Annotated in this window: 53 protein-coding genes (2 of these 53 running past the window's edge); 29 read left to right on the plus strand and 24 right to left on the minus strand. The window is 68.2% G+C overall.

Going from position 1 to position 55,796, the window contains the following annotated elements; translation table 11 throughout:
• Nucleotides 1-762, plus strand: the 3' portion of a protein-coding gene (locus tag ACWGCN_RS17015; protein ID WP_378989900.1) for an MFS transporter. It extends 597 nt beyond the left edge of the window; 762 of the gene's 1,359 nt are visible here — the last part of the coding sequence; its start codon lies beyond the left edge, outside the window; its stop codon occupies nt 760-762.
• A gap of 55 nt (nt 763-817) precedes the next feature.
• Here the strand turns inward: ACWGCN_RS17015 and ACWGCN_RS17020 are convergent, their stop codons facing one another.
• The 6 genes from ACWGCN_RS17020 to ACWGCN_RS17045 form a co-directional block, all read right to left on the minus strand.
• Nucleotides 818-1,294, minus strand: a complete 477-nt coding sequence (locus ACWGCN_RS17020; protein ID WP_378989901.1) for a nucleoside deaminase — start codon at nt 1,292-1,294, stop codon at nt 818-820.
• On the minus strand, nt 1,291-2,271 hold the full coding sequence (locus ACWGCN_RS17025; RefSeq protein WP_452448368.1) for an ornithine cyclodeaminase family protein: 981 nt from the start codon (nt 2,269-2,271) through the stop codon (nt 1,291-1,293). Before ACWGCN_RS17025 ends, ACWGCN_RS17020 begins: the two co-directional genes overlap by 4 nt.
• Nucleotides 2,272-2,299: 28 nt before the next feature.
• A complete protein-coding gene (locus ACWGCN_RS17030; protein WP_452448367.1) occupies nt 2,300-3,226 on the minus strand; it encodes an ABC transporter permease in 927 nt (308 codons plus the stop codon).
• Nucleotides 3,223-4,281, minus strand: a complete 1,059-nt coding sequence (locus ACWGCN_RS17035; protein WP_378990019.1) for an ABC transporter permease — start codon at nt 4,279-4,281, stop codon at nt 3,223-3,225. The genes ACWGCN_RS17030 and ACWGCN_RS17035 overlap by 4 nt, the downstream gene beginning before the upstream one ends.
• A gap of 155 nt (nt 4,282-4,436) precedes the next feature.
• Nucleotides 4,437-6,062: an ABC transporter ATP-binding protein gene (locus ACWGCN_RS17040; protein WP_452460181.1), complete on the minus strand. Its 1,626-nt coding sequence runs from the start codon at nt 6,060-6,062 to the stop codon at nt 4,437-4,439.
• 6 nt (nt 6,063-6,068) lie between these two features.
• Nucleotides 6,069-7,061, minus strand: a complete 993-nt coding sequence (locus ACWGCN_RS17045; RefSeq protein WP_378989906.1) for a BMP family protein — start codon at nt 7,059-7,061, stop codon at nt 6,069-6,071.
• Between the two features lie 134 nt (nt 7,062-7,195).
• Here ACWGCN_RS17045 and ACWGCN_RS17050 point away from each other — a divergent pair, with 134 nt between their 5' ends.
• Complete coding sequence (locus ACWGCN_RS17050; protein WP_387447342.1) at nt 7,196-7,942, plus strand: GntR family transcriptional regulator; 747 nt, start codon at nt 7,196-7,198, stop codon at nt 7,940-7,942.
• A 17-nt stretch (nt 7,943-7,959) separates the two neighbouring features.
• Here the strand turns inward: ACWGCN_RS17050 and ACWGCN_RS17055 are convergent, their stop codons facing one another.
• Nucleotides 7,960-8,790 carry a TetR/AcrR family transcriptional regulator gene (locus tag ACWGCN_RS17055; protein ID WP_452460180.1) on the minus strand — a complete coding sequence of 277 codons (831 nt, stop codon included), beginning with the start codon at nt 8,788-8,790 and terminating at the stop codon, nt 7,960-7,962.
• A gap of 74 nt (nt 8,791-8,864) precedes the next feature.
• Between ACWGCN_RS17055 and ACWGCN_RS17060 the strand changes: the two genes are divergently transcribed.
• Complete coding sequence (locus ACWGCN_RS17060; protein WP_452460179.1) at nt 8,865-10,109, plus strand: MFS transporter; 1,245 nt, start codon at nt 8,865-8,867, stop codon at nt 10,107-10,109.
• An 85-nt stretch (nt 10,110-10,194) separates the two neighbouring features.
• Here the strand turns inward: ACWGCN_RS17060 and ACWGCN_RS17065 are convergent, their stop codons facing one another.
• Together ACWGCN_RS17065 and ACWGCN_RS17070 are read right to left on the minus strand one after the other, a co-directional pair.
• Nucleotides 10,195-11,340 carry an LLM class flavin-dependent oxidoreductase gene (locus tag ACWGCN_RS17065; protein WP_449961129.1) on the minus strand — a complete coding sequence of 382 codons (1,146 nt, stop codon included), beginning with the start codon at nt 11,338-11,340 and terminating at the stop codon, nt 10,195-10,197.
• An 88-nt stretch (nt 11,341-11,428) separates the two neighbouring features.
• Nucleotides 11,429-12,301: a LysR family transcriptional regulator gene (locus tag ACWGCN_RS17070; protein ID WP_378989911.1), complete on the minus strand. Its 873-nt coding sequence runs from the start codon at nt 12,299-12,301 to the stop codon at nt 11,429-11,431.
• Between the two features lie 71 nt (nt 12,302-12,372).
• Between ACWGCN_RS17070 and dapA the strand changes: the two genes are divergently transcribed.
• A complete protein-coding gene (gene dapA / locus ACWGCN_RS17075) occupies nt 12,373-13,263 on the plus strand; it encodes a 4-hydroxy-tetrahydrodipicolinate synthase (protein WP_452460178.1) in 891 nt (296 codons plus the stop codon).
• A 66-nt stretch (nt 13,264-13,329) separates the two neighbouring features.
• Entirely contained in the window at nt 13,330-14,862 is a 1,533-nt protein-coding gene (locus ACWGCN_RS17080) for a DHA2 family efflux MFS transporter permease subunit (RefSeq protein ID WP_378989914.1), read from the plus strand.
• 62 nt (nt 14,863-14,924) lie between these two features.
• Here the strand turns inward: ACWGCN_RS17080 and ACWGCN_RS17085 are convergent, their stop codons facing one another.
• Nucleotides 14,925-15,356 (minus strand): type II toxin-antitoxin system Rv0910 family toxin, encoded by a 432-nt coding sequence (locus ACWGCN_RS17085; RefSeq protein ID WP_449961136.1) that lies wholly within the window; start codon nt 15,354-15,356, stop codon nt 14,925-14,927.
• Nucleotides 15,357-15,651: 295 nt separating this feature from the next.
• Here ACWGCN_RS17085 and ACWGCN_RS17090 point away from each other — a divergent pair, with 295 nt between their 5' ends.
• The 5 genes from ACWGCN_RS17090 to ACWGCN_RS17110 are packed head-to-tail and all read left to right on the plus strand — an operon-like array spanning nt 15,652 to nt 19,548.
• Nucleotides 15,652-17,031, plus strand: coding sequence for a sensor histidine kinase (locus ACWGCN_RS17090; RefSeq protein WP_379317792.1), 1,380 nt, complete (start codon nt 15,652-15,654; stop codon nt 17,029-17,031).
• Entirely contained in the window at nt 17,009-17,422 is a 414-nt protein-coding gene (locus tag ACWGCN_RS17095) for a roadblock/LC7 domain-containing protein (RefSeq protein WP_378989920.1), read from the plus strand. The genes ACWGCN_RS17090 and ACWGCN_RS17095 overlap by 23 nt, the downstream gene beginning before the upstream one ends.
• Nucleotides 17,419-17,769 (plus strand): DUF742 domain-containing protein, encoded by a 351-nt coding sequence (locus ACWGCN_RS17100; RefSeq protein ID WP_056817094.1) that lies wholly within the window; start codon nt 17,419-17,421, stop codon nt 17,767-17,769. Before ACWGCN_RS17095 ends, ACWGCN_RS17100 begins: the two co-directional genes overlap by 4 nt.
• Nucleotides 17,744-18,346 (plus strand): GTP-binding protein, encoded by a 603-nt coding sequence (locus tag ACWGCN_RS17105; RefSeq protein WP_266289261.1) that lies wholly within the window; start codon nt 17,744-17,746, stop codon nt 18,344-18,346. Before ACWGCN_RS17100 ends, ACWGCN_RS17105 begins: the two co-directional genes overlap by 26 nt.
• Nucleotides 18,343-19,548 carry a cytochrome P450 family protein gene (locus ACWGCN_RS17110; RefSeq protein ID WP_378989921.1) on the plus strand — a complete coding sequence of 402 codons (1,206 nt, stop codon included), beginning with the start codon at nt 18,343-18,345 and terminating at the stop codon, nt 19,546-19,548. The genes ACWGCN_RS17105 and ACWGCN_RS17110 overlap by 4 nt, the downstream gene beginning before the upstream one ends.
• A 74-nt stretch (nt 19,549-19,622) precedes the next feature.
• Here the strand turns inward: ACWGCN_RS17110 and ACWGCN_RS17115 are convergent, their stop codons facing one another.
• On the minus strand, nt 19,623-20,051 hold the full coding sequence (locus ACWGCN_RS17115) for a MarR family winged helix-turn-helix transcriptional regulator (protein ID WP_452460208.1): 429 nt from the start codon (nt 20,049-20,051) through the stop codon (nt 19,623-19,625).
• 119 nt (nt 20,052-20,170) lie between these two features.
• Between ACWGCN_RS17115 and ACWGCN_RS17120 the strand changes: the two genes are divergently transcribed.
• Nucleotides 20,171-20,752 carry a hypothetical protein gene (locus tag ACWGCN_RS17120; RefSeq protein WP_452460209.1) on the plus strand — a complete coding sequence of 194 codons (582 nt, stop codon included), beginning with the start codon at nt 20,171-20,173 and terminating at the stop codon, nt 20,750-20,752.
• 45 nt (nt 20,753-20,797) lie between these two features.
• Here the strand turns inward: ACWGCN_RS17120 and ACWGCN_RS17125 are convergent, their stop codons facing one another.
• Entirely contained in the window at nt 20,798-21,193 is a 396-nt protein-coding gene (locus tag ACWGCN_RS17125; protein ID WP_378990020.1) for a nuclear transport factor 2 family protein, read from the minus strand.
• A 127-nt stretch (nt 21,194-21,320) separates the two neighbouring features.
• Between ACWGCN_RS17125 and ACWGCN_RS17130 the strand changes: the two genes are divergently transcribed.
• From ACWGCN_RS17130 to ACWGCN_RS17145, 4 genes are all read left to right on the plus strand, one after another.
• Nucleotides 21,321-21,932 carry a TetR/AcrR family transcriptional regulator gene (locus ACWGCN_RS17130; RefSeq protein ID WP_452460210.1) on the plus strand — a complete coding sequence of 204 codons (612 nt, stop codon included), beginning with the start codon at nt 21,321-21,323 and terminating at the stop codon, nt 21,930-21,932.
• A 30-nt stretch (nt 21,933-21,962) separates the two neighbouring features.
• Nucleotides 21,963-22,841 carry a siderophore-interacting protein gene (locus ACWGCN_RS17135; RefSeq protein WP_452460211.1) on the plus strand — a complete coding sequence of 293 codons (879 nt, stop codon included), beginning with the start codon at nt 21,963-21,965 and terminating at the stop codon, nt 22,839-22,841.
• Nucleotides 22,842-22,938: 97 nt separating this feature from the next.
• The gene (locus ACWGCN_RS17140) at nt 22,939-23,400 is read left to right on the plus strand and encodes a MarR family winged helix-turn-helix transcriptional regulator (RefSeq protein WP_452460212.1); all 462 of its coding nucleotides are present in this window, start codon (nt 22,939-22,941) and stop codon (nt 23,398-23,400) included.
• Nucleotides 23,397-23,774 (plus strand): DUF5313 family protein, encoded by a 378-nt coding sequence (locus ACWGCN_RS17145; protein WP_378631042.1) that lies wholly within the window; start codon nt 23,397-23,399, stop codon nt 23,772-23,774. Before ACWGCN_RS17140 ends, ACWGCN_RS17145 begins: the two co-directional genes overlap by 4 nt.
• Nucleotides 23,775-23,818: 44 nt before the next feature.
• Here the strand turns inward: ACWGCN_RS17145 and ACWGCN_RS17150 are convergent, their stop codons facing one another.
• A complete protein-coding gene (locus ACWGCN_RS17150) occupies nt 23,819-24,373 on the minus strand; it encodes a TetR/AcrR family transcriptional regulator (protein WP_387447347.1) in 555 nt (184 codons plus the stop codon).
• A 216-nt stretch (nt 24,374-24,589) separates the two neighbouring features.
• On the opposite strand from ACWGCN_RS17150, the gene ACWGCN_RS17155 reads away from it, so the two are divergent.
• The 4 genes from ACWGCN_RS17155 to ACWGCN_RS17170 all read left to right on the plus strand — a co-directional run bounded on the left by ACWGCN_RS17155 (nt 24,590) and on the right by ACWGCN_RS17170 (nt 28,458).
• Nucleotides 24,590-25,828: a cytochrome P450 gene (locus ACWGCN_RS17155; protein ID WP_452460213.1), complete on the plus strand. Its 1,239-nt coding sequence runs from the start codon at nt 24,590-24,592 to the stop codon at nt 25,826-25,828.
• Between the two features lie 57 nt (nt 25,829-25,885).
• Nucleotides 25,886-26,683: an N-acetylmuramoyl-L-alanine amidase gene (locus tag ACWGCN_RS17160; protein ID WP_452460214.1), complete on the plus strand. Its 798-nt coding sequence runs from the start codon at nt 25,886-25,888 to the stop codon at nt 26,681-26,683.
• Nucleotides 26,684-27,103: 420 nt separating this feature from the next.
• Nucleotides 27,104-27,937 carry a carbohydrate-binding protein gene (locus ACWGCN_RS17165; protein ID WP_452460215.1) on the plus strand — a complete coding sequence of 278 codons (834 nt, stop codon included), beginning with the start codon at nt 27,104-27,106 and terminating at the stop codon, nt 27,935-27,937.
• 128 nt (nt 27,938-28,065) lie between these two features.
• Nucleotides 28,066-28,458 carry a hypothetical protein gene (locus ACWGCN_RS17170; RefSeq protein ID WP_378989929.1) on the plus strand — a complete coding sequence of 131 codons (393 nt, stop codon included), beginning with the start codon at nt 28,066-28,068 and terminating at the stop codon, nt 28,456-28,458.
• A 56-nt stretch (nt 28,459-28,514) separates the two neighbouring features.
• On the opposite strand, the gene ACWGCN_RS17175 is transcribed toward ACWGCN_RS17170, so the two are convergent.
• Entirely contained in the window at nt 28,515-31,112 is a 2,598-nt protein-coding gene (locus ACWGCN_RS17175; protein ID WP_387447351.1) for an ATP-dependent Clp protease ATP-binding subunit, read from the minus strand.
• Between the two features lie 317 nt (nt 31,113-31,429).
• On the opposite strand from ACWGCN_RS17175, the gene ACWGCN_RS17180 reads away from it, so the two are divergent.
• Complete coding sequence (locus ACWGCN_RS17180; protein WP_378989931.1) at nt 31,430-33,493, plus strand: AMP-binding protein; 2,064 nt, start codon at nt 31,430-31,432, stop codon at nt 33,491-33,493.
• On the opposite strand, the gene ACWGCN_RS17185 is transcribed toward ACWGCN_RS17180, so the two are convergent.
• The 4 genes from ACWGCN_RS17185 to pruA form a co-directional block, all read right to left on the minus strand.
• Nucleotides 33,476-34,099 (minus strand): TetR/AcrR family transcriptional regulator, encoded by a 624-nt coding sequence (locus tag ACWGCN_RS17185; protein WP_387447353.1) that lies wholly within the window; start codon nt 34,097-34,099, stop codon nt 33,476-33,478. The genes ACWGCN_RS17180 and ACWGCN_RS17185 overlap by 18 nt on opposite strands.
• A gap of 30 nt (nt 34,100-34,129) precedes the next feature.
• A complete protein-coding gene (locus ACWGCN_RS17190; RefSeq protein ID WP_378989934.1) occupies nt 34,130-35,557 on the minus strand; it encodes an amino acid permease in 1,428 nt (475 codons plus the stop codon).
• Nucleotides 35,558-35,683: 126 nt separating this feature from the next.
• A complete protein-coding gene (locus tag ACWGCN_RS17195) occupies nt 35,684-36,649 on the minus strand; it encodes a proline dehydrogenase family protein (protein WP_387447355.1) in 966 nt (321 codons plus the stop codon).
• Nucleotides 36,649-38,295 (minus strand): L-glutamate gamma-semialdehyde dehydrogenase, encoded by a 1,647-nt coding sequence (pruA, locus tag ACWGCN_RS17200; RefSeq protein ID WP_452458199.1) that lies wholly within the window; start codon nt 38,293-38,295, stop codon nt 36,649-36,651. The genes ACWGCN_RS17195 and pruA overlap by 1 nt, the downstream gene beginning before the upstream one ends.
• A 132-nt stretch (nt 38,296-38,427) precedes the next feature.
• On the opposite strand from pruA, the gene ACWGCN_RS17205 reads away from it, so the two are divergent.
• Nucleotides 38,428-40,068 (plus strand): PucR family transcriptional regulator, encoded by a 1,641-nt coding sequence (locus ACWGCN_RS17205; RefSeq protein ID WP_452458200.1) that lies wholly within the window; start codon nt 38,428-38,430, stop codon nt 40,066-40,068.
• A 111-nt stretch (nt 40,069-40,179) separates the two neighbouring features.
• Nucleotides 40,180-42,174, plus strand: coding sequence for an alkyl/aryl-sulfatase (locus ACWGCN_RS17210; protein WP_452458228.1), 1,995 nt, complete (start codon nt 40,180-40,182; stop codon nt 42,172-42,174).
• A gap of 5 nt (nt 42,175-42,179) precedes the next feature.
• Here ACWGCN_RS17210 and ACWGCN_RS17215 read toward each other — a convergent pair whose 3' ends face one another.
• The gene (locus ACWGCN_RS17215) at nt 42,180-42,983 is read right to left on the minus strand and encodes a VOC family protein (protein WP_378989940.1); all 804 of its coding nucleotides are present in this window, start codon (nt 42,981-42,983) and stop codon (nt 42,180-42,182) included.
• Between the two features lie 247 nt (nt 42,984-43,230).
• Here ACWGCN_RS17215 and ACWGCN_RS17220 point away from each other — a divergent pair, with 247 nt between their 5' ends.
• Nucleotides 43,231-45,270 (plus strand): CocE/NonD family hydrolase, encoded by a 2,040-nt coding sequence (locus ACWGCN_RS17220; RefSeq protein WP_387447357.1) that lies wholly within the window; start codon nt 43,231-43,233, stop codon nt 45,268-45,270.
• Nucleotides 45,271-45,375: 105 nt separating this feature from the next.
• Complete coding sequence (locus tag ACWGCN_RS17225; protein WP_378990022.1) at nt 45,376-45,858, plus strand: gluconokinase; 483 nt, start codon at nt 45,376-45,378, stop codon at nt 45,856-45,858.
• Here ACWGCN_RS17225 and ACWGCN_RS17230 read toward each other — a convergent pair.
• Entirely contained in the window at nt 45,849-46,595 is a 747-nt protein-coding gene (locus tag ACWGCN_RS17230; protein WP_378631064.1) for a M50 family metallopeptidase, read from the minus strand. The genes ACWGCN_RS17225 and ACWGCN_RS17230 overlap by 10 nt on opposite strands.
• Nucleotides 46,596-46,798: 203 nt before the next feature.
• On the opposite strand from ACWGCN_RS17230, the gene ACWGCN_RS17235 reads away from it, so the two are divergent.
• On the plus strand, nt 46,799-47,722 hold the full coding sequence (locus tag ACWGCN_RS17235; RefSeq protein ID WP_452458201.1) for an SMP-30/gluconolactonase/LRE family protein: 924 nt from the start codon (nt 46,799-46,801) through the stop codon (nt 47,720-47,722).
• Between the two features lie 2 nt (nt 47,723-47,724).
• On the opposite strand, the gene ACWGCN_RS17240 is transcribed toward ACWGCN_RS17235, so the two are convergent.
• Nucleotides 47,725-48,303, minus strand: coding sequence for a pyridoxamine 5'-phosphate oxidase family protein (locus tag ACWGCN_RS17240; RefSeq protein WP_378989943.1), 579 nt, complete (start codon nt 48,301-48,303; stop codon nt 47,725-47,727).
• Nucleotides 48,304-48,437: 134 nt separating this feature from the next.
• Between ACWGCN_RS17240 and ACWGCN_RS17245 the strand changes: the two genes are divergently transcribed.
• Nucleotides 48,438-49,265 carry an NADPH-dependent oxidoreductase gene (locus ACWGCN_RS17245; protein WP_378989944.1) on the plus strand — a complete coding sequence of 276 codons (828 nt, stop codon included), beginning with the start codon at nt 48,438-48,440 and terminating at the stop codon, nt 49,263-49,265.
• A gap of 9 nt (nt 49,266-49,274) precedes the next feature.
• Here the strand turns inward: ACWGCN_RS17245 and ACWGCN_RS17250 are convergent, their stop codons facing one another.
• Nucleotides 49,275-50,267 carry an LLM class flavin-dependent oxidoreductase gene (locus ACWGCN_RS17250; RefSeq protein WP_378989945.1) on the minus strand — a complete coding sequence of 331 codons (993 nt, stop codon included), beginning with the start codon at nt 50,265-50,267 and terminating at the stop codon, nt 49,275-49,277.
• A gap of 145 nt (nt 50,268-50,412) precedes the next feature.
• On the opposite strand from ACWGCN_RS17250, the gene ACWGCN_RS17255 reads away from it, so the two are divergent.
• Both ACWGCN_RS17255 and ACWGCN_RS17260 read left to right on the plus strand, forming a co-directional pair.
• Nucleotides 50,413-51,828, plus strand: coding sequence for an amino acid permease (locus ACWGCN_RS17255; protein ID WP_379314971.1), 1,416 nt, complete (start codon nt 50,413-50,415; stop codon nt 51,826-51,828).
• Between the two features lie 127 nt (nt 51,829-51,955).
• Nucleotides 51,956-52,960: a hypothetical protein gene (locus ACWGCN_RS17260; protein WP_378989947.1), complete on the plus strand. Its 1,005-nt coding sequence runs from the start codon at nt 51,956-51,958 to the stop codon at nt 52,958-52,960.
• A gap of 96 nt (nt 52,961-53,056) precedes the next feature.
• Here the strand turns inward: ACWGCN_RS17260 and ACWGCN_RS17265 are convergent, their stop codons facing one another.
• Nucleotides 53,057-53,689 carry a class I SAM-dependent methyltransferase gene (locus tag ACWGCN_RS17265; RefSeq protein WP_452458202.1) on the minus strand — a complete coding sequence of 211 codons (633 nt, stop codon included), beginning with the start codon at nt 53,687-53,689 and terminating at the stop codon, nt 53,057-53,059.
• 69 nt (nt 53,690-53,758) lie between these two features.
• Here ACWGCN_RS17265 and ACWGCN_RS17270 point away from each other — a divergent pair, with 69 nt between their 5' ends.
• Nucleotides 53,759-54,586, plus strand: a complete 828-nt coding sequence (locus ACWGCN_RS17270; protein WP_452458203.1) for a hypothetical protein — start codon at nt 53,759-53,761, stop codon at nt 54,584-54,586.
• Nucleotides 54,587-54,693: 107 nt separating this feature from the next.
• Here ACWGCN_RS17270 and ACWGCN_RS17275 read toward each other — a convergent pair whose 3' ends face one another.
• Nucleotides 54,694-55,796: the 3' portion of an MDR family MFS transporter gene (locus ACWGCN_RS17275; RefSeq protein WP_452458204.1), read on the minus strand. Its footprint extends 325 nt past the window's final position; only the last 1,103 of its 1,428 coding nucleotides appear in the window; its start codon lies beyond the right edge, outside the window; it ends in the stop codon at nt 54,694-54,696.

The raw sequence follows: 55,796 nt of genomic DNA on the forward strand, positions 1-55,796 counted from the left end.
ATGTACCTGCGCAGCCGGGTGGAGGACACCCCGGTGTTCCGTGAGGTCGACAGCAAGGACGAGACCGAGGAAGTCTCCGGCGTCTACCGGGATCTGGTGACGAAGTACCTGCGCCCGGTGCTGACCCTGTTCGGCCTGGTGATCGCGCTGAATGTCGTGAACTACTCGTTGATCAGCTACACCCCGACCTACCTCGGCTCCGCGCTGGGTATGGACAAATCCGATGCGTTGCTCGTGCCGCTGATCGGCCAGATCGCGATGCTGTGCACCCTGCCGTTCCTGGGTGCACTCTCCGACCGGATCGGGCGCAAACCCATGTGGATGTTCTCGTGTGCGGCGATGATGGTCGCGGTGATCCCGGTCTACCATCTGATCGGTTCTTCGCTCACCGGCGCGATTGTCGGCTTCGCGATCCTGGGCATGCTCTACGCGCCGCAGCTGGCGACGATCTCGGCCACGTTCCCCGCGATGTTCCCCACCATCGTGCGGTTCGCCGGTGTGGCGATCGGCTACAACGTGGCCACATCGATTTTCGGTGGCACCGCCCCGGTGATCAACGAGTCGATCATCAGCGCGACCGGCAACAACATGGTTCCGGCCTACTACATGCTCGCTGCGTGCGCGGTCGGCCTGATCGCGTCCTTCTTCCTCATCGAGACCAAGGGTGTCTCGCTGCGCGGCACACAGGTGCCGGGTACGCCCGAGGCGATCGAGGAACAGCGTGAACTGGGCGAGCCCGCCGAGGTCGTCGCGGTGAAATAGATCGTGCACCGAGGGCGCGGCGTCGATCCGGCGCCGCGCCCTCGGTGTCTTCGGGCTAGTTCTGCGCGGCCGCGCGGAACACGGCGAGAGCTTCCTCGCCCAGGTGCGGTCCGCTGACCTCGACCGGCACGTTCGAGCTCGCGACGACCTCGGCGCAGGTGAGTCCGAAACTGGTACCCGGGGGCATGATCGGCCCGAATTCGGCTGCGGCCGCGGCGAAGACGATGCGGCCGACCCCGGCCCACACCATCGCGGCGGCGCACATCGGGCACGGTTCGCCGCTGGCGTAGACGGTGGCGCCCCGCAGTTTCGCCGCGTGGCCCGCGGCGGTCGCGAGGGTGATCGCGACCAGTTCGGCGTGGGTGGTGACGTCGCCGGTGGTGTTCACCGCGTTCACACCCTCGGCCAGGACCGCGCCGTCGTGGCCGAGAGCGACCGCGCCGAAGGGGCGATCGCCGAGCGCGGTGGCGTGCCCGGCGAGGTCGATGGCGCGACGCAGATGGGTGATGTCGATATCGGTCAGCTCGCTCATGAGGTGAGATCCACTTCCGTTCCGATGCCGTTGGCGCGGGCCTTGTCGATGAGCAGGCGGGCGGCGGCCAGATCCTGCAGGCCGATGCCCACCGAATTGAACAGGGTGATGTCGCGGTCGTCGTGACGGCCGGCTGCCCGGCCCGCGATCACCTCGCCCAGCTCGGTGCCCACCGCGTCCTGCGTGATCGCGCCTTCGGCGATGGCCATCAGCGTGTCGCCGGATTTGGTGAGCGTGGTGCCGATCGAGTCTACGACGACCCTGGACCGGCGCATGGCCTCGCCGTCCACCTCGCGGTGATCCGCCCTCGGCGGTGCGCCCACCGCGTTGACGTGCAGACCGTCGCCGAACCAGGCGCCGTGGACGATCGGCTCGCGGGACGGCGTGAGGGTGCACAACACGTCGGCGGCGCGGGTGACCGACTCCGGGCTGTCGAGGGCACGCACGTCGAGACCGAGATCGGCTATCGCACTGCGGAATCGGTCGACCGTAGCTGCGGTGCGCGACCAGACCAGCACGGTCTCGAGCTCGCGCACGGTCGCAATCGCGCGCGTGTGCTCCACGGCCAGATTGCCCGCGCCGATCACACCGAGTACCGAACTCGATGGTCGGGAAAGATATTTCGTCGCCACCGCGCTGGCGGCGGCGGTCCGCACGGCGGTGACGAGGCGTCCGTCGATCAGTGCCTCGCACGAACCGTCGGCCGCCGAGGTCACCACGATCACCGACCGCTGCACCGGCAACCCGCGCCCGCGATTGGCGGGCAGGTCGGCGAGCAGTTTGACCGCGGCGGCACCGGCGGATTCGGCGGCGGCGACCATGGGCACGAAGGCCGCGCCGCCCAGTGTCATCGCCGGTGGAGCGGGGACGAACGCGGTGCCCAGCGCCAGATCGGCGTGCGCGCGCTCGACGGCGGCGAGCACCTCACCGCGGTCGAGGACGGCGGTCACATCGGAGTGCGACAGGATCAGAGTCAACGGTGGCTCCTGCGAAAGTAGGGGCGGGTCAGGAAGTTCGGGCGAAGGCGACAGTGAGGTCGCGCGGTGAGCGGCTGTTGCCGACCAAGCCGCTGACGGCCACGATCGCGATCAGATAGGGCAGCATCACCAGCAACGCGAACGGCACATCGACGCCGAGGGCGGGCAGTGCGAACTGCAGGGCCTGGGCGAGACCGAAGAACACCGATGCCCAGATCACCCCGAGCGCACGCCAGCGGCCTGCGATCACCGCGACCACGGCGAGATAGCCGATGCCGCCGGTCATGTTGTCGCTGAACGAATGCACCTCCGACAGCGCCAATTGCGCGCCGCCGAGGCCGGCAGCGAACGCGGCGAGCAGCACACAGCCGTACCGGGCGGCCTTCACCGGCAGACCAGTGCGGTCGGCGGCGACGGCGTCTTCACCGATCGCGTCGATCACCAGACCCAGCTTGGTGCGGCGGGAGAACACGACCGCCAGGACGGCGACGACCGCGATGCACAGATAGCCGAGCGCGGTCTGCCCGAACAGGGCGGGACCGATAACCGGGATATGGTGCAGCACCGGTATCGGCAGCGCGTCGAAACCGGGAACGCTGTGGCCCTTGCCGTCGTCGAGCAGCAGGCGCGCACCGTAGGTGGTGGCGCCGAGTGCCAACGCGTTGCCGGCGATGCCGACGACGATCTGGTCGGCGCGCAAGCCGATACTCCAGATCGCTTGCAGCGCACCGAAGATCAGGGCAGCGAGCACGGCGGTGGCCGCGCCGAGTACCGGCGAACCGGTGGTGACGGCGCCGAGCACGCCGGCGAACGCGCCGGTCAGCATCATCGCCTCGAGGCTCAGATTGAGCACACCCGCGCGTTCGCTGACCAGCTCACCGCTCGCGGCGACGAGGATGGGCAGGGTGAAACCGATTCCGCTGGTCGCGATATCGGTGACGGTATCGAGGCTCATCGTGGCGCTCCTGCCAGATCGGCGGTGTCCACGGACGGCACCGGTTGTGGTGCGGGTTCGGTCTTGCGTCTGCGAGAGGTCCAGATGGCGGCGCCCGCGATGAACACGATCATCAGCGACTCCACGACCGCGATGGTCGACGCGGGCACATTCGCGGCCAGCTGCAGGTTGATCCCGCCGGAGACGAGGAACCCGAGCAGCAGCGACACCGCAACCACGGCGGCCAGTGAGCCACGTGCCAGCAGGCCGACGACCAGACCGGAGAATCCGTATCCGGAGGAGAACCCTTCGGCGAGGACGAACGGCGCCGTCGCCACCAGCAGCCCGCCCGCGACGCCGGAGAACGCGCCCGCCGCCGAGAGGCTCAGGAAACGCAGCCGACGCACCGGCAGCCCGAGCCGCGCGGCCGCGTCGGGATTGAGCCCGACCGCCCGCAATCGGGTACCGAGTGCGGTGCGACGCACCAGGATCGCGGTGCCGAACGCGGCCACCACGGCGATCCACAGGGCAATGGTCGCGGGCGAGCGTTCGATGCCCAGCAGCGGCAGATGCGCGGCCGCGGTGAGCTGTTCGGACTGCGGCAGCGTCTCCGAGGACGTCACCGGCTGGCGCAGCAGCGCGGGCTCGTGCACGACGAGCAGCACCAGCGCCAACCCGACGAAGTTGAGCAGCAGCGTGGTGATGATCTCGCTGGTGCCGCGCGCGACCCGCAGGTACGCGGCGATGGCGGCCCACAACCAGCCCGCGGCTGCCGCCCCGATCAGCACCGCGGGCAGGGTGATCACCGCGGGCGCACCGGTGAGCGTGGTGCCGATCGCGGTGGCGGCGATGCCACCGGCGCAGATCTGGCCCTCGCCACCGACATTGACCAGTCCGGCGCGGTGGGCGATGGTGAAGCCGACGGCCACCAGCATCAGCGTGGCCGCGACATTGAGCGAGGCGCCGATCGCGTAGTCGCTGCCGAACATGCCCTCCCACAGTGCTGTCATCGTGGCGCCCGGTGCCGCGCCGGCGACGGCGGCCAGGACCAGCCCGATCACCCCGGCCGCGAGCATCGCCGCGACGGCGACCACGATCGGGTGGTGTGCCCACTGGCGCAAGCCTGCCGGGTGCTGCTTCGAGGAAGGCTTGCCGAGCCCGCGCAGCCCGCCCGGCGACGTTCGCCGAGGTGGGGGCGCGGTGGCCGCGGTCGTGGTCCGACTCGGTGCGCTCATGCCGCGACTCCCATCATCAATTCGCTGATCTGTTGTGCCGCTGAGGGATCGGAGGTCTCGATCGGTCCGGCGAGTGTGCCGCGATACGCGACGAACACCCGGTCGCACAGCGCGAGCAACTCGGGTACCTCGCTCGACACCACCAGCACGCCACAGCCGTCGGCGGCCGCATGGCGCAGCTGGGTCAGCACGAAATCGACTGCGCCGATGTCCAATCCGCGCGTCGGCTGGGCGGCGACCAGGCAGCGCAGGTTCGCGGCGGACAGTTCGCGGGCCAGCACCACCTTCTGCTGATTGCCACCCGAGAGCGAACCCATCGGCACCCACGGCCCGGCAGCGCGCACGTCGAAGCGGTCGAGTTCGGCCTGGGCGGCGCGTCCCATGGCCTGCTTGTCGAGCAGTCCGAAGCGCCGGAAGCGGCCGAGTCGGCCGAGGAAGAGGTTCTCCGCCAGGGTCATCTCGGCGACCATCGCGTCGCGGTGGCGGTCCTCGGGCACGACGCCGAGTCCGAGCCCGGTCCGGGTGGCGGGGTTGGCGGTGGTGATATCGGTGTCGGCGAGCGTGACCGTGCCGGCGCTCACCGGGGTAGCCCCGGCGAGGACCGCGACGAGCTCGCTCTGCCCGTTGCCCTCGACGCCCGCGATTCCGACGATCTCGCCGGGCCGCACGACCAGACACGCATCGTCGAGCGCCGCGCTGCCGTCGGCGCGATGCACGGTCACTCGATCGATGGTGAGAACCGGTGCGGGGGAATCGGATTCGGCAGACGACTCGAGACCGGCGCTAGACGGGGTCGATTCGGTGGCAGGGCCGACCGGGAGAGCCGTTGCGGGTGAATCTGCTGTCGTCGCCGAATCGGCGGGATCCAGGCCGATGGTCGCGGCGACGGTCGGGTCGAGGTCGGCGGCGGTACGCCCCACCATCGCGGTGAGCAACTGGGCGATGGTGGTGTTCGACATCCGCCCGCCACCGGCGACCGTGCCGCGGCGCAGCACGGTCGCGGCATCGGCGACCCTGGCCACCTCGCCGAGTTTGTGCGTCACCAGGACTACCGCTTTGCCGTCGGCGGCGATGGCGCGGCAGGTGTCGATCAGCGCGTCGATCTCGGCCGGATCGAGCACTCCCGTCGGTTCGTCGAGCAGGATCAGCGCCGGATCGCGCAGCAACGCCTTGACGATCTCGACCTTCTGCCTCGCGCCGACCGGCATGGTCGCGACCTGCTGGTCGAGGTCGACGCGCAGGCGGTAACGCTGTGCGATCTCGTCGAGCCGGTCGGTCAGCTCCTTGCGGCGCGACCGGAGTCCGTGCTGGGTGAGCAGTAGGTTCTCCGCGACGGTCATGGTGGTGACCAGACTGAAGTGCTGGTGCACCATGGCGACACCGGAAGCCATCGCGGCGGCGGGGGAGTCGGGCCGGAAGTCCTTGCCGCCCAGCTGCATACGTCCGGTGTCCGGGTGGTAGCCGCCGAAGACGAGATTGCACAGCGTGGACTTGCCCGCGCCGTTCTCGCCGAGAACGCAATGGACAGTGCCGGATTCGACGGTGACGTCCACATCGTGCAGCGCCTGCACGTCACCGAAGCGCTTACCGACCCCGTGCAGGGTCAATGCGGGAGTGCTCATCGTGGATCAGTACGGCTTGACCGCGCCGGTGGACAGGGCCGTTTTCGCCTTCGCGAGTGCGTCGGCGACCCCGGAGTCCTTGCTGCACAACACGAAATCGGTGCCGTCGTTGGGCGAGGTCAGCCCGAAGCGCACGTTCTCGGCCTTCCACGAGTCGTCCAGAACGGCCTTCACCGCGAACTCGACCTCGGCGCCGATATCGGTGTGTACGTAGCCCAGGTACGCGGGGTTGGTGCAGTCGCCGGGGATCGGACCGCCGACCATCGTGGCGTTGGACTGGGTGGCGGCCTGCTCCATGCCCGCCTTGCCCAGGTTCACGATCTGGCCGAGTGTGCCCGCGCCTGCGCCGTAGTCGGCCAGTGCGGCCTGCTTGGCCTTGGCGGGGTCGTTGAAGTCGCCGACGTACTGCGGGGTGAGCACCTTCGCGTCGGGCTTCGCGAACCGCGCACCGTTGCCGAAGGCGTTGGCGGCGTTGACGATCGCGGGCAGTTCGACGCCGCCGACGAAGGCCACCGTGCCCGACTTGGACCCCGCCGCCGATACCGCGCCGCTGAGGAATTCGGCCTCGGCCTGCTGCGGGTCGTAGTAGGCGAGGTTGGCGAGTGGCTTGGCGTCGGCCGGTCCGCCGATCTCGACGAACTTCACGTTCGGGAACTGCGGCGCCACCTTGCGCACGTCGGCGTCGGTCTGGCCGCCGAGGGAGATCACCAGGTCGTTGGCCGAGGCGAAGCGGACCAGGGCCTGCTGGTAGTCGCTGGCGGCGACCTGTTCGACCTTGCTGAGTTCCACCTTGTCGCCGAGCGCGTCGGCGACGCGCTGGTAGCCGAGATATCCGGACTGCATGAAGCCGGTGTCCGACAGTGAGCCGGGGAAGAACACGCCGACCTTCAGCTTGCCGCCCGACGCCGTGGAGTCGGCGGAGCCACAGGCCGACAGGAGGGCAGCGGCGGCGAGCGCGGCCGAGCCGAAGGCGATCGCGCGCCGAGTGGACTTGTGCACGGGGTACTCCTTGATCGAACGAACCGCTCACTTAGCGGTATACCGTTAAGTGTCAGCCTGGGGCTCGGAGATGACGGGCGGATTACCGAAAAGTAAGAAACGGTCGCATGCCGCGAGCGGACTACCGTGGTGGCGTGCAGGAGCAGAAGGATGGTGCGGTGGCAGACGAACCGGCGAAGAAGTCGCTGCGGGATCAGGCCTACGAGGAGTTACGTGACCGGATCATCGATCTGCGCTTGAGCCCTGGTCAGCGGCTCGTGGAACGCGACCTCGCCACCGAGCTGGCCATCTCGCGGATCCCGCTGCGCGAGGCGCTGCAGATGCTCGAACGCGAGGGCCTGGTCGTGATCGTGCCGAGGCAGGGCGCGATCGTCGCCCCGTTCACGGTGACCGACGTGCGTGACCTGTTCGATGTTCGCGAAAGCCTCGAAGTTCTCGCGGCGCGCCTGGCCGCCGAACGCGCCGAGCCGGCCGACCTCACCGCCCTGCGCGCGCAGCTCACCGCGGCTCGCCAGGCCACTGCCCGTGGCGACCAAGCCGCGATCGCCGCCGCGAACGCGGGGTTTCACGCCGTCATTGTCGAAGTGTCCGGCAACCCGCTGTTGCAGTCGTTGTTGCGCCCCTTGGAATCCCGAGTCCGCTGGCTGTTCCACCTGACCAAGGAACGTGACCCGGGCACCCAATGCGACGAACACGAAGCCCTCTACGCCGCGATCGCCGCGCACGACTGCGACGCGGCCGCCGAAATCGCCTACCGCCATGTAGCTTCCGGCCGTGAGCCCAGTCTGGCCCTGTCCGCCCAATGGTCCATGCCCGACATCGACCCTGTCTCGGCCACCCGCACCCGCCAACGCGGCTCCCACCGCGAGAAGACCGCGTAGACCGCGGCGTTTCGGGTCTAGTGGGTCAGGAGCTTGAGGACAAGTGGGCGGGACATGGTTCCGGCGACTCGGCGGGCGAGCTGATTCGCCCCCGCCCCGGCGGCGTGGGCGGTGCGCAGGGCGGTTGCGAGTTCGGCGCGGGCGGCATCGGCAGCGGCTTGGGCTTCGCGAAGGCGGCGGGCGGCGTCGTCTACCGGGGTGGTCAATGCATTGACCGGTTCGGGGAGGGTGGTGTCCGGCTGCGGCGCGACGGGTTGGGGTGTGGTCGCGAGGTTTCGCAGTGCGGCCCGAGCGAATTCCTTCACGAACTCGCGGGTGGCGTCGGTGTCGGAGGCGGCGTCACCGAGTAACAGGCGCGTGGTCTGGGGGACGGCGTGGGTCCAGTTGGCGAGGCCGCAGAGGGCGAGCAGGAGGCGGCCTGCCTGCTTCTCGTCGACACCGAATTGTTCTTGGGCACGGTCGAATTTCTGTCCGTAGTGGTCAGCGCGCCAACCGTCGACATCGTGGGCGTCGGCGCCGCGGTGCAAGCCCTCCCAGAGCAGCAGGCGCAGCAGCTGCGGATGGTCGCGGTGGTAGTCGAAGAGCTTGCCGACGTAGTCGCCCGGCTCGGTCTCGGCGAGTGGCTGGACGACCTCCATGAATTCGCGCATGGTGTCGACGATGATGACGTCGAACAGCCTGTCCTTGCTGCCGAACAGGCCGTAGATGCGTTCCTTGTTGACGCCGGCGGCCTCGGCGATGCGATCGACCCGGGCTCCGGCCAGGCCGTACTGCGCGAATTCGGCTCGCGCCGCACGCAGTAGGGCCTGTCTGGTCGCGTCGCTGCGTTTGATGGTGCTCGCCGTCATGGGGCCGACTTTACCAGGTCTTTAAACCAACTATTTGGTTGACTCTGTCTCTGTGCGAGCCTACTGTCGTCGACATGGCATCACCGACAGTCCAGCTTCCGGTCGGAAGTCCGGCCCCTGCCCGCGTTCGCGACACGTCGCCCCGTACGCACACCGGGCGCACCCTCCCTGTTTTCGTGCTGTCGGCCCTGTTGGCCACCGGTCAGATGTACACGCCGATTCCCCTGTTCGAAGCCATGAAAGCAGAGTGGAGTGTGGGTTCGGGGGCGATGACATGGGTCATCAGCGCCTTCGCCTTCGGCTACGCGGGCGGCTTCGTGCTGTTCGGCCCGCTGTCGGATCGATACGGCCATCGCCGGGTCCTGGTCACCGGCATGCTCGTGGCCGCGGTGGTCACCCTGTTGACCGGCCTGGCGTTCAGTGCGCCCGTGGCCGTCGCGCTCCGGATCGTGCAGGGCCTCGTCGTCGGCTCCATTCCGCCCGCGATCATGGCCTACGTCGGCACGCGCATCGCGCCGGGGCACCGGGCCGTGGTCACCATGTCGGTGGCCACCTCCTTCCTGGCCGCCACCGTCATCGCCCAGATCGTCTCGCAGGCCGTTGTCGCGTCGTTCCCGTGGCGCGCCGTATTCCTCGGCTCCGCGGTCGTTTTCGCGGCCTTGGCCTTCGCGCTGCGGGCCGTCATGCTCGATGACGCCCCCACCGGCCGTGACCTCCCGCTGCGCCACAGCTACGCCGCCATTCCCGCGGTGCTGCGCATCACGCCGCTGCTCCCGATGCTCGTGGCGGGCGCCCTGAGCATGGCCGTCATGGTCGGCATCTACACCGGGATCGAGCTCACCGGCCTGGTCACCGGTTCCGGCGAACTGCTGACCCTGCGGGCGGGCGCCCTGCCGGTGATGATGGCGCTGCCACTGCTCGCCATTCCGCTGGCGCGCCTGTCCAAGCCCACCCAGATGGTCCTCGGCGTGCTGATCGCGGCCACCGCGATGGTCGCCGCGACCTTCGAAGGCTCGCACCTGGCGGTCCTCACTGTGCTGCTGGCGGTCCTGGTCGGTGGCCTCGGCGTCATCGCCCCCGCGGTGTTGCAGAGCGCGGGTGAACTCGGCGGCGATGCCCGCGCGGCAGCCTCTTCGGTCGCCATGTTCAGCTTCTACGTCGGCGCGACCCTGGGCCCGATCGTCGCGGCAGCGACTGCGCCACACGGCTTTTCGGCCCTGGCATGGACCCTGGCTCTGCTCCTGGTCCTTGCCCTGTGCCTGACTCTGCTCGGCGCTCGCCTGCAGCGCTCCGCGCGTCTCGCGACCGTGACGGGTTGAACGTCGAGTAGATCAGGCAAGCCCTCATGCCGCCGCCATCGCCGCCGACGCGGCCACCGAAATCGCCTACCGCCACGGCGGTTCGTCACAGTCGGCGGATTCCGCGTGCGACCTTGGCGAACGATGACCCGGTCAGGAGTCCCGTCCGCAGTTTCGGGTGACACGCGCCGAGGTCGACCAATACGGCGTAGGTCAATCCGTGGTCGCGCCGTTCGGCGATCTGGTCGAGCACCTCTGCCGGTGTGCCGACCTGAAAGACATCTCGGATCAACGACAGCGGTGCGCGTCGACCGTATTCCAGCGCAGTGGCCTCGTCGATGGTCTGCGGCAGGATGTCCTGGGCGCCGGAGAACGTGGGGCCCAACGGATGCTCGACGCCATGGCGTGCCCAGGCCTGCGCGGACGCGGCGAGCATGTAGGCGCGGATCACCGCCGAATCGAGGATCTCCTCGACAATCGTCTGCGACTTCGCGGTGATGATCCATTGCCACCCGGCCGCTTGGACCGCAGACGGGTCGCGTCCGGCATCCGAGGCCGCGGTCCTGATCGTGTCGAGCTTGTCGCGGTATTCGGCCGGGCTGCTCGGAAAGGCGGGCAGCCACGCGTCGGCGAATCGACCGGCCACCCTGAGCATGCGCGGTCCGTGCGCTCCCATCCAGAGCTCCGGTCGGGTACCGCGGTGCGGCGGCAGCGCGAAGACCGCGTCGCGGAGAGGGAAGAATTCGGAATCCCGGGAGATCGGCTCACCGTGGGACTCCCACAATGCCCGAATCGTCGCCACAGCCTCCTCGAAGCGCGCGACCGGGCGTTGCCAATCGACACCGTAGGGCTCGTTGTTCTCGCGTTCTCCGGGACCGATCCCGAGAATCGCTCGCCCGCCGCTGAGTAGATGCAAGGTCGCGGCGGCCTGTGCGGTCACCGCCGGATGCCTGCGACCAGCGTCGGTGACTCCGACTCCGAGCCGAAGCCGACTCCACCGATTCCGGGCCGCCGCGCGCCCGAGCAGGGTCCACGGTTCGTAGTACGCGTCCGCGACGGGAACGACCCGTGCGCCGCCCGCATGGCTCGGCTTCCACACCGACGAGGGAAACAACCCGATCAAGTGGTCGACGACCCACAGGGAGTCGGCACCGGTCGTCGCGGCGACGAACTTCGCCGTGCGGTGGGTGAGATCCGGCGCACCGCGGGAATGAAGACCCGGATCGACTATTCCGGTCCTGACTCGTGCCATGGGCTACTCCCACTACTCGATGTCATCACTGCGGTCTCGCTGTCGACCGGCTCGATTATCCCACCGATCGGCGGTAGGCCGGATGTGCCTAGCCCGCGGCGTGCAGGGCGAGCCGGGCGGCGTGGATCGCCGGATGCAGGCCGGTGCCGTTGCGGTATACGAGCTGGGTGTGGCGGCGGATCGGCAGGGGAGTGAGGGTGATGTGTTCGGGGGGTGCGTAGAGGGCGAGGGCGGGGACTATGGCGGTGCCCGCGCCTGCGGCGACGAGGGTCAGGACGGTGTCGAAGTCGTCGGCGTGGTGGCGGATGTGGGGGGTGAATCCTGTTGCCTGGCAGGCTCGGATCGTCAGGGTATGGCACAGCGTGCCGGGGGTGCCCGCGATCCAGGGGGATCGGCGGTGTGCGGCCAGCGAGTCTTCGGTGGGCACGGGGCCCAGCGTGGCCAGGTAGACGGTTTCGGTGTGGAGGGGCTCGGTTTGCAAGGAGGGGTCCGTGTCGGCGGGGACCAGGTCGTAGTCGTGGGTGAGCGCGATATCCAGGGTCCCCGCGCGCAGGGCGTTCGGGATGTCGGCGGGGTCGATTTCGGTGACGGTGAGTTCCAGGCGCGGGTGGTCGGTGCTCAAGGTGACGAGGGCGGGCGACAGCAGGGTGCGCGCCGCGGTCGGAAAGGTGCCGATGCGCAGGGTGCCGGCCAGCTCGTCCCTGGTACAGGACAATTCGGCGTCGGCGTGTTCGAGGGCGGCCAGGATCGTTTCGGTGTGCCCGACGAGGAGCTGCGCGGCGGGGGTGAGAGCGACGCGGCGGCCCGAGCGTTCCAGCAGCGGGACGCCCGCTTCGCGTTCGAGCGCGGTGAGCTGCTGGGATACCGCCGAGGGCGTATAGCTGAGCGCCTCGGCGACCGCGGCGATGGTGCCGCGATGGGCGAGTTCGCGGAGCAGGCGAAGTTTGCGGACATCGAGCATCAGTTCAGCTTACGGTCATCATCATGAATGTGAACTGGACCTGATGGTGGATCTGGCTCGACGATAGAGTCATGACATCGCTACACGGCCTCTTCGTCCCTTTGATCACGCCGTTCACCGCCGACGGGGCCGTCGAGCCCGCGGCGCTGGAACGACACTCGCACGCTGTCCTCGACGCGGGGGCGACCGGACTCGTCGCGCTCGGCACCACGGCGGAGCCGTCCGCGCTCACTGCCGCCGAGCGTGCGCGAGTCCTGGATATCTGCGCGAGCGTCTGCGCCGACCGCGGCGCACCGCTGATCGCCTGCGCGGGCGGCAACGCCACCGCGGAATCGGTGCGAGCGATCGCCGAACTCGCGCGGCCCGTCGCGGCCGTGCTGGCGGTGGTGCCCTACTACGTGCGACCGAGCGAAGAAGGCGTGATCGCGCACTTCACGCAGTTGGCAGCGATCAGCCCGGCCCCTCTGCTCGTCTATGACGTGCCGCACCGCACCGGACGCCCGCTCAGCGGCAGCACGTTGATTCGTCTCGCGAATACCCCGAACATCGCCGGCTTCAAGCACGCCGTGGGCGGAATCGACGCGGCCAGTGTCGAATTGATGGCCGCCCATACCCCGGCGACAGTGCTCAGTGGCGACGACCGTTTCGCCTCCGCGCTGCTGGCTCTCGGCGCGCGCGGCGCGATCCTGGCCGCGGCCAATATCGCGCCCCGTGAATACGCCGATCTCATCGAGGCATGGCACGCCGGTGACGTCGTCCGGGCCCGCGCGATCGGTGACCGTCTCGACGCGCTCGGTGCGGCCCTGTTCGCCGAGCCCAACCCGACGGTCATCAAGGCGGTGCTCGCCGAGCGCGGTCAGATCTCCAGCGCGGCCGTTCGGCTGCCGATGCTGCCGGCATCGAGTGCCGCGACGAGGGCGGCGCTCATGGCGGGCGAGGCGGCGACGATCACGCGGGTGTGACATCGACCAGATCACGAACAGAAAATTTCACTGGTCATCGGCAGCGAAAGGTGCTTGGGTTAACCGGTGACGAAACCTCCGGATATCGGCGCCGCCGCGCCCGATCACACTCCTGACAAGCTGGATGCCGCCGTGTTGAAGGTGGCGGGCGTCGTCGTCCTGGGCGCGGTGATGTCGATTCTCGACATCACGGTGGTCACCGTGGCGATCCCGACGTTCATGCAGGACTTCAACGCCTCCGTCGAGGTCGTCGCCTGGACCATGACCGGTTACACCTTGGCGCTGGCCTCGGTCATCCCGATGACCGGGTGGGCCGCCGATCGCTTCGGCACCAAACGCCTCTATATGGCGGCGCTGACCTTCTTCATCATCGGGTCGGTGTTGTGTTCGATGGCGTGGAGTATCGAGTCGCTGGTGGCCTTCCGTGTCATCCAGGGCATCGGCGGCGGCATGCTCATGCCCCTCGGGATGACGATCATGACCCACGCCGCGGGCCCGCAGCGGATCGGGCGGGTGATGGCGGTACTCGGCGTGCCCATGTTGCTCGGCCCGATCTGTGGCCCCATTCTCGGTGGCTGGCTCATCGACTCCTTCAGCTGGCACTGGATCTTCCTGATCAACCTGCCGCTGGGCATCGTCGCGCTGATCCTGGCCTGGATCGTGTTCGCTCCCGACAAGCCCAAACCCTCGGAATCGTTCGACTTCCTCGGCATGCTGCTGGCCTCGCCGGGTCTGGCGCTGTTCCTGTTCGGTGTCTCCTCTATTCCGGAGAAGGGCACCGTGATGGCCTCGCGCGTGCTGATTCCGGCGATCATCGGCGCGGCGCTGCTGGTGGCCTTCGTGTTCCACGCGCTGCGCACCGAGCATCCGCTGATCGACCTGCGGCTGTTCTCCAACCCGTCGCTGCGGTACTCCGTGCTCACCATGTCGCTGTTCGCGACGGCGTTCTTCGGCGCAGGCTTCCTGCTGCCGAACTACCTGCAGCAGGTGCGCGGGGAGACGGCGTTCGACTCCGGTCTGCTCATGGCCCCACAGGGTATCGGCGCCATGCTGACGATGCCGATCGCGGGCTTCCTGGTCGACAAGATCGGCCCCGGCAAGATCGTCATGTTCGGCATCACCTTCATCACCCTCGGCTTGGCCGGGTTCACCCAGCTGGGCGCCGACACCTCCTACCTGCTGATCGGTGGCGCGCTGTTCGTGATGGGTCTGGGCATGGGCTGCACCATGATGCCAGTGATGACCGCCGCGATCCAGACGCTCTCGCACGCACAGGTCGCGCGTGGTTCGACATTGATGAACATCATCAACCAGACCGCGGCGTCGATCGGCACGGCGACGATGTCGGTCGTGCTGGCCGCCCAGCTCAACGATCACCCGGAGGCGAAGGTCGCGATCGGTGCCAACGCCCGGCCCGATCTCGCCGCGCAGGTTCCCCCGTCGGTCATCGAGCAGGGACTCGACCTGGCGGCGACAGCGTTCAGCAACACGTACTGGGTCACCGTGGTACTCGCTCTGCTGACCCTGATCCCGGCGTTCTTCCTGCCGCGAACCAAGCCGAAGGCGCCGATCGACGCCGAAGCTGTGGCGCTGGCCTGATCGGTCATACGCGGAAAGCCCGGACGGAACTCTCTGTTCCGTCCGGGCTTTCGCGTCGGGATTCAGCCGTAGAGCTTGACGAACATCTCCAGTGAGCGCTCGATATCGCCGCGCAGGGCCTTCGCGACGGCGGACCCGATCGGGCCGAACAGCGGCGCACCGCCCAGATCGATGTCGACACTCACCTTCGACCCGCTACCGCTCGGCTCGACGAGCATGCCGAGGCCGAACTTGGTGCCGCCGATACCCGTGCCGGTGAGGGCGAGCTTGCGCGGCGGTTCGGCGGTGCGCACGGTCCAGGTGACTTTGTTGCGGAAGCCCTTCACGCGGGCGATGCCGACGACAACGGTGCCTGGCGTCAGCTCCTCGGGCAGTGTTCCGCGCCAAGCCTCGTGAATGGTCAGCCAATCGCCGAGGTGCGGAAGGTCGGACGCGTGCGCCCAGGCCTGGTCCGGTGGGACGGGGACATCGACGGAAAGCTTCAGTTTCGCCACGCCCGGATAATATCCGGTACCCGGGGTTCCGCGAGCATCGGCTCGAGGCATAGCGAACCAGAATAGATCAACTGTCCAGTAGCGTGCAATGTTTCGAGCGGGAAACATGATGTCGGACAGGAAGATCCGTGTCGCGATCGTTACGTGTGCTGCTAATGTGTGCGGGTCGCTGGAATCGGGGCGTGTGAATCGGGTATCCGAAATCACCCCGCGGTGGACAGTGAATGCCTCGGCGGGCCGGCCGGCGAGGGCCACCGGCAACAGCGCCGTGTGGTCGAGGACGACGAAAGATCTGATGAACTCAGGAATTGCGGTGCTGTTGCTCGTCATCGGTGCGCCGCTGTTACTGCTCGCGATCGCGGTCAGTGTCATGGCCATGCGGAACGAGCGCCGACAGCGGCAGCGAGCCGACGCCGCCATCCGGGAACGCCTCGCCTGCGAGAACGCCCTCATGCAGCTGGCGCAGGGCACCTTGCCCGCGATCACTGCCGCGGTGCGCCGCCACGAGATCCCCTCGGTCGCGGTGGATCTGCCGGTGGAACTGGGCGATTCGCAGTTCGGCCAGGCGCTGCAGTGGATTGCCACGGGTCATGCCGAAGACCTGCGCGTGGTCGCCGAGGAAACCAGGGCGATGGTCGAGCGCTATGGCGAACAACGTCGCCTCGGTGAGATACAGGACGCCCGTGACCAGACCCGCGGTGAGCTCTCGGCATCCTCGCGGGCGGCCACGAGCGCCGCGGTGCGCTCCTTCGGCACCTCGGTGGTGAGCCTGGGCACCGACCTCGGACAGGTCGTCAGTGCCGCACTGCGCGAACATCGTGACGACGCCATCTACGAAACGCTCACCCGGATCGACCACACCGTGCAGCAGATGATCCGGCAGGCGCAGTCCTATGTGATCGTCTCCGGCGGTCTGCCCGGCCGCCGGTGGCCGCAGCAGTCGCTCACCGATGTGGCGGGCGGCGCGACCGGACGGGTCAGGGAATTCCTGCGGGTGCGCGCGGCCCAATCGGACCGGATCGTGATCAGTCGCGCGGTCGAACCGCTCGTGCACACCATGGCGACCCTGCTCGACAACGCGCTGCGCTACTCACCGCCGTCGTCGTTCGTCGAGATCGGTTTCCAGGAGGGCCATCACGGCGTCACCGTGATCATCGACGACGCGGGCATGCGGATGAGTCCCGAGCAGCTCGAGGACGCGCGCCTGGTGCTCAGCGGCGAACGCCCGGTCGACATCCACGATCTCGGCCCCGCGCCGAAGGTCGGCTTCCCCGGTATCGCGGCGCTGGCCCGGCGCTACGGATTCTCCGTGCACGTCGACGGGCCCAATATCTTCGGTGGCATGCGGGCCATGGTGTATGTACCGTCGGCGCTGCTGGTGAGCGGCGACGCCCCGCGGCTGCCCGAGCCCGAACTCGCCGCGCCCGCACACATTCCCGTGCCGGTCGCCGAGATCGAATCGCCCGGCGCCGACGTTCACGAGATCACCAGCGGCGGGCTGCCCAAGCGCCGCCGCAGACCGGTTGCCCCGGATTCGGCGGGGGTAACGACAGAGTCGGGGCACGCGCGCCCCGACCTCGCCGCTGCCTGGCGCAGCGGATCCCGCAGCGGTCGTGCCGCTGCGGCCGAGCGAACCACGGAAGGAACAGCCGATGAGCACACCGGTAGCCGATAGCACCAACCGATTGGCGTGGCTGCTCGAGGATCTCGAGATCCCCGGCGTCCGCTTCGCGGTCCTGCTGTCCGAGGACGGACTGCGCATCGCCCACTCCCGTGGCGTGAGCAAGGACGACGCCGAACGGTTCGCCGCGGCGGCCTCGGGCCTGCGCTCGCTCGGTAAGGCGCTCGGCGAGTTCTGCGGCGGCCCGTCGAACGCGGTGCGCCAGAACATGACCGAGTACGACGAGGGCATGATCATGATCACCGCCGCCGGTGTGGGCGCGCTGCTCGGTGTCGCCACCACCGCCGATGTCGATGTCGCGCTGGTGGCGCATCGGATGAACGAACTGGCCTCGCGCGTGGGTCACGAGATCGGCAGCGCGCCCCGCCTAGGCGGGAGGAATTGAGCCGCGGCAGGCGCGATCCCGATCTGGTGCGGTCCTACGTGCGCACCGGCGGGCGGGTGCGTGCCGCCCATGACCTGGACCTGGTGACCCTGGTTCGTGCCGTCGAGGACGCGCGTCCCGATCACCGCCCCGACGAACGTCGCCTGCTGGCTCTCACCAGCCGCCGCGGCGCTCTGTCGATCGCCGAGCTGTCGGCCTATCTCGACCTGCCCGCCTCCGTCGTGAAGATCATCGTTTCCGATCTGCTCGACAGCGGTCACCTGCACTGCCCCACCCCGGCACAGGTGAAGCCGGAACTCGCATTGATCAAGGAGGTGCTGCATGGCCTCCGCGCCATCGCGGGATGAGGTCGACTACGTCGCGGAAACCGTGACACGGTCGGTGAAGATCCTGGTCGCAGGCAATTTCGGTGTCGGCAAGACCACCTTCGTGTGCGGGGTGTCCGAGATCAGGCCACTGCGCACGGAAGAGACGATCACCGAGGCCAGCATCGGCGTCGACGACATGGCGGGTCTGGGCAGCAAGGTGTCGACCACTGTCGCACTGGATTTCGGCCGCATCACCCTGAATCCCCAACTGGCGCTGTACCTGTTCGGTACGCCGGGCCAGGAACGATTCGCCCCGCTGTGGGAGGAACTGGCTCGGGGTGCTCTCGGCGCGCTGGTGCTCGTCGACACCCGCCGTATCGAGAAGGCCGACGACGTGCTCTCGGCGCTGGAACAGCGTGGCGTGCCGTACGCGGTGGCGGTGAACGAATTCGAAGGATTCCGGCGCTACCCGCTCGAGGAGGTGCGCGAGGCGCTCGACCTCGCGCCCGAGACTCCGGTGATCGCGCTCGACGCACGTCGCCGTGATCAGGGCCTGCGCGCACTGATCACGCTGGCGGAATACCTCTTTCGCAGACAGGAAGCAACAGCGTCATGACGGTCGATATCGCCGCCGACGAACGGGTGGCGATGTGGGCACCCGAATTCGCCGCCGACCCACAGGCGGCGTACCAGCGGATGCGCCGGCGGTTCGGCTCGGTGGTGCCGGTGGAGTTGTCGCCGGGCATCCGGGCCACGCTGGTGATCGGCTATCACACCGCCGTGCGCATCCTCAACGACCCGGAGCACTTCCCGGCCGACCCCCGCATGTGGCAGCGCGACATCCCACTGGACTGCCCGGTGCTGCCGATGCTGCAGTTCCGCCCAGCCGCGCTGCGCACCACCGGTGCCGAGCACACCCGATACCGGCAGGCCAATGTCGCCGGGATCGCCGGGGTGGATCTGTACGCGATGCACAGCACCGTCGAACAGTTCGCCATTCCGCTGATCAACAGCTTCTGCGCGACCGGGTCCGCGGACTTGCTGAGCCAGTACGCGTTTCCGCTGGTGTTCCAGGCGCTGAACTCGATGCTCGGGTGCACGCCCGAGATCGGGCAGCAGGTCGCCACCGGGATGGCGCAGATCTTCGAAGGTGACGACGCCGAGGCGGGCAACAACCTGCTCGCCTCCGCACTGGCCGATCTGGTGGGGTTGCGCCAGCGCGAACCCGGTGACGACGTCGCCACCCGCCTGCTCCAGCACCCGGCGGCGCTGACCGACGAGGAAATGGTGCACCAGCTGCTGGTGCTCTACGGCGCGGGCATCGAGCCGATGCTGAACCTGGTGGTCAACACCTTGCGGCTGATGCTCACCGACGACCGGTTCGCCGGAGATGTGCTCGGCGGCAGCCTGTCCACACGCGACGCGCTCGACGAAGTACTGTTCACCGACCCGCCGCTGGCCAACTTCTGCATGACCTACCCGCGTCAGCCGATCCTGGTCGAGGACACCTGGCTGCCCGCACACGAACCGGTCGTCATCAGCATGTCGGCCTGCAACAACGATCCGGCCATCGCCGGGCGCGATGTTGTCGACAATCGGGCGCACCTGGCCTGGAGTGCGGGGCCGCACGGCTGTCCGGCCAAACCGGTGGCGTACCTGATCGTGCAGGACGCGATCGACCAATTGCTCGACGCGCTCCCGGAATTGAGCCTCGCCGTGCCGGTCGAGGATCTGGTGTGGCGGCCCGGCCCGTTCCATCGGTCGCTCGCGGCGCTGCCCGTGAGTTTCCCGAAGACACCGCCGCTGCCGATGCCCTGAATTCGCTCGCGAGGGCCCGACAGAGCGTGGGTCAGGACAAGGTCGCGTGACGCTCCCCGAATCGGTCGGCGCACTCAGGCTGCGAGCCGAGCGAGCAGGCGTCTGAGGACGGTGGCTTCTTCCGCGGCCAGGGTCGAGTGCAGGAACTGGTCCTCGGCAACTCTGATGCGTTCCTTGGTCTGTGCGTACAGAACACGTCCGCTCTCGGTCAGTCCGACGGTGCGCTGACGCTTGTCACTCGCACGAGAACGCGTGACGAGCCCCCGCACGGTCAGATCGTCGAGATGCTTGCCCAATCGCGTGGGATCGCGACGGGTGCGGCGCGACAGCTCTACCTGTGACACGCCCTGTGCCGACGTCAGTTCGCTCATGATCGCGTACTCCCACATCGACAGCCCGGCCTCACTCAGAATCGGTTCTTCCAATGCCGCCAGCTGCGGAAACACGCGAGCCATCAACGCGGCCAGATCTGGCTCGTCCTTCGCGTCGCCCTGCTCTGCCATGGACGCCCTTTCCAATATCGTCTACCGTGGTAGAGGATCTAGCGCATCTACGCCCGATGCGTTCAGCATCTCCTACCGGACCGGCGACAGTGGAAGCGAGATATGCGGTGGATGTATCCATGCTGCACACCCTGACCGAAGACCTGGCCTCGTTCCTGTCCGAGGTCACCCATGGCGACCTCAAATGTCCACTGCCGCATGGCACCGGCGACATCGGTGATCTGTACCTGCGCCTGATCGAGCAGAATCTCAGCGTCGCCGCAGCGACCGCGGGTGATCCGACTCTGCACGGACCGTCGATCGCACCGATGGACAGAGCATCCCTTGATGTCTCCGTGGACAAGTGCTACGGCGATGCCGGACTCGACGCGGGCTATCGACGGACTGCTCGGCTCATGGAGAACGCGTTCGCCTCGGTGACGGACGCGAGCCGGCTCATTCGAATGACAGGGGCCGGCGGGACGGTCGACATCGAGACCCTCTACGAGGAGCAGATCAGTAGCGCGGTGATGCATACCTGGGACATCGCCCAGGCGCTCGGAGGCTTGCCCTATCAACCGGCCACCGACGTGACCCAGTGGATCCTGCGGGCAACCGTCCTGCGGATGACGCAGACTCACGCCACCTCTGCCGAGGGTGAAGTGGCCGATGATGCGGGCGCCTTCGAGTGTGTGCTCACCCTGACGGGACGCGTGCGCTGACGGGTTCGGCGCGATGTCGGTGACCTCGGGCGAACGCGCTGTGGCTCAGGCGATCTCGGAGGGCGCGGTCAGCGCGGCCTGCATGGCCACGCCGTCGACGTAGGTGTGCTTCGCCTTGACCGCGCCGTCCTCGACGGTGACCATGTCCGCGATATCCACATCGACGGCGCCACCGGTGACGGAGGTGCCCGACAGCTTCCATCGCACCACCCAGAAGTCGTCGCCGACGCGCAGGTCGACCTGGGTGAAAGTCAGATCGGGGACGAGGGCGAAGGTCTCTGCGGCGGCGGTTCGGATTTCCGCGCGCCCGTGCGCGGGTGCGCCCCCGGAGTGCAGGTGGAAGACCGAATCGGGCGTGTGTAGCGCGGCGATCCGGTCGGGGTCGCGCTCGGCCCAGCAGGCGTGATAGCGCTCGAACAGATCCTTGGTGGCATCGGACATGGTCCCCAAGCCCTTCCAATATACAAACAGGATGACTGTATGTTCCCGAATCCGGTGTGGCCGGTCAAGGGGCGAACGGCCTCGGATCTGCCGCGACCCTCGTCCTGCCCTAGACTTCGACGTCGCCATGAATCCTGATCGCCGGACCCAAGCCGAACGCTCGGCCGCCACGCGTGCCGCGGTGATCCGTGCCGGGCGAGAGCTGTTCGGGCAGTTCGGGTACGGGGCGGTGAGCACGATCGCGGTCGCCGAGGCGGCCGGGGTCAGTCGCGGCGCGCTCTATCACCAGTTCGGCGAGAAGCGGGATCTGTTCGAGGCGGTGTTCGAGGATCTCGAGCGCAGCTTGGTGGAGGTGATCGCCGCCGCCGTGGCCCAGGCGCGTGCCGAGGATCCGATCGCGAGCCTGATCGTGGGCTGCCTGGCGTGGTTGCAGGCCTCGACCGCGACCGAGGTGCGCCGGATCGCGCTGCTCGACGCGCCCGCGGTGCTCGGGTGGGCCCGGTGGCGCGGGATCGAGTTGCGGCACACCATCGGCCTGGTGGAGAACGCGATGGCCGGTGCCATGGCCGCCGGCCGGATCAGGAAGCAGCCGGTGCGGCCGCTGGCGCTGGTGGTGGTCGGTGCGCTGGACGAGGCGGCGCAGTACCTGGCGCATTCGGCGGACGCGGGGGATATCGTCGCTGTCCGCGCGGTGATCGAGCAGCTCATTTCCGGCCTCGCCGTCGATCAGGGCGGGTAGTTCACAGGCTCGGTAGGTTAGGCTTGCCTAATGACGACTGGGACTGTGAATCGACCGGCCATGGTCTACGCGCCGCTGACGGTTCGTCGCGCGGTACGGCTGACGCCGCGGATGGTGCGGGTGACCCTCGGGTGTCCGGACCCGGCCGCCCTCGTCGACGCCGGGCCCGACCAGTACACGAAGCTCTTCTTCCCGCTGCCGGGCAGGCCGCGTCCCGTCGTGCCACCGCCACTGGACGACTCGGGCAGCGTGATGAGTTGGTACCAGCGCTATCTCGCGATGCCCGACGAGATCCGCCCGCCGATGCGGACCTACACGGTCCGGGCGCAGCGGCCCGAACTCGGCGAGCTCGACATCGATTTCGCCCTGCACGCCGAGCACGCGGGTCCCGCCTCGGACTGGGCGTCGACCGCGGTGCCGGGCGACGAGATCGGCCTGCTCTGCCCGCCGCACGCGCTCTACACCCCGCCCGCCGACCCCGAGTGGCAGCTGCTCGTCGGTGACGAGACCGCCGTTCCGGCGATCGGCGCGATCATCGAACGCCTCGCCGTGGGAGCGCGAGCGCGAGCGTTCATCGAGGTCGAAGGTCCGGCCGACGAGCAGAGCTTCGAGACCCGCGGCGACGTACGGATCGAGTGGGTGCATCGCGGCGATCGCCCGCACGGCGACGCGGTGGTCGCCGCGGTCCGTGCGGCCGAGCTCCCAGCGGGCGTGCCCTACGCGTGGATCTCCGGTGAGGCCGAGTTGGTGAAGCTCACCCGGCGGAATCTGGTCCGCGACCGTGGTGTCGACAAGCGCGCGATCACCTTCACCGGCTACTGGCGTCAGGGTCGTAGTGAGGAGGACAACGGCCGCGAGAAGGTGCGCCGTGCTGTCGCCGGTGAGCCACTGGTCCTCGACGAGGACTGACGCGCATCGTCCCGCCGCCCATCTGTGATGCCACTAATAGTTATTGCACTAACTATTAGTGGCGTAATAGTGTGTGGGCTGAGAAAGGTGGTGGACGATGCAGGAGCTCGACGACCCGCTGCGGCTCGACCGGCAGGTGTGCTTCGCCCTGGCGGTGGCCAATCGATCCGTGCTGGCGGTCTACCGGCCGTTGCTCGAACCGCTCGGCCTGACGCATCCGCAGTATCTGGTGATGCTGGCCCTCTGGGGTGAGGCGCCGATGTCGGTGAAGGCCGTCGCCGAGGCGATCCAGCTCGACTCCGCGACCTTGTCACCGCTGCTCAAGCGACTCGAATCCGCCGGTCTCATCACCCGCCGCCGCGATCCGCACGACGAGCGCACGCTGCACATCGAGCTCACCGAGGCGGGCCGTGACCTGCGTGAACAAGCCGAGCAGATCCCGCCCGCCGTCGTGGCGCGCCTCGGCGTGAGCCTGGCGGACCTGGAAGAACTGCGCGATGTCCTCGGCCGGGTGAACGCGGCCGCGCGACGCGCATCCGATGTGAGGGAGCAGCAGTGAGCAACTCGACCCCGAATCTCTGGCAGCGTGTTCGCTACATCACCGGCGGAACCCTGCCGCCCTCGATGTCGGACTGGGTGCTCGCCGACCTCACCGGCCCCGGCGCGACCCGCCGGTACCTGATGCGCTTCCTGCTGCCGGTGCTGCCGGTGCTGTGCCTGTTCTTGCTGGTGCCGGGCCCGCTGTGGATAGGGCTGTCGATGATGGCGTTGCTGTACCTGCCGCTGGTCTACTTCACTGTGGCGTTGGTCTACGTGTACCGGCGGCACCGCCTGGTCAGCCATGGCTTCGATCCCGAGTTGGCCAACGAGGCCGAACGCCGTCGGACCGAGGCCGAACGCGTTGCCTACGAGAGTCGCCACCACCGCGGCTGAGCTGAGCCGCGACGGATCGAGGACGCGCGGACCGAACGGGGGAGTCAGCCCGCACGCAGGGTGGGCCCGACGAATCGTTCGACCAGGTGACGTTCCGCCGTGGCGTCGGGCAGCGGCCAGGTGAGCAGCGACAACACGACGCGCACGACCCAGCCCGCGGCCTCGTCGTCGGGGGCGATCCGGGTCAGCGCGGTCGCGATGTGACCGAGTTCCGGTGCGCCGGCGAGGAATTCGTCGGTGTCGGGGGAGCGGTGGCGGATCAGCCACTGGCGCAGCACCGGGTCGGCGCGGATCGCGGCGACGGCGGCCAGGATCGCCTCGACGGGTCGTCGGCGGGGCGGGACCGAGTCGACGGCCGCCTCCACGCGTGCGACGACGGAGCCCGCGGCCCGGACCATCACGGCGCGTATCAGTCGTGGTTTGCCGCCGACACAGCGATACAGCGTCGCGCGCGAGCACCCCGCGGCCGCGGCGATGTCGTCGGCGGTGACGTTGTCTATGCCGCGTTCGAGGAACAGCGCGAGGGCGGCGCGTTCGATGCGGTCGACCGCGATGGTGCGTCGGTCACCGCCGGCCAGCCAGTCGACTTGGTCGCTCACCGGGGAACCTCCACTCGTGTCTGTCTCAGGGTGAGACGTTCGATGGAATCTGTCTAGCCGAATCCGGCCAGGCTGAAGGGTGTTTTCGACGAAGTACGCGGCGGATTGCGGGGCAACGCGGTCGCTGGACTGTCTCATCTCGAGACAGTCGTTGACCACATGCCTCTGCGCGGTACACGGTGAGCGCCGACAGCCCGACCAGGAAAGGCGGCAGCCGTGACCACGGACCTCGAAGCGATCGACCTGTTCGATGCGGCGGTGCTCGACGACCCCTACCGGATGTATCGCGCCCTGCGCGAACAAGCGCCGGTCTATCGGATACCCGGCACCGATTTCTTCCTCGTCGCCTCGTGGGCCGAGGTCACCGAAGCGACCCGGCGCCCCGCGGAGTTCTCCTCGCATCTGACCGGCGTGCTCGTCGCCCAGCCGGGCGCGGCGCCGATGACCTTCGACCTCGACGCGACCGGGCAAGCGGTCCACGTGCTCGCCACCGCCGACAGCGACGTCCATGCCGTCCACCGCGGCATCGTCGGACCGGCTCTGGCCAAACGGGTGCGCACGCTCGGCCCGTTCGTCACCGCGCTGACCGAACGGCTGTGGGCGGAAGAACTCGACGGCGATCGGATCGACTGGGCCACCGGGGTCGCCGATCGTTTGCCGCTGGCGCTGATCGCCGAACTCGTCGGTCTGCCGGGGACCGATGTCGCGAAACTGCTCTCGCTGGCCTACGACTCCACCGAGATGCTGGGCGGTATCGTTGCCGAGGGCCGGATGACCGAGCTGATCACCTCCGCGGCCGAGCTCGCCCACTACGCGTACCTCGCGATCGGCAATGCGAAAGACCGAGTGGCCGATCGAGATTCGCCGCGAACCCTGCTCGAGGTGCTCGTCGCCGCGGTGGATGCGGGCACGATCGACGAGCAGCAGGCGGTACTGATCCTGGTGCAGCTGATCGGTGCGGGAGGGGAGTCGACCGCGGGTCTGATCGCCTCGGCGGCCCGACTGCTCGCCGCCGACCTCACTCTGCAGACCCGTCTGCGTGAACGCCCCGAGCTCGTCCCCGCGTTCCTCGACGAGGCACTGCGCCTGGAGTCACCCTTTCGCGGCCACCACCGCCACGTCATGGTCGATACTCAGCTCGGCGGTGTCGACCTGCCCGCGGGCAGCCACCTGCTGTTGCTGTGGGGTGCCGCCAATCGCGATCCCGCCGTCTACCCGGATCCCGATATCGTCGATCTGGACCGGCGGCGCGGCCGTGCCCATGCGGCGTTCGGTGCGGGTGCCCATTTCTGCATCGGGTCCGCCTTGGCTCGGCTGGAAGCGATCGCCGCGATCACCCTGCTGCTCGAACGCACCGAACGGTTCGAGCTGATCGAGCAGGAGCCGCCACGCTGGGTGCCCAGCCTGTTCGCCCGTCGCCACGCGACTCTTCCGCTGCGCATCACCCGGCGCTGAACACGGGTTCGGCGGGGACGAGGCCGGGTCGTCGGCACGGTGTGGCACGGTGTCGGGGTGCGTCCCCGCCTGTTCCTGCCCGCCTGCCTGCTCGCGGCGACAGCGCTGTTCGCCGGCTGCGCGTCCACCACCACGGACGCGAACCCGGCGACGTCGACCGCGACGGCCGTTTCCTCGGAGAGTGCCGTGCCGCCGACTTCGCCCGCCGTGAACCACACGGTTGTCCTCGATCCCGGTCACAACGGTGGCAATGCCACCCATCTCACCCAGATCAACGCACCGGTGCCCGATGGGCGCGGCGGCACGAAGGCCTGCAACACCACCGGGACCTCGGCCGTCAGTGGCTACACCGAGCACGAGTTCACCTGGGACGTCACCCTGCGAGTGCGCGACCTGCTCGCCGCCCGCGGTGTTCGGGTGATCCTCACGCGCGCCGACGACACCGGTGTCGGACCGTGTGTCGATGAGCGCGCCTCGATCGCGAACGAGTCGGGCGCCGACGCGGTGGTCTCGATCCATGCCGACGGCAATACCGGTGCCGACGCGCACGGATTTCACATCGCCTACGCCGAACCTGCGCTGAATCCGGTGCAGGCCGAGGCGGGGACGCGACTGGCGAGGGCGTTGCGTGATGCGATGATCGCCGGTGGCGCGGTGCCCTCGACCTATGTGGGATCGACGGGACTGGATCCACGGGCGGATCTGGCCGGGCTCAACCTTGCCGAGCGACCGAGCGCACTGGTCGAATGCGGGAACATGCGCTCGGCGACCGACGCCGCGCTCATCGAGACCCCGGAGGGCCGGGCCCGCTACGCCGAACTGGTCACCGCCGGAATCCTCGCGTTCCTCGGCTGATTCGGGCGCCCGTCCGCCTATTTCGGAGGAGTCGCGCAAAGTTCGCCAGGCTCCCTGCTGTGGGTACTCGCCCTCGAACAGTAAGACAGCTTGTTGCCGACATGGCTACCTATCTACAACCGATGGCAAATCTGTACACCCCACACAGCAGCGAGATTAACCAACCGTTTGCTTCGGGTGGATACCGGTTGGTTCCAAACGTGGATATTCGCTGTATTCGCACAGTTGGGAAATGATCCGCGAATACCAGCCGGTAGCAGTATTTTTCGCTACCAGGACGGTTGACGGATGATCTTCGTCACCCTAATCTTCGGAATCACAGTTCGATATCGAAGTGTTCAGTGTCATCGCTCGAAATGTTTCCCGGACGGCAAGCCGGCCCCTGCCGTCCTCCGCGTGCGTTTCCAAGGAGTACTGATAGTGAGAAGTCGAATCCTGTTCTTCGCCGGAGCAATGGCATTGGCGCCCATCGCCACCGCAGTGGTGCCCGCCGGGAGTGCCACCGCGCACGGTTGGATCACCGGACCCGCGAGCAGACAGGAGCAATGCGCCCGTGGCCTCGTGCCCTGCGGCGCGGTGAAATACGAACCGCAGAGCGTGGAGGGACCGAAGGGGCTCACCACCTGTAGTGCGAACAAATACCCTGAGCTCGACGACGACAGCCTCGGCTGGGTGCCGCAGAAAGTCTCCGGCAGTGCGAGTTTCACATGGAAGAATACCGCGAATCATCGCACGCTGAATTGGGAATACTTCATCGGCAACACCAGAATTGCTGTGTTCGACGGCCGGAACGAACAGCCTTCCATGGAGGTGACCCATACCGTCGATGTGTCGAGTTATTCCGGCCGTCAGAAATTGCGCGCGGTCTGGAATATCGGTGATACCGCAGCGGCCTTCTACAGTTGCGTCGATCTCGAGGTGAGTGGCGGGGGCGGCACACGGCCGCCGACGACCACCCCGAAACCCACCACTTCCCCGCCGACCACCAGCACCCCGGCCCCGACCACCACACCGCCTACGACCACGAAACCCCCAGCTACAACCACGAAACCGCCGGTGACGACCACTCCCGGGCACGAGCATCCGACAACCACGGCCGCCCCCGGCGGATCGCCCTGGCGTCAGGGCGCCACCTATGCCATCGGCGACAAAGTCACCTATCAGGGCGCCACCTATAGCTGCAGGCAGGCGCACACCGTGCACGACCCGAATTGGACGCCACCGAACACTCCCGCACTCTGGTCGCGGCTGTAGTCGGCGCGACGAGGTCGGCGAAACGGTTCGTGTGTTCTCCCACCATCGGTCCCGCGATGGGGTGAGGATGGGGACCGACTCGCCGGCCTCGCGTTCGGTCGGCCCCGCAGCACAAGGACGTGAGAAATATGAGTGACAGGAAATTCGCCATCACCGTTGCTGCCCTCGGGACGGCGATGCTGGCCACGACCCTCGGTGCACCCACCGCCTCGGCCGGAGTTTCGCAATTGACGGTGAAACCCAACCTCAGCGTCGGCTCGGCAACCGACTACGGCACCGGATGCACCCACCAATTGCTTGCCAGGCTCAGTGTCGGCATCATTCCTGTCGCCTTCTACGACAACGGCGCGCTGCTGGCCGTGGTCGCGCCGACCGACGGCGTCGCCATGTTCAACTGGGTGCCGTCCTACACCGGCGCCCACACGATGACCGCCGTCCAGGACGGCATCGCCAGCAGCGCGAATGTGACGGTCGGCCGGGGCTTCCGCTTCGGGGAATCCTGCGTGGTCACCGGCGGCTGACCCCATGACAACACTGTGGCCCGGTTCGTACGAACCGGGCCACAGTCGTCGTTTCGCTACTTCGACGCGAGCTTCTTGTCGTCACCCTTCTTGCTCGCGGCCTTCTTGGCGGGTTTCTTCGCCGGCTTCTTCGCCGCGGACGCGGGTGCGGAACCATTGGTGTCGGGCTTACCGCCCGGGTTCATCGCCGTGACGACCAGATCGTCGTCGGCGGTGTCGACCTTCACCGTGCCGCCGGGATCGAGCCCGCCGTCGAGGAGCAGCCGCGAGACCCGGTTGTCGAGCTCTTTCTGCACCGTGCGGCGCAACGGTCGCGCACCGAATTCGGGCTGGAAACCGCGCTCGCTCAACCAGTCCACTGCGGACTGACTGATCTCGAGTTCGATGTCCTGGGCGGCGAGCATGCGCCGGGTGCGATCCAGGATCAGTTCGACGATCTGTTCCAGCTGCTCCTTGTCCAGGCGATGGAACACGATCTGCTCGTCGATCCGGTTGAGGAACTCGGGTCGGAAGTGCTGGCGCAGTAGCTCTTCGAGCTGCGGCACGATGGAGTCGAGGTCGCCGGGTGGCGCCTCGAGGATCAGGTGCGACCCGATGTTGGACGTCATGATCACGATCGTGTTCTTGAAATCGACTGTGCGGCCCTTGGAATCGGTGACGCGCCCGTCGTCGAGCAATTGCAGCAGCACATTGAACACATCGGGGTGGGCCTTCTCGACCTCGTCGAACAGGATCACCGAATACGGCTGACGCCGCACCTTGTCGGTGAGCTGGGCGGCATCGTCGTAGCCGACGTATCCGGGCGGGGCGCCGACCAGTCGCGAGACCGTGTGCTTCTCCTGGAACTCGCTCATGTCGAATCGGATCAGGCGATCCTCGTCGCCGAAGACCGCTTCCGCGAGGGCCTTGGCGAGCTCGGTCTTGCCGACACCGGTGGGGCCGAGGAACAGGAACGACCCGATCGGCCGGTTCGGGTCCTTGAGTCCGGCCCTCGCTCGGCGCACCGCCTCGGCGATCGCCACGATGGCCTCGTTCTGCCCGATCACCCGCTTGTGCAGGACGTCTTCTAGCTGGAGCAGGCGCTGCTTCTCCTCGGCGGTCAGATCGGCCACCGGAATGCCGGTGCGCTGGGAGATCACCTCGGCGATGTCGACGACATCGACGATCGGCTCCGACGACGTCGCACCGGACTCCTCCAGCTCCTCCTCGGCGGCGGCGATGTCGGCCTTGAGAGCCGTGGCCTTCTCGTAGTCCTCGTTGTCGACCGCGGCGTCCTTCTCCCGGTACAGCCGCGCGATCGCCTCGTCCCTGGCCTTCACCGCCGGGTCGGGGGTGCCCGAACGCAGCCGGACCCGGGCGCCCGCCTGGTCGATCAGATCGATCGCCTTGTCGGGCATGAACCGGTCGGTGATGTAGCGATCCGACAGCTGCGCGGCCGCGACCAGCGACTCGTCGGAGTAGCGCACCTGATGGTGCTCCTCGTACACATCGGCCAGGCCGCGCAGGATCTCGATGGTGTCCTCCACCGAGGGCTCCGAGACCATCACCGGCTGGAACCGGCGTTCCAGCGCGGCGTCCTTCTCGATGTATTTGCGGTACTCATCGATGGTGGTCGCGCCGACGACGTGCAGATCGCCGCGGGCCAGCGCGGGCTTGAGCAGGTTGCCCGCGTCCATCGAGCCCTCACCACCGCCGCCTGCGCCGACGATGGTGTGCAGCTCGTCGATGAAGATGATCAGCTCGTCCTTGTGCGCGCGGACCTCGTCGAGGATCTTGGTCAGCCGCTCCTCGAATTCGCCGCGGTACTTGCTCCCGGCCACGAGCGAGCCGACATCGAGTGCGATGACGCGGCGGTCGGCGAGGGTGACCGGCACGTCCCCGTTGACGATGCGCTGGGCCAGCCCCTCGACGATCGCGGTCTTACCGACCCCGGGATCACCGATCAGCACCGGGTTGTTCTTGCGCCGCCGCGACAGGATTTCGATGGTCTGCTCGATCTCCTCCGCGCGGCCGACAACCGGGTCGATCAGGCCCTCCCGGGCTTCGGCGGTGAGATCACGGCCGTACTCGTCCAGCGTGGGCGTGTCGGATTCCGGCTGCTGCCGCTTCGACGGCGCGGTCGCCATCGGGGTTCCCGGCGCGGGGACGCCGCCGCTCTGGGTGGCCGCGATCCCGGCGACCAGCGCCTGCGCGGCGACGCTGTCGGGGAGTGCGGCGATGCCGAGCAAGATGTGCTCCGGGCCGATGTAGCTGCTGCCTGCCTGGGCCGCCTGGCGCTGGGCGGCGCGCAGCGCGACCTTGGTGGCAGGGCTGAGCGTGATGTCGGCGAGGTCGTCTTCGCTGGGCCTGCCGGTGTCGAGGTAGTCCTCCATCTGCTCGGCGACCTGGTCGGGATCCAGGCTGAGCTCGGCGACGATGCTGCGCCCGGGTTCTGCTTCGGTGGCCGCGTACAGCAGGTGTTCGGGAGTGATTTCGGGGTTGCCCCATTCCTGGGCCGCCTCGCGAGCGGTACCGACCAGCAACTTCGCGTTGTCGGTCATCAACTTGCCCAGATCGATGCGTTGTACCGGTGGCTTCGAGGACATTCCGGAACCGAAGAATCGCTGGAAGATGTCGTCGAAAGGGTCCCGAGAACTCGGCCAATTTGCTGTCATGCCCACACCTCTTCGCTCGTCGCGCCGTGTGTCACGGCGACTCATGCAGATCGGGTCGGTACTGCCAGCAATACTTCGGCATCCTCGAAGGGTGTGCAAGGGATTGGACAGTTTCACATCGGCGATGTCGGCAGGTGTGGCGCACAAACCAAAATCCGGCCGAAACGCTCCCGAACCACCGGTTTTGTCTGATTCTTGATGACAGGGCGCCGCAGCCGGGTAGCGTGGCGACCCGCGAGGTGGTATCGGCCGCAGCGCCCATTTTTGCCCGCCGACCAGCTGGGTCGAACAGGCCGACGGGAAGTAGAGCACGGAGTTTGGTCAACGACGTCATCGATGTCAGCGCGGATTTCACGATCGCGCGTCAAGCGTTGTGGGATGTACTGCTCGATCCCCAGAGCTACCCACGCATGTTCACCGGAATCGGCAGTTGCGAACCGGTGGAACGTCCCGACGGCGCGGTCCACTGGCAGGTGCGGGTCGGGTCGGCGAGCGGCGGTATCCGCACGCACGAGTTCATTCTCGTGATCGGCCGCTGGTACGAGAGTTTCGAACTGCGCAGCCCGGTCCTCGGCAGTTTCGCCGCGATCCGCTTGCGTGGCGATCAGCAGCGCACGCGCCTCGATATCACCCTGTTCGCGACCGCGCGGATCCATCCCTTGCTCGAGCAGGGCGGCAACTCGCTGGTCACCGACTGGGTGAAGGCGGGGCTGCGCCGAACCGCCGACTCGATCGCGGGCACCCGTTCCTCGGTGGTGGTCAACGCCGAACGCTCGATGGTGCGCCGCAATGCCGGCGTGGCGCGCAGCATCGCGGCCACCGGCCTGATGCGGCCCGAGCCGATGTCGATCGTGAGACAGCTTCGCTCCCTGTCGAAATGGGGCTTCAACCTGGCCGGCGGGTACGCGGCGGGCGCGGCGTACGAACCCGATCGGCTCGCGCTGATCGATGCGGGCGGTCATCGCACCTTCGCCGAGGTCGACGCCAGATCCACCGCGCTGGCCGCCGCGATGCACTCGATCGGTCTGCGCAAGGGCGACGCCATCGGCCTGCTGGCGCGCAATCACGCGGGCATGGTCGAAACCATGGTCGCCGCGGGCAAACTCGGCGTCGACGTGGCGCTGCTCAACGCGGGATTGTCGGGGCGGCGGATCGAGGAGATCGTGCAGCGGCACCGGCTGAGCGCCGTCTTCGTCGACGGTGCGCTGGAAACGCTGATCCGCTACCTGCACAGCGAGGTACCGCGCTACACCACCGACGACTGTCCGCCCGACCCCGACCGCACCACGATCGACGACCTGATCACCCAGGCGCACACCGACTTCCCGGTGCCTGCCCATCCCGGCAGGCTGATCGTGCTCACCTCCGGCACCAGCGGTTCGCCCAAGGGCGCGCGCCGCCCGCACGCCAAGGGGTTCGGCACCATCGCCGCGCTGCTCTCGCGGATCCCGCTGCGGGTGGAGGAGGTCATGCTCATTCCCGCGCCGCTGTTCCACACCTGGGGTCTGGCCGGGTTGCAGCTGAGCACCGCGTTGCGCGCCACCGTGGTGCTGTCGGACGGTTTCGATGCGATAAATTGCCTGCGCGCGGTCGCCGAACACCGGATCACCACGTTGATCGTGGTTCCGACGATGGTGGAACGCCTGCTCGAGGTTCCCGACGAGGTCCGTGCGGGCTTGGACCTGTCGAGCCTGCGATTCGTGGTCAGCTGTGGTGCGCCGCTGGCCGGCGCCACCGTGTTGCGATTCCTGGACAGTTACGGCGACGTGCTCTACAACGTGTACGGCTCGACCGAGGTCTCGTGGGCCAGTGTCGCCACCCCCGACGACCTGCGGGTTTCGCCCACGACGGCGGGTCGTCCGCCGCTGGGTACCCGGGTCGCGGTGCTCGGTCCCGACCTGCGGCCGGTACCGGTCGGCTCCACCGGCCACATCTTCGTCGCCAACCACATGCTCTTCGACGGTTACGTGAACTCCGCGCCGCCGGAGGAGGCAGACGGCATGCTCGACACCGGCGACCTCGGCTATCTCGACGCCGCGGGACGGCTGTTCGTGGCGGGCCGCGACGACGAGATGATCATCTCCGGTGGCGAGAACGTCTTCCCGCGACCGGTCGAGGAGGCACTCGCCCACCTGCCGCAGATCAGCGAAGTCGCCGTGGTCGGCGTCCCCGACCGGGAGTTCGGTCAGCGGCTGGCCGCGTTCGTGGTGAAACGCGAAGGGGCGGGACTGGATTCGGACATGGTGCGGACCTATATCCGTAACCGGCTGAGTCGATTCTCGGTCCCGCGTGATGTCACGTTCCTGAGCGCACTGCCACGCGGGGAGACCGGCAAGATCCTCAAGCGGGTGCTCGTACCCGGGTCAGCGCTGAGCGAGTAGCAAGCCCACCGCACGCTCGATCGTCGCTGATGCCTGCTCGCCCGACAGTCCGCGCCGGTCCTGCAGGTGGTGGCGCGTCGGCCAGGCCAGGGCGCCGTCGACCAGATCGAGCAGCTCGTCGTCGAGTTCGCCGTCGGAGCGCGACAGTTCGGGTGCGAACAGCGCGGCCAGTACGGCGCGGATGCGTTCGTCGGTGCGCCGCATCCGTGCGTCGATCGCGTCGATCGATCGAGATTCCTGCAGACCGGGCAGCCGGGGCACGCGCTGCAGGTCGAAGATCGCGGCGCTCTGCGCGACCGCGACTGTGATCCGCTCGGCCAGGGCAGGCGAGGGGTCCGCGACGACCAGGCACCCCTCGACCATCTCGGACTGGCGCTCCGTCGCGGCCACCAGCAACGCTTCGCGGTCGGGAAAGTGCACGAAGACACTGCGTTCGGAGGTGCCCGCTCTGGCGGCGATCTCGCGCGCGGTCGGTGCGAAATCGCCCGCGGTCACCGCGGCGAGCAGTCCGTCGATGATCGCTTCGCGCGTTTTCGCGGGATCGCGCCGCCGCCGCGGCGCGCGCGCCTGCCCCGCGCCCGCCGCGGCGTCCTGCTCCGATCTCATCGACCCATCACAGCACAGTTCGCTGTCGGCCTACTTGCTCGGCTCCGGCGCGGTCCGGTTCATCACCGAGTGCTTGCGCGAATAGGCGAAGTACACGATCAGCCCGACGACCAGCCAGCCGAGGAAGCGCACCCAGGTCTCCCACGGCAGCGACCAGATCAGGTAGGCCGAGAACCCGATCCCGACCAGCGGGATCACCGGCATCAGCGGCAGCCGGAACGAACGCGGAGCGTCGGGCCTGGTGCGCCGCAACACGATCACCGAGACGCACACCACGATGAAGGCCATCAGGATGCCGATATTGGTGAGCTCGGCGACGGTGTTGATCGGCAACACGCCGGCCAGGATCGCCGCGCCGAAGCCGACGATCCAGGTGACCCTGGTCGGGACCTTGCGGGTGGGGTGGGTCTTGGCGAACCAGATCGGCAACAGCCCGTCGCGGCTCATCGCGAACCACACCCGGGTGACGCCGAGCATGAAGGTGAGCACCACGGTGATGATGCCGACGATCGCGCCGACCGCGATGATGTTGGCGACGCCCGGCATCCCTACCGATTCGAACGCGGTGGAGAAACCGCTGGTCGGGCTGATCTCGGTGTACTTCTGCATACCGGTGAGCACGAGCGTGGCCAGCACGTAGAGCACCATCGCGATCGCCAGGGAATAAATGATCGCCTTGGGCAGGTGCTTGCGCCCGTCGATGGATTCCTCGGCGGCGGTGCTCATCGCGTCATAGCCGAACACGGCGAAGAACACCGTCGCCGCACCCGTCCACACCGCGCCGGTGCCGAACGGGAAGTACGGCTCGTAGTTGGCGCTGTCGATATGGAACACCCCGAGCACCACGATGAGCACGACCAGGGCGACCTTGATGCCGACCGCGACCGTCTCGAACCGGCCCACACTGCCGATGCCGCGCGAGAGCACCCACGCGGTGCCGAGACAGAACAGCACCGCGAACAGGTCGATCACCCGGCCGTCCCCGGTATCGGGCGCGCCGAGCATCCACTCCGGCAGGGTCAGCCCGATCTGATCGAGCAGGAACCCGAAATAGCCCGACACACCGATCGCGACCACCGCCGCCACCGCGATGTACTCGAGCAGCAGATCCCAGCCGATGAACCAGCCGGCGAGCTCACCGAGGGAAACATAGCCGTAGGTGTAGGCCGAGCCCGCTTTCGGGACCATGCCCGCGAATTCGGCGTAGCACAGCGCTGCCGCGGCGCTGGCGACACCGGCGATCAGGAACGAGATCAGCACTGCCGGACCGGTGACCGAGTGCGCGACCGAGCCCGCCAGCGTGAAGATGCCCGCGCCGATGATGCCGCCGACGCCGATCGCGGTGAGCTGCCAGAGCCCGAGTGATTTGGCCAGGCGCTCGTCACTGGGGATCTCGTCGTCGACCTCGATCAATGGTTTGCGGCGCAACATCTGGGTGCGCAGCTCTGCGAAAGACATTCGCGTTTCCTTCCATCGGCGCACACCGCCGCGTCACGGTGGGCTCATCCGAGTACACCGCCACGCGCAACCACGGGCGTCGAGAGTGAATAATGTTCAGCGGCGATGATCGTTCGACCGAGCCGGTCATCTTCCGCGCGTGCCGACCAACGCGCGCAGAAAGAACCCGAGGTTGGCGGGCCTTTCGGCCAGCCTGCGCATGAAGTACCCGTACCACTGGTCACCGTAGGGGACGTACACGCGAACATGGTTGCCCGCGGCGGCGAGTCGCTGCTGTTCCTCGGCGCGAATGCCGTACAACATCTGGTATTCGTACTCCTCGGTCTTGCGCTGTGCCGACTGCACACCCACCCCGGCCGCGGTGATCACGGCCGGGTCGTGCGAGGCGATCATCGGATAGCCCGCGCCCGCGGTGAGCACGCCGAGGCACCGCATGTACGACGCGTCGACCTCGGCCTTGTCGCGGAAGGCGACCGATTCGGGTTCGTCATAGGCGCCCTTGCACAGCCTGATTCGCGAGCCCGGGCCCGCCATCGCGCGGCAGTCGTCCTCGGTGCGGCGCAGATACGCCTGCAGCACCGTGCCCAGCCACGGGTAGTCGGCGCGGAGTTCGCGCACGATCGACAGCGTCGAATCGGTGGTGGTGTGGTCTTCGGCATCGACGGTGACCCAGATTCCCGCGGCCTCGGCGGCGGCGCAGATCTGGCGGGCGTGCTCGCGGGCGATGGCGTGACCGCCGCTCGGCACGGCCTGCCCGAGCGCGGACAGCTTCACCGAAACCTCCAGTGGCCGAACAGCTCCCGTGGCCACCTCCGACTGGGGGAGTGCGCCGAGCGCGGCGATCAAGGTCCGGTACTGCGCGACGGTCGCCTCGGCGCCCGCCAGGTCGGTGGTGTCCTCGCCCAGGTAGTCGATGCTGACGAAACGCCCTGAGCGCAACAGTGATTCGGTGGCCCGCACCGCCTCCTCGGTGCTGGTGCCCGCGACGAAGCGGGCCACCACCGCCCGGCTGATCGGCAGTCGGGTGATGGTGCGCTCCAGTCGGGGTGAACGCGCGGCGGCGAGCATGGTCGAACGCAGCAGAGCAGACATCAGCCCACCTCCGGTGCCTGGTGGGGGTAGCGATGCTCGGTGGGCGCAACGAAGGTTTCCTTGATCGTGCGCGCGGAGGTCCAGCGCAGCAGGTTCTGCGGGGAACCGGCCTTGTCGTTGGTGCCCGACGCGCGTCCACCGCCGAAGGGCTGCTGGCCCACGACCGCCCCGGACGGTTTGTCGTTGATGTAGAAGTTGCCCGCGGCGAAGGTGAGCCGGTCGGTCGCGGCGGTGATCGCGGTGCGGTCCTGTGCGATGACCGAGCCGGTGAGCCCGTAGGGGCTGCCGCTGTCGACGAGATCCATCGCGTCGGCGAAGGCCGTCGGGGTGCTGTCGTCGTAGACGTGCACCGCCAGGATCGGGCCGAAGTACTCGGTGCTGAAGACCTCGTCGGTGGGATCGTCACCGACCACGATGGTCGGGTCGACGAACCAGCCGACACTGTCATCGCTGTGTCCGCCCGCCACCACGGTCAGGCCCGGTGTGGCCTTGGCGCGCTCGAGCGCGGCGGTGTTGCGGTCGAAGGCGTGTCGATCGATCAGCGCCCCACCGAAATTGGTGAAATCGGTGACATCGCCGTAGCGCAGGTTCGATGTCCGTTCGATCAGGTCTTCCGACATCGTCGCCCATACCGAACGCGGGATGAAGGCTCGCGAAGCGGCCGAGCACTTCTGGCCCTGATAGTCGAACGCGCCGCGCAGCAGCGCGGTGGTGAGTACCGCCGGATCGGCCGACGGGTGCGCGAGCACGAAATCCTTGCCGCCGGTCTCCCCGACCAGCCGCGGATAGGTGCGGTAGCCGTCCAAACGCTGCGCCACCTCGCGCCACAGGTGCTGGAAGGTGGCCGTCGACCCGGTGAAGTGCACGCCTGCCAGTCGTGAGTCGGCCAGCACGACATCGGAGATCACCGGACCCGCCCCGTTGACCAGGTTGATCACTCCGGGCGGCAGTCCGGCCGCCTCGAGCAGTCGCATCGTCAGATAGGCCGCCACGGACTGGCTCCTGGCCGGCTTCCACACCACGGTGTTGCCCATCAGGGCGGGCGCGGTGGGGAGATTGCCCGCGATCGCGCTGAAGTTGAACGGTGTCACCGCGTAGACGAACCCCTCGAGCGAGCGGTACTGCATCCGATTCCAGACCCCGGGTGCGGAGATCGGCTGCCCGGCCAGGATCTCGCGGGCGAACGAGACATTGAACCGCCAGAAGTCGATCAGCTCGCACGGTGCGTCGATCTCGGCCTGGTAGGCGGACTTGGACTGCCCGAGCATCGTCGCGGCCGCGATCTTCTCCCGCCACGGCCCGGAGAGCAGGTCGGCCGCACGCAGGAAGATCGCGGCTCGATCGTCGAACGGCATCGCCTGCCAGGCGGGCGCCGCGGCACAGGCGGCCTCGACCGCGGCGGCGGTTTCGGCGGTGCTCGCGTCGCGCAGGGTGCCCAGGACGGCGGCGTGACGATGCGGTTGGACCACGTCGTAGGAAGGACCGTCGCCGGGCAGATGGCGACCGCCGATCACGTGGCTGATCTCGGTGGGGGAGGCGGACAACTCGGCGAGCGCGGTCTGGAGGCGGCGGCGTTCCGGGCTGCCCGGAGCGAAGGTGCCGACAGGTTCGTTGACCGGTGGTGGGGTGGTCGCGATGGCGTCCATGAGTGCGGCTCCTGCGTCGTGGGGGAGAGCGGGATGTGACGTAGTCAACACCGATCGGCAGCAGTCATAATCATCTGATCGGATGAATATCCGAGCCCGTCTTTGTCCGATCGACCAAACCGGAGGTACCCGATGCCCGACGGGTCCACCACGCTGCGCGGGCTGCTCGCCGCGCTCGACCACGCCGTCGCGACCCTCGTCGACGCGCCTGCGGGCGAGGAGGTCGCGGTGCGAACGGTCGCGTTGGCCGAGCCTGCTGACCTGCCCGAACACCTCGACGCCGAGGGTGCCCTGCCCGAGGTGTACTTGCTGGTCGGCGTCGACGCCGACGCGACCGAGCGGTGGTTGCGCGAAGTCGGCGACCGTGACCCCGCGCAGCGGCCGCGCGTGCTCATGACCAAGAGCGCCAACGACTCACCCGCGGTGCGCGCCGCCGCCCACACCGCGGGCGTCGCGCTGGTGCACGTGCACCGGCAGGCGCGCTGGGACCAGGTGTTCTCCCTGATCCGGCGGATGCTTGCCCGTTCGCCCGGTCAGCGCGCCGCATCCGACGAGCACGACCTGCTCGCCCCCGACACCGACCTGTTCGGGCTGGCTCAGGTGCTGGCCAGGGAAACCGGCGGCATGGTCTCGATCGAAGACCCCCAATCGCACGTCCTGGCCTACTCGGCCTCGGACGCCTCGGCCGATCAGCTGCGCATCCAGTCCATCCTCGGACGGGAGGGCCCGAGCGACTACCTGCGGATCCTGCGGGAATGGGGCGTGTTCGACCGGGTGCGGCGTGGTGACGAGGTCGTCGATGTGCCCGAACATCCCGAGCTCGACATCCGCCGCAGACTTGTCGTCGGCATCCGGCGAGGCGCCGACGGCGCGCAAGCCAGAATGCTCGGGACCATCTGGTTGCAGCAGGGTGCGGGGCCGCTGCGACCCGACGCGGCGCAGGTGTTGCGCGGCGCGTCGGCGGTGGCGGCCCGGATCATCGCGCGACGACTGGACGCGCCGTCGACCGAGGCGCTGCTCGTGCGCCGGTTGTTCGGCGCGCACGGTGACGGCGTCGACGTGCCCTCGGTGGCCGCCGCATTGAACCTGCCGGCGACCGGTCCCGCCGCGGTGATCGGCTTCGCGCCGATCGGCCCGGCCGCGGGACTGGCCGCGTCGAGCGGTTTGATCCGGTTGCACGCCAGCGCTTTCCGCGACGATTCGGTGACCGAGTCGATCGGCGAGCGCGTCTATGTGCTGTTGCCCGCCCACCATTCCGAGCGCGGTGTCGGTTCGTGGGTGCGCAAGCTGGTGACCCAGCTCGAGCAGACGCGCGAACTGATCGTGCGGGCCGCGATCGCCGCACCGGTCGCCGGGCTCACCGCGGTCGCGAGTGCGCGCGCCGAGGTCGACCGGGTGCTGGACAGCCCGGTCGCCGACCCCACGGGTGGCCGGGTCGCCACGCTGGCCGATGCCAGGACCGCGGTACTGCTGGCCGAGATCATGGAGCTGATCCGCGAGCGCCCGCGCCTGCACGATCCGCGCCTGGCCGACCTCGATGCCTACGATCGCACTCACGCTGCTGACCTGCGGGTATCGGTTCAGGCCTATCTGCGGGCGCACGGTGAGGTCCGTGCCGCGGCGGCCACGTTGCGCGTGCATCCGAACACGCTGCGCTACCGGCTGCGGCGGGTGGAGGCCATCCTCGGCATCGATATGACCGACCCCGAGGACCGGTTGCTGCTCGATATTCAGCTGGCCGCGCTGCCCGGTACGGCGATTGCTCAAAAATAACACAGATATTGCAGTTAGTCTGCAATAGTCGTTCGGGTCGGACGGTCGTGGAACGAAGGAGTAACGGTGAGCAGTGCACACAGGGGCCGGGGCGAGCTGTCGCGGCGCGGGATGCTGGGTGTCGGAGTCGGCGCGGCTGCCGCGGTAGCGGTCGGCGCGACCGTCACCGGATGTGGTGACCGACCCGCCGGAGTCACCCCGTCGAGCACCCAGACCGACCCGACCGAGGCCATCCTGGATGCCAACCGCGCGCTGGCCGACACCTTGCCCTTCGGCGATACCGCCGACTTCGCCGACGCCGACCGCGGCTGGATCGCTTCCCTCGAGCCGGGAACGGTGACCGATCCGTCGGGGAAAGTGGTGTGGGACACCGACTCCTACGACTTCCTCGCGGGTTCTTGTCCGCACTCGGTGAACCCGAGCCTGTGGCGGCAGTCCCAGCTCACCGTCAAACAGGGCCTCTACGAGATCGCCCCGGGCTTCTACCAGATCCGTGGCCTCGACCTGTCGAACATGACGTTGATCGAAGGCGAGACCGGCGTGGTCGTCATCGATCCGCTGGTCTCGGCGGAGACGGCGGCAGCCGGGCTCGCGCTCTATCGCAAGCATCGCGGTGACCGGCCGGTCACCGGCCTGATCTACTCCCACTCCCATGTCGATCACTTCGGCGGCAGCTACGGCGTCATCACCCCGCAGGACGTCGCCGCCGGTCGCTGTCCGGTGATCGCGCCCTCGGGATTCATGGAGCACGCCGTCGCCGAGAACATCTACACCGGTACGGCGATGGCCCGCCGCGCCGCCTACATGTACGGCGCCGCCCTGCCGCGAGGTCCGAAAGGTCAGGTGGGAGCCGGTCTCGGACAGACCAACTCGGTCGGCACGATCGGCCTGATCCCACCCACCGTCCATGTCACCCGCGCCGACCAGGAAGAGACGGTCGACGGCGTGCGGATGGTCTTCCAGCTGACGCCGGGCACCGAGGCGCCGTCGGAGATGAACTTCTACTTCCCCGATCGCCGCATCCTGTGCATGGCCGAGAACGCCACCCACACCATGCACAACATCGTCACTCTGCGCGGCGCGCTGGTGCGCGACCCGCATGTCTGGTCGAAATACCTCACCGATTCGATCAACCGGTACGGTCGCCGGTCCGATCTGGTGTTCTCCTCGCACCACTGGCCCGTCTGGGGTACCGATCGGATCGTGGAGTTCCTGTCGCTGCAGCGCGACATGTACGGCTACCTCAACGATCAGACGCTGAGATTGCTGAACCAGGGCTACGTCGGCGCCGAGATCGCCGAAATGCTGCGGATGCCGCCCGCGCTGACAACGTCGTGGTCCACGCACGGCTACTACGGCTCGGTGAGCCACAACGTCAAGGCCGTGTACCAGCGGTACATGGGCTGGTTCGACGGCAACCCCGCGCACCTGTGGGAACACCCGCCGGTGGAGAACGCGCGCCGCCACGTCGACGCGATGGGCGGCGCCGACGCGGCCCTGCGCACGGCGCAGAAGGCCTACGACGCCGCCGACTACCGCTGGGTCGTCCAAGTCGTGAACTACGTGATCTTCGCCGACCCCACCAACAAGACGGCAAAAGACTTGCAGGCCAGTGCCTTCGAACAGCTCGCCTACGGCGCGGAGAACGCCACCTGGCGCAACTTCTATCTCAGTGGCGCCCACGAACTGCGCAACGGTTCCTTCGGCACGCCGACCACGGCCAACTCCGCGGCGATGGCCGCTGCGCTGAGCGTGGAGCAGGTGTTCGACGCGGTGTCGCTGCGGATCGACGGACCAAAGGCCTGGGATGTCCGGATGAGCACCGACTGGCGGATCAGCAACGAGGACAACCGCGTTCACCGCATCGAACTGCGCAACGGCGTACTCGTGCACTACGACCGATTCCCCGGTGACGCGCTGCCCGCACCCGACGCGACGATCACTCTCACCCGTCAGACGCTGATCGCCACCCTGGTCGGTGGCGCCGACCTGCGCAAGGGTGTCGCGAGCGGTGACATCGCCCTCGACGGCGATGCCACCGCACTGGCGAAGCTGCCCGGTCTGATCGACAAGCCGGACCCGAACTTCGCCATCGTCACGCCGTGACGAGGTCAGGACCCGGTGGGTACCTCGCCGACCGCCTTGGCCGGATCGATCACGCCGAACACCTCGCCCTGGGGCGCCTGCAGAATGCCCATCCGGCCGAACGGGCTGTCGTCGGGGCCCATGATCACCGAGGCTCCCAGTGCGGTGGCCTCGGCCAGCGAGCCGTCGGCGTCGTCGACCTGGATCCAGGTGAGCCAGTAGGGCGGGGTACTCAGCGCTGAGGCGTCCATCATGCCGCCGATCTCGTGGCTGTCACCGGGCAGCGCGAAGGTGGAGTAGGTGAAGGTTTCCCCGTCGCCGATCTCGTTGTACTGCCAGCCGAATACCTTGTCGTAGAACTCGTGTGCCTGGTCGTAGGCGGGAGTGTGCAGTTCGTTCCAGCAATAGGCGCCGTGCTGGTTGAACACACCGGCACCGTGGTGTGCCTTGGCTTCCCACACACCGAAGACCCCGCCTGCCGGGTCGGCGGCGATGAACATCCGCCCGACGTCGAGAACATCGAACGGCGGCATGAACACCTGTCCGCCCGACTTGCTCACCCGCTCGGCGATTTCGTCGGCGCGTTCAGCCGCGAAGTAGGTGGTCCACACCGACGGCATCTCGCTCATGCCCTCGGGTTTCGGACCGATGCCCGCCGCCGGTCGGCCGTCGAGTGTGGCCATGAGATAGCCGCCGGCTTCGGCGGGACCGTCCTGGACCTCCCAACCGAACAGCGTGCGGTAGAAATCGCGGGCGGCGGTGGTGTCGTCCACCTGACAGTCGATCCAGCAGGGAGTCCCCTGCGGCCAAGCTTCGTCGCGTGTCGGCATTGTCGAACGTCCTCCTCGGCGATGGATGTAGGCCGGTCCCAACCGCACCGGCATGGGTCGAGTCAACCACCGGCCACCGACATGAACGCGGAGCCACAACCGCGCTGAACTGGAACAACGTGTGTTCACAGCGACAGTCCGAGCGGGCCGACGATCACCCGGCGAACTCGTTACCCCTGTTACAGTTTCCGCGCCGATCGTGCGGTGGCTTGGTCAACGTCGGAAACGAACCGGTCGGGAGCGACTCATGGTGGTTAGAGGTTCGGAACGCGGGTTGGTCCGGATTCTGGTGACGATCCTCGCGGTGGTCGTCGTGCTCGGCTGCGGCGGTGGTCTCGCCGGTGGACAGCCGCCGGACGCGCCGTCCGCGCGGTGGACCGCCCAGCACGACGGCCCGGGGGCCTACCCCGAGGTGCGGGTGGAGCGCGGCGTCCAGATCGCGATGAGCGACGGCGTGGTGCTCAAAGCCGACGTCTACCGCCCGGCCGACGCCGCGGGCGTGATCGAGCAGAAGCCGCTCCCGGTGATCGTCAGCCTGACGCCGTACTCGAAACTCATGACCGGGCTGATCGAATCGGCCGCCGCGATCCCGGGCCTGCAGTCCACCGCCGTCGATATCGTGCGCAGGCTGAACCTGTCCACCACCCCGATCAGCGGTTTCGGCGACCTCATGCAGGCACTGGACGGCGGCATGATCCAGACCATGCTCGGCGTCGACCGCAAACTGGTCAGCGCCGGCTATACCGTGATCGTCGCCGATGTGCGGGGAACCGGCCTGTCGCAGGGCAAATGGGACACCCTCGGTGCGCGCGAACAACTCGACACCCGCGAGGTGATCGACTGGGCGGCCACGCAGCCGTGGTCGAACGGGCGCATCGGGATGAGTGGTGGCTCCTACTCGGGGATCAACCAGTTGCGCGCCGCCGAGAACGCCCCGCCCGCGTTGCAGGCGATCTTCCCGGTCGAACCCGGCAGCGACCTCATGCGCGACGTGGTCGCCCCCGGCGGCGGCGTCGGCACCACGTTCCTGCCGATGTGGCTGAACTCGGTCAACCAGCTCAAACTCGTGCCCGACGTGGCCTCGATGGTCGACGGCAGTTTCGACTGGACCTGGTTCAAGGATCGCCTCGCCGACCCGACCACCAATTTCGACCTGCTCGCCCAGTCGCTGCTCACCCCGTCGCTGTCGAACATGCCGCCCGCGCTCGACGGCGCGCTCGACGACACCTCGGCATTCCGCGAGGCGATCATGGGCCACCCGGAGAACGTCACGGTGCCCACCTTCGTCTACGGCGGCTGGCACGACATCTTCGCCAACAGCGCGACCAAGCTCTACGAACAGATCCCGCTGCCCGCCGGGCGCAAGCAACTCGTCGTCGGCGACACCTATCACGCCAATCCCGGTGCGGGGACCGGTGTTCCCGGCGCGCCCCCGCGCCTGGACGTTCTGCAGCGGGCCTGGTTCGACAAATGGCTCAAGGACATCGACAGCGGCATCGAGGGATTCGGGCCGGTCACGGTGAAACAGCAAGGTGGAAGCTGGGTGACGCTGCGCGAGTTCCCGCAGCCCGGCGTCACGCATCGCCGTGTCTACCTCTCGGCCGCCCCCAGCGGCAGCACCGAGGACAGTCTGCACGACGGATCGCTCAGCGCCACCGGGCCTACCGCTACCGAAACACTCACCGTCGCACCGGGTTTGAATCAGGTCTGCTCGCGCGACGCGGCTCAGGGCTCGGCGGGTATGGCGGCCGCGTTCGACACCTGCGCGAAGGACTCCCGCATCGCCGAACGCAACGGCCTCACCTTCACCAGCGCCCCGCTGACCGAACAGACGGTGATCTCGGGCCCGATCAATGTGCGGCTCAACACGATCCACGATGCCACCGACGGATTCTGGAACGTCACCGTCAACGATGTGGCACCCGACGGGACCTCGACGGTGCTCACCACCGGCCAGCTCACCTCGTCGATGCGGGCCGTCGACGAACGGCGCAGCGCGCGCTCGATCAACGGAGACTTCACCGCGCCCTTCAACCCCCTCACCGTCGACCGGTTGCTGCCGGTGGTCCCCGGCGCACCCACCGATATCGATGTGGCCGTCATCCCGACGCAGGCGGTGCTGGCGCCGGGACACCGGCTGCGCATCGACGTCTTCGCGGGCAACGCGCCCAAGGCATTGCCGTTCCGGCCGATGCTGAACGCCAGCGGTCTCGAGCCCCAGCACGTTCGTCTCGACCCCGCGGCGCCGAGCTTCGTCAACCTGCCCACCGACCGTCCGATTCCCTGATCGACGCTGGGGGAGTCGTCGCCCCCACTACCCTCGGTCGGGCAGGATGCGTGGGCGTGCTGTGGAGACGAGGAGGTCGCTGTGGTCGAACCTGTCATCGTGGTGATGGGCGTGTCGGGGTGCGGGAAGACGACCGTCGGCGCGCTGACCGCCGACCGGCTCGAAGTCCCGTACGCCGAAGGTGACGACTTCCATCCGCCGGCCAACATCGAGAAGATGGCCGCGGGCATCCCGCTCACCGACGAGGACCGGCTGCCCTGGCTCGACACCGTCGCGGACTGGCTCGCCGAGCACCAAGCGGCCGGCGGGGTCGCGACCTGCTCGGCGTTGCGGCGGGCCTACCGCGACCGCCTGCGCGAGAAGGCGCCGCAGACCTACTTCGTTCACCTGGCCGCCACCCGCGAGGAACTGCTCCGCCGGATGACCGGCCGACTCGGTCACTTCATGCCGACGATCCTGCTGGACTCCCAGCTCGACACCCTCGAACCGCTGCAACCCGACGAAGCGGGTGTCACCCTCAACGCGCTGCAGCCGCCGAGTGCGCTCGTCACCGAGGCCGTCGACTACTGGATCGCCGATCACCGCTGAAGCAGCGGGTGTAGCTCCTCGACCGGGGCCAGCATCAGCATCGCGCCCACGACCAGCGCCGCCAGGCAGACAGCGCTGAAGAACAGCACCCACAGCACCGCGGGCAGATGGGTCAACCGGGCCAGCTGGTCCGCATCGGAGTCCGTCCGCCCCGGTTGCCTGCGACGGCTGCGTTGCAGTTCGAAGACGGGCCGCACCCCGGCGGCGAGCAGGAACCACGCCGCGAGATACGCGAACGCGGCCTGCAGCAGATCGCTGCCGAACCACGACACCCCGAACACCAGTGCGCCGAGCACGAACACGGTGAGCAGCCCGTACACATTGCGCACCTTGATCAGCACCGCCGCCAGCATCACCAGCGTCGCCCACAGCATCACCGTGACCCGGCCCGTTCCCAGCAGTGCCGCGTAGCCGAGCCCGAGCAGCGCCGGCGCCGGATACCCGGCGGCCGCGGTGAGAATCATGCCGGGACCACTCGGTTTGCCGCTCGACACGGTCAGCCCCGACGTGTCGGTGTGCAGGGTGATCGCGTGCAGCCTGCGCCCGGTGAGCAGCGCGACCAACGCGTGCCCACCCTCGTGCGCCACGGTCACCGCGGCGCGGGTCAGCCGCCACAGCGGTCGGTAGCCGACCAGAATCAACGCCACCGCGGCGGTGGCGAGCACCAACCACCAGGCGGGCGCGGGCTGGGGTGCGAGGAGACGATCGAGCAGCGAGCTGGCAGATCCGGTGTTCACCGCCGCACTTTAACCGTCCTCGGGCTCATGCGTCGCCGACCGGGGAACCGGACTGCCGCTGAACTGCCTGCGGTGCCGTCCATTCCGCCACCGGGCCCGTGGCGACCTGCAGCGTGGTAGCAATGGGCATGCAGATGCGCCCTCACCGCTGGACTCCGCCACGCCCCACCGCTCGTGCTCGGCAGACCCAGAGCGATCCGCCGATGCCGCCGACCCGTCTGTTGCCGCTGCCGGGCAACGGCCCGGAGGATGTGGTGGTGCTGCCCGACGGCCGGATCGTCACCGGGACCGACGACGGCGCGATCTGGCGCGTCGATCCGGCCAGTGGTGAGGTCGAGCGGATCGCCGACGCCGGTGGCAGGCCGCTGGGCATGCACGTCGAGGCCGACGGCGCACTACTGATCTGCGTCGCAGGTCGGGGCATCCTCCGGCTGGCCGAGGCGGGCGCGGAACTCGAGGTCGTCGTCGCCGAGCTCGACGGTGTTCCGATCGCGTTCCCCAGCAACGTGATTCGCGACGACGATGGCACGATCTATTTCTCGATCTCGTCGCGGCGGTGGCCGTTCGAGGAGTGGATGACCGACATTCTGGAACATTCCGGCAGCGGAGCGCTGGTCCGCCGCGATCCGGACGGACGCCTGGAGGTGCTCGTCGACGGTCTCCAGTTCGCCAACGGCGTGGTACTGGCCCCCGACCGATCCTGTCTGCTGGTCGCCGAGACCGGCGCCTACCGGATCACGCGCTACTGGCTGACCGGTCCGCGCGCGGGCACCACGGACCACGTCGCCGAGAACCTGCCCGGTTCACCCGACAACATGCTGGTCGGCAGCGACGGACTGGTCTGGGTCGGCATCGTCTCCCCACGTAACCCATTGCTGGACAGGCTCTTTCCGCTTCCGGGGATCCTGAGGCGCTTGGTCGACGCGCTGCCGGATCGCCTGACGCCCGCGCCCGTTCGTTCGGTCTGGGTGCTCGCGTTCGATTTCGACGGCACCCTCGTGCACGATCTGCAGCGCGACGGCGCCGACTACGCGCTGGTCACCGCGGTGGCCGAACACAACGGCACCCTCTACCTCGGCAGCCTGTCCGAGCCGGCGATCGCGGTCACCTCGGTCCCGGCGACCTGACCTCAGCGCCGCACGGTGGACGGCACCGGATGGTCCGGCTCGAGCGCGGGCAGCCCGTCGATGCTGGTGGCGTTGTCGCCGGCGATGCGGCGGGCGAAATCGGCATCGGTGCGGCGGGTATGGGCCTCGTCGAGGATCGAGCGTTCCTCGACGAGGTCGAGTTTCGGCACCGACCAGCCACACGAGTCGGCGATCCGGTCGACCGAGATCACCACCGCCGAACGGATTCCGGTGTGGCCGGTGCCGAAATGTTCACGCAGCGTGTCGAATTCGTCGGAGTCGGGGCGAACCACCCGGCCCGCGCCGAAGAGTCGCAGGATGCGGGTGGTGCGGGTGAACGAACAGAACATCACGGTGATCCGGCCGTTGTCGCGCAGATGGGCGATCGTTTCCGAGCCGCTGCCGAACAGATCGAGATAGGCGACGGTGTGGTCGTCGAGTACGGCGAAGGTGTCGCGATAGCCCTTGGGGGAGACATTCACGTGGCCGCCGGCCGACGGCGCGGTGCCGATGAAGAACATCGGCTGTTCGGTGATGAATGCCCGCAACTTGTCGTCGATCCGATCGAACACCTTGCCCATGACGCACTCTCTTCGTCCCACCAGTCGGTGGGCTCCCCGCGTCCACTGTATCGACCGGCCGGACCGAGGCCGCCGTTCGGTTCACGGTGAGGGTTACCGCAGACGGCCGCGGCACCTTGGCCGACGATATCCCTATGACGCAGACCGCACCGAGCCCCACCCACCCCGTACAGCAGCGTTACGCGGACCCGGCCACCGAGATTCCGGCCCAGTGGAATCCGGTGCTCGAAGTACTGCACGCGCACAAGTCGGTGCGCCGCTATCTCCCGGATCCCGTATCGCCGGACACGATTCGGCTGCTGGTCTCGGCCGCGCAGTCGGCGGCGACGTCGTCGAACCTGCAGGTGTGGAGCGTCATCGAGGTCCGTGATCCGGCGCGCCGGGCCAGGTTGGCCGCGATCGCGGGCGGTCAGGCTCATATCGAGCAGGCGCCCGTGCTGTTGGTCTGGACTGCCGACTTCGCCCGGTTGCGTCAGCTCGCCGACGATCACGGCGCACCGCTGGAGGGTGCCGACTATCTCGAATCCAGCTACGTCGGCTTCGTCGACGCCGCGCTCGCCGCACAGAACGCGGTGGTCGCCGCCGAATCTCTCGGCTTGGGCACCGTCTACATCGGCGCGCTGCGCAACGACCCGGAAGCGGTGGCCGCCGAGCTGAATCTGCCCGACCACGTCTTCGCGGTCTTCGGCCTGGTTGTCGGGCACCCGGACCCGGCGGAGGGCACCAGGGTCAAGCCGCGCCTACCGCAGACGGCGGTGCTGCATCACGAGACCTACGACCTTCCGGTCCAGCGCGAGCCGGTCGCCGAGTACGAACAGCGGATCGGCGAGATCTACACCGATCAGGGCCTGCCGTTCTCGTGGACCGAGCGCACCCTCGCCCGGCTGGCCTCGGCGGCCTCCCTCAACGGCCGCCACCGGTTGCGGGAGTCCTTGGCCGCCAGGGGATTCCGACTGCGCTGAGCGAAGCGCTCAGCCGTCGATCGCCTTCTTGGTCAGGTCGAGCGAGCGGATGCGGGCGTCGAGGTCGTAGACGAGGGTGTTGAGCATGAGCTCGTCGGGAGAGGTGGCGTCGAGCAGTTGTGCGGCTTGGGCGCGGACCGTCTCCGGCGAGCCCTGCAGCTGCGCGGCCCGGCGCTGCGCCGCGAAGTGGCGTTCGGCGTCGGTGCCGGGGAAGCCCGCGGCCTGCTCCGGGGTGGCCAGTGCCTGGGGGCGGCCGGAGCGCAGGTTGGCGAAGGCGAGATCGCGGGGTGCGGCGAGGCGGTCTGCCTCGGCATCGGTGTCGGCGCAGATCGCGGAGGCGGCCACGATCGTGTACGGCTCGCTCAGGGTCTGTGACGGCCGGAAGTTGTCGCGGTAGAGCGTCAGCGCGGCGACGGTGTTGTCGGGGGCGATGTGATGGGCGAACGCGAACGGCAGACCCAGCACCGCGGCGACCTGCGCGCTGTAGCCGCTCGAGCCGAGCAGCCACACCTGCGGTTCCGCGTCGAGGCCGGGGCTTGCCACGATCCCGCTCGGATCGGCGCCACGGAAGAAGCCGATCAGCGCGGTGAGTTCCTGAGGAAACGCGTCACCACCGAGTCCTTCGGCACTGCGGCGCAGTGCGCGCGCGGTGACCGGATCGGTGCCGGGGGCGCGGCCGATCCCGAGATCGATCCGTCCGGGATGCAGCGACTCGAGTGTGCCGAACTGTTCGGCGACCACCAGCGGCGGATGGTTCGGCAACATCACCCCGCCCGAACCGACCCTGATCCGCGAGGTGGACGCGGCCAGATGCGCCAGCACCACCGCCGGCGCCGCACTGGCGATGCCGGGCATGTTGTGGTGCTCGGCCACCCAGAATCGGCGAAAGCCCTGCTCTTCGGCGTGCTGTGCGAAGCGGGTCGTCGCGTGCAACGCGTCACCGGCCGTCGCATCCGATTGCACCGGTGCCAGATCCAGAACCGACAGCGTGACGGCGCTCATGAGCCTCCTCGAGTTGTGTACTACCCCTATGGAGGCCAACCCGCGCCGGACTGCCGGTATTTCCGCGCACCGGTGGTGGTGACACCGGCCACGGTTGCGGGGCGGTAGCGTGCACGACTGATCGACGCGACGGAAGGACTGCTCCATGTCAGCCGATGGCTCCGGCCTATCCACCGACGCCCCCGTGGCGTCCGCCCCTACGGCCGAATCGGAGGGATACGAGCGCGGCCTGAACCCGCGCACCATCCAGATGATCGCCATCGGCGGTGCGATCGGCACCGGGCTGTTCTACGGCTCCGGCGCGGCGATCGAGCAGGCGGGTCCGTCGCTGATCCTGGCCTATCTCGCCGCCGGGCTGGCGATCTTCGTCATCATGCGCGCGCTCGGTGAGCTGCTGACCTACCGCCCGGTGTCGGGCAGTTTCGCCGAATACGCGCACGAGTTCCTCGGCCGGTTCGCCGGGTTCGCGACCGGCTGGTCGTACTGGGCGGTGTGGGTGTCGACCTGCATGGCCGAGATCACGGTGGCCGGCCACTACGTCCAGTACTGGTTCGATATCCCGCAGTGGGTGACCGCGCTGGTCGTGCTCGCGGTGCTGTTCACCGCGAACTTGATCTCGGTGCGAGTCTTCGGTGAGGGCGAGTTCTGGTTCTCGGCCATCAAGGTGACCGCGATCCTGGCGATGATCTTGATCGGCATCGGTGTGCTGGTGTTCGGCTTCGGCCACGCCGCCGATCCCACGGTGACCAACCTGTGGGCCGACGGCGGCATGTTCCCGCACGGTTTCGGTCAGACCCTGCTCGTGTTGCAGATCGTCGTGTTCGCCTACGTCGGTGTCGAACTGGTCGGCGTGACAGCGGGAGAAGCTCGCGACCCCGAGACCACGCTGCGCAAGGCGATCAACACCCTGCCGTTCCGGATCGGTCTGTTCTACGTCGGTGCGCTCGTGGTGATCATGTCGGTGGCGAGCTGGCGCAGTTTCCACGCCGGGCGCAGCCCGTTCGTCGAGGTCTTCGAGCAGATCGGCATCCCCGCCGCCGCGGGCATCATCAACTTCGTGCTGCTCACCGCGGCACTCTCATCGTGCAATTCGGGCATCTACTCCACCGGCCGGATGCTGCGCAGCCTCGCGTTGCGTGACGAAGCGCCCGCGAAGTTCGCGATCTTGAGCAAGCAGTCGGTGCCGTTCACCGGCATCTGCGCCTCGGCGGGCGCGATGGTCATCGGGGTGGTCGTCAACGCGATCTCGCCGGACAAGGCCTTCGCCTACATCACCTCGGTGAGTACCGTCGGGATCATCGTCGTGTGGAGCGTGATCCTGGTGTGCCACATCAAGTATCGCGCCAAGGTTCGGGCGGGCGAGCTGCCCGGCAGCGACTACCGGCTGCCCGGCGCTCCCGTCACCACGTGGGCCGCGCTGGGTTTCCTCGGGTTGGTCGTGGTGCTGTTGCTGTGGACCGATGGCGGGCGCACCGCGCTGGTCGTCGGTGCGGTCTGGGCGGCACTGGTCTGCGCGGGCTACTACGCCTTCGGCCGCCGCGACGCAGTACACACCGGATAGCTCCGTTTGCTGGAAAGCCGCTGGCAGAGAGCCATTTTCTGTCGTACCCCCTCGGTATCGTCGAAGTGTCACACAACCAGCCCGGACGCGAGTGTGGCCGGGCGGTGCGAGAACGGGGGCACACGAGATGAGTGACGAGAACCGCGGCGATCTGCGGCCGCCACGCCAGCACGGAACCACCTGGCGGGAATCGGAATACCGGATACTGGCCGACGATCTGCGCGCGGGCGCCGATCTGGCCCGCACGGCGATCACGGTCGGGCGTACCGAATCGGCGGTGCGCGCCGCGCTGCGCAACTTCGTACCGCCGGAGGAACGGGTACCGACCGCCGAACGGGAGCGCTGGATCCGCACACGCCTTGTCGCCGAACCGGAATGGGACTGGTGGGCGGTGGTGATCGACCATCACCGCCGCTCCCGCAGCGGTCTGTGGTTCACCCGCCACGAGCACTGCGCCCGCATCGGCTGGCGCAGGCGCACCCCCATGCCCGCGCTGGCCCAGGAACTGGCCACCTCGGAACTGTCGGTCGCCGAGCTGCTGCGTGCGCTGGGGCTGGTCGAGAGCATCGAGGAAGCCGCCGACCGACTCGGCGCCACCCCGGGCCTCGCCCTGGCCAAACGGGTCACCGCCCGCCGCGACGAAGCCGTGGGCGCCCGCTGGATCCTGGTCGTCGACGGCGCCGCGGGCACCACCCGGCCCCGCAACGCGCCGGTCCGGCGCCAGCTGTCCCTGCACGAGACCCGCGCCGACGCCGAAGCCGAACGCGACCGAATCCTGTCCTGGCACACCCGAATCGGCCCCGAAGATCCCGGCTCACCCGTCTGGTGGACCATCGCCGAACGCGGCCTCGGCGCAACGGTCGGCCACACCCGTTGCGGCACGCACGATCCCACCGCGACCGGTGGCCGAATCCGCGCCGAAGCCCTGACGGTCGGCGACATCATCCGCGTCCCGGTCCCCGACGGCGGCTTCCTCCAGGACCGCATCACCGCGCTCACCCAACCCGCCGCGGGCGCGTCGATCGTCGTGGACTTGGCACCGGTCGCCAACTCCCGCGTCCGTCGCGTCGTCGAATTCGCCTCCGATGAAATCGTCGACGTGGTGCGCAGATCGGAGGAACGCTCGGCATAGCGGGCGCGACAGCCGAGTCCGGTCATGGCGGCGGCGAACCTCGGCACGGTGAAACCCGCGGTCCGGCGCGGGTTCATTCGTGTCCGTGATCGGCGCTCACCGGGGTGAATTCGGGCCCAGGACCGTGCGGATCACCTCCGTGCGCAGCGGTAGATCGAACTCGCCGTCGGCGGTCTCCGGTGTCGCACGCAGGTAGTCGAGGATCCGGCCGAGCACTTCGGCTCGTTCTTGCGCGGAGACGACCACGGTGTGTGAATTGGTGCCGATGGACGCGGTCAGTGATTCGGCCGTCCGCCGCTGGCTGTGCGCGAACTCGGCGTACTCGAACGGCGCGAACAGTGGGTGCGCGGGCAGCGCGTCATCGGACGACGACGGTGGAAACGACGCGGACGAGCGCGAGACCTCCTGCAGTCCCGCGACCCACTCGACCTTGTTGTCGTCGTTGTTCCAGAATGCGGCGAACACCCCCTCCGCGCGCAGCACCCGCGCGATCTCGGGAAACGCCCGCGCTTGATCGAACCAGTGGAACGCCTGCCCGGCGAGCACCGCGTCCACCGATCCATCGGCCAGCGGAATCGCTTCCGCCGTACCGGAAAGCGCCGTCACTGCGGGAAAGTGACGAACGAGTTCGGCCCGCATCGCCTCATCGGGTTCCACCGCGATCACCTCGACCCCCGCGGCGAGCAAACCGCCGGTGAGCTTGCCTGTCCCCGCTCCCAAATCCAGCACAACAACCCCCGCCTTTTTCGCGACCGCCTCCAGCGCCCACCGAATCCCCGCCTCCGGATAGTCCGGCCGATGCTCGGCGTAGACGGCTGCCTGCGCGCCGAACGAGCCCGCCCGCCGTTTCCGGCGCTGGACCTCGTCCGCGGTCTGATCCTCAGAATTCCCGATTCCCACCATGGTAGGAAGCTACAGATCGCCGTCGCGCTGCGGAATGATCGAGCGGGTGGTGAATCTTATTGGGGTGCAGAGAGAATAGCGACCATGGATTGGACCAATGTGGCGGTTGCCTCGATCACGGTTGTCGGCACGCTCGGGGGCGGCGTCGTGACCCAGGTCTTCGCGATTCGCAGCAAGCGAATCGATGCGAAGGTACAGCTCGACAATCGAGCGGAGGAACTGCGGGAGCTCACCCGGAAAGAGGCCACCGACGAGAAGCGGGCGGTCTACGCGGATCTCAACACCACGGCGCATTCCTGCCGAACGGCGATCCGGCACTATCTCGACGAGAAAAGCGGCGGGCGTACCCCTGATCTCGCCAAGTTCGACACTGCGCGGGAGGCGTTGCGCGACAGCTATTCCCGTGCGCAGATGGTGGTGTCGGATCGAGCACTCGATTTTGCGTCGGAGGTCAATCGCTGCCTCGACATCGCCCATCGCACAGCGCTCCAGTTGGACGAGAACGACGCCGTGGAGGTCGCGGCACTCTATCGCTTCCTGGACGAGTCAGTGGGCTTCGGTGTCCGCCTGCTGCGTCGAGCGATCCGCGAGGACCTCGGGATCGAACCCGGGGCCGATGCCGATCTCGGCGGCCGTCTCGTCTCTCTCAGGGAAATGCGCCACGAGTTCGTCGGGAGGCAACGGCCCGACGTGCCCGCCCAACAGCTCGACCACCTCGGTTGAGGTTCGCCGACCGACGCTGGTCGCGATACCCAGACCACCTCGATGCCTGCGGATACGCGCGGCCGCGGCACATCGAGGGCGAGGTCGTGGTCGACATCGCGCGGTGATCACGGCGCGCTGACCGTCGCGGAGACGTGGCCGCGGCCCGGCATGGTCGCGGCGGCGACGAGCATGACGACAGCCATGGCCAGCATCGCGAGGAAGACCAGGTGGATGCCGTGGGCGAGTTCGCCGGGTGCGGGATGGTCGGGGTTGTGGATGCCGGCGTTGACGATGGCGCCGAACACCGCGACGCCCAGTGCGCTGCCGAGAGAACGGGCGAACATGTTGGCGGAGGTGACCACGCCGCGTTCGTGCCATTCGGCGCTGGCCTGAGCGGCGATGAGGGTGGGGGAGGCGACCAGGCCCATCCCGCAGCCGATGAGGAAGCAGGAGGCCGCGATCTGCCACGGGCTCGACTGCGGGTCGACGAGCAGCGTGGTCGCGCAGCCGAGCGCGGCGATCGTGCTGCCGACGACGCCGCTGATGCGGAATCCCCAGCGCAGGTACAGCCTGCCGGACAGGGTCGCGGCGAGCGGCCAGCCGAGCGTGAGCCCACCCACGGTGAGCCCGGCCACCAGTGCGGTGGTCCCGAGCACGCCCTGGGCGAAAGTCGGCACGTACGAGGTCAATCCGAGGATGACGGCGCCGACCAGCAAGGAGACCGTGCAGCTCGCGATCACCACGCGCCGGGTGAAGATCCACAGCGGCAGAATCGGGTTGGCCGTCCGCAGCTCGACCACCACGAACAGCGCCAGCACCGTCACGCTGCCCACGAACAAGGTGAGCGAGACCGGTGAGGTCCACTCCCAGGCCTGACCACCTTCGAGCAGGGCGAGGATCAGGGCGCCCGCACCGACGGTGAGCAGGATCGCACCGAGGTAGTCGATGCGCTGGGTGCGGCGCACCGCCGATTCGGTGAAGTGGCGCACCAACATCCAGGCCGCGACCGCGCACAGCGGAAGGTTGATCAGGAAGATCCACCGCCAGCTCAGATGGTCGGCGAACAAGCCGCCCAGCAGCGGGCCGAGCACGGCCGAACTCGCCCACACCCCGGCCAGATACCCCTGGACCTTGGCGCGTTCGGCCAGTGTGTACAGATCACCGGCGATCACCATCGTCATCGGCTGGATCGCGCCCGCTCCGATGCCCTGGATCGCCCGGAAGCCGA

Source organism: Nocardia sp. NPDC055050 (assembly GCF_053608345.1).

What these genes read in the sequence shown, in the direction of transcription:
- ACWGCN_RS17020 (WP_378989901.1), bottom strand. Translation starts at nt 1,294, where the DNA reads ATGAGCGAGCTGACCGATATCGACATCACCCATCTGCGTCGCGCCATC.
- ACWGCN_RS17030 (WP_452448367.1), bottom strand. Translation starts at nt 3,226, where the DNA reads ATGAGCCTCGATACCGTCACCGATATCGCGACCAGCGGAATCGGTTTC.
- ACWGCN_RS17035 (WP_378990019.1), bottom strand. Translation starts at nt 4,281, where the DNA reads ATGCTCGCGGCCGGGGTGATCGGGCTGGTCCTGGCCGCCGTCGCCGGC.
- ACWGCN_RS17040 (WP_452460181.1), bottom strand. Translation starts at nt 6,062, where the DNA reads ATGAGCACTCCCGCATTGACCCTGCACGGGGTCGGTAAGCGCTTCGGT.
- ACWGCN_RS17055 (WP_452460180.1), bottom strand. Translation starts at nt 8,790, where the DNA reads ATGACGGCGAGCACCATCAAACGCAGCGACGCGACCAGACAGGCCCTA.
- ACWGCN_RS17060 (WP_452460179.1), top strand. Translation starts at nt 8,865, where the DNA reads ATGGCATCACCGACAGTCCAGCTTCCGGTCGGAAGTCCGGCCCCTGCC.
- ACWGCN_RS17065 (WP_449961129.1), bottom strand. Translation starts at nt 11,340, where the DNA reads ATGGCACGAGTCAGGACCGGAATAGTCGATCCGGGTCTTCATTCCCGC.
- ACWGCN_RS17070 (WP_378989911.1), bottom strand. Translation starts at nt 12,301, where the DNA reads ATGCTCGATGTCCGCAAACTTCGCCTGCTCCGCGAACTCGCCCATCGC.
- dapA (WP_452460178.1), top strand. Translation starts at nt 12,373, where the DNA reads ATGACATCGCTACACGGCCTCTTCGTCCCTTTGATCACGCCGTTCACC.
- ACWGCN_RS17090 (WP_379317792.1), top strand. Translation starts at nt 15,652, where the DNA reads ATGAACTCAGGAATTGCGGTGCTGTTGCTCGTCATCGGTGCGCCGCTG.
- ACWGCN_RS17095 (WP_378989920.1), top strand. Translation starts at nt 17,009, where the DNA reads ATGAGCACACCGGTAGCCGATAGCACCAACCGATTGGCGTGGCTGCTC.
- ACWGCN_RS17105 (WP_266289261.1), top strand. Translation starts at nt 17,744, where the DNA reads ATGGCCTCCGCGCCATCGCGGGATGAGGTCGACTACGTCGCGGAAACC.
- ACWGCN_RS17110 (WP_378989921.1), top strand. Translation starts at nt 18,343, where the DNA reads ATGACGGTCGATATCGCCGCCGACGAACGGGTGGCGATGTGGGCACCC.
- ACWGCN_RS17115 (WP_452460208.1), bottom strand. Translation starts at nt 20,051, where the DNA reads ATGGCAGAGCAGGGCGACGCGAAGGACGAGCCAGATCTGGCCGCGTTG.
- ACWGCN_RS17120 (WP_452460209.1), top strand. Translation starts at nt 20,171, where the DNA reads ATGCTGCACACCCTGACCGAAGACCTGGCCTCGTTCCTGTCCGAGGTC.
- ACWGCN_RS17125 (WP_378990020.1), bottom strand. Translation starts at nt 21,193, where the DNA reads ATGTCCGATGCCACCAAGGATCTGTTCGAGCGCTATCACGCCTGCTGG.
- ACWGCN_RS17130 (WP_452460210.1), top strand. Translation starts at nt 21,321, where the DNA reads ATGAATCCTGATCGCCGGACCCAAGCCGAACGCTCGGCCGCCACGCGT.
- ACWGCN_RS17135 (WP_452460211.1), top strand. Translation starts at nt 21,963, where the DNA reads ATGACGACTGGGACTGTGAATCGACCGGCCATGGTCTACGCGCCGCTG.
- ACWGCN_RS17140 (WP_452460212.1), top strand. Translation starts at nt 22,939, where the DNA reads ATGCAGGAGCTCGACGACCCGCTGCGGCTCGACCGGCAGGTGTGCTTC.
- ACWGCN_RS17170 (WP_378989929.1), top strand. Translation starts at nt 28,066, where the DNA reads ATGAGTGACAGGAAATTCGCCATCACCGTTGCTGCCCTCGGGACGGCG.
- ACWGCN_RS17175 (WP_387447351.1), bottom strand. Translation starts at nt 31,112, where the DNA reads ATGACAGCAAATTGGCCGAGTTCTCGGGACCCTTTCGACGACATCTTC.
- ACWGCN_RS17185 (WP_387447353.1), bottom strand. Translation starts at nt 34,099, where the DNA reads ATGAGATCGGAGCAGGACGCCGCGGCGGGCGCGGGGCAGGCGCGCGCG.
- ACWGCN_RS17190 (WP_378989934.1), bottom strand. Translation starts at nt 35,557, where the DNA reads ATGTCTTTCGCAGAGCTGCGCACCCAGATGTTGCGCCGCAAACCATTG.
- ACWGCN_RS17195 (WP_387447355.1), bottom strand. Translation starts at nt 36,649, where the DNA reads ATGTCTGCTCTGCTGCGTTCGACCATGCTCGCCGCCGCGCGTTCACCC.
- pruA (WP_452458199.1), bottom strand. Translation starts at nt 38,295, where the DNA reads ATGGACGCCATCGCGACCACCCCACCACCGGTCAACGAACCTGTCGGC.
- ACWGCN_RS17205 (WP_452458200.1), top strand. Translation starts at nt 38,428, where the DNA reads ATGCCCGACGGGTCCACCACGCTGCGCGGGCTGCTCGCCGCGCTCGAC.
- ACWGCN_RS17210 (WP_452458228.1), top strand. Translation starts at nt 40,180, where the DNA reads ATGCTGGGTGTCGGAGTCGGCGCGGCTGCCGCGGTAGCGGTCGGCGCG.
- ACWGCN_RS17215 (WP_378989940.1), bottom strand. Translation starts at nt 42,983, where the DNA reads ATGCCGACACGCGACGAAGCTTGGCCGCAGGGGACTCCCTGCTGGATC.
- ACWGCN_RS17220 (WP_387447357.1), top strand. Translation starts at nt 43,231, where the DNA reads ATGGTGGTTAGAGGTTCGGAACGCGGGTTGGTCCGGATTCTGGTGACG.
- ACWGCN_RS17225 (WP_378990022.1), top strand. Translation starts at nt 45,376, where the DNA reads ATGGGCGTGTCGGGGTGCGGGAAGACGACCGTCGGCGCGCTGACCGCC.
- ACWGCN_RS17235 (WP_452458201.1), top strand. Translation starts at nt 46,799, where the DNA reads ATGCCGCCGACCCGTCTGTTGCCGCTGCCGGGCAACGGCCCGGAGGAT.
- ACWGCN_RS17240 (WP_378989943.1), bottom strand. Translation starts at nt 48,303, where the DNA reads ATGGGCAAGGTGTTCGATCGGATCGACGACAAGTTGCGGGCATTCATC.
- ACWGCN_RS17245 (WP_378989944.1), top strand. Translation starts at nt 48,438, where the DNA reads ATGACGCAGACCGCACCGAGCCCCACCCACCCCGTACAGCAGCGTTAC.
- ACWGCN_RS17250 (WP_378989945.1), bottom strand. Translation starts at nt 50,267, where the DNA reads ATGAGCGCCGTCACGCTGTCGGTTCTGGATCTGGCACCGGTGCAATCG.
- ACWGCN_RS17255 (WP_379314971.1), top strand. Translation starts at nt 50,413, where the DNA reads ATGTCAGCCGATGGCTCCGGCCTATCCACCGACGCCCCCGTGGCGTCC.
- ACWGCN_RS17260 (WP_378989947.1), top strand. Translation starts at nt 51,956, where the DNA reads ATGAGTGACGAGAACCGCGGCGATCTGCGGCCGCCACGCCAGCACGGA.
- ACWGCN_RS17270 (WP_452458203.1), top strand. Translation starts at nt 53,759, where the DNA reads ATGCTCGGCGTAGACGGCTGCCTGCGCGCCGAACGAGCCCGCCCGCCG.